At 56.9% G+C, this 57,671-nt stretch carries 51 protein-coding genes, 1 tRNA gene and 1 pseudogene (2 of these 53 only partly in view); 23 read left to right on the top strand and 30 right to left on the bottom strand.

What is annotated here, in order from left to right; genetic code table 11:
* The 5 genes in view from FHT85_RS25780 to FHT85_RS25760 are tightly spaced (at most 5 nt apart) and all read right to left on the bottom strand, a layout consistent with a single transcriptional unit that may run on beyond the window.
* Window positions 1-178 carry the beginning of a VirB4 family type IV secretion/conjugal transfer ATPase gene (locus FHT85_RS25780; protein ID WP_112410545.1) on the bottom strand. 2,189 nt of this gene lie to the left of the window's left edge, so 178 of the gene's 2,367 nt are visible here — the first part of the coding sequence; it begins with the start codon at window positions 176-178; its stop codon lies off the left edge, out of view.
* Window positions 171-509 (bottom strand): type IV secretion system protein VirB3, encoded by a 339-nt coding sequence (locus FHT85_RS25775; protein WP_162709640.1) that lies wholly within the window; start codon window positions 507-509, stop codon window positions 171-173. Before FHT85_RS25775 ends, FHT85_RS25780 begins: the two co-directional genes overlap by 8 nt.
* A 5-nt stretch (window positions 510-514) precedes the next feature.
* Complete coding sequence (locus FHT85_RS25770) at window positions 515-817, bottom strand: TrbC/VirB2 family protein (protein ID WP_112410543.1); 303 nt, start codon at window positions 815-817, stop codon at window positions 515-517.
* Window positions 814-1,482: a lytic transglycosylase domain-containing protein gene (locus FHT85_RS25765; RefSeq protein ID WP_112410542.1), complete on the bottom strand. Its 669-nt coding sequence runs from the start codon at window positions 1,480-1,482 to the stop codon at window positions 814-816. The genes FHT85_RS25770 and FHT85_RS25765 overlap by 4 nt, the downstream gene beginning before the upstream one ends.
* Window positions 1,483-1,484: 2 nt before the next feature.
* Window positions 1,485-2,024, bottom strand: a complete 540-nt coding sequence (locus FHT85_RS25760; RefSeq protein ID WP_112339350.1) for a hypothetical protein — start codon at window positions 2,022-2,024, stop codon at window positions 1,485-1,487.
* 99 nt (window positions 2,025-2,123) lie between these two features.
* On the opposite strand from FHT85_RS25760, the gene FHT85_RS25755 reads away from it, so the two are divergent.
* Complete coding sequence (locus tag FHT85_RS25755; protein ID WP_112410563.1) at window positions 2,124-2,477, top strand: MarR family transcriptional regulator; 354 nt, start codon at window positions 2,124-2,126, stop codon at window positions 2,475-2,477.
* Window positions 2,478-2,556: 79 nt separating this feature from the next.
* Here the strand turns inward: FHT85_RS25755 and FHT85_RS25750 are convergent, their stop codons facing one another.
* From FHT85_RS25750 to FHT85_RS25730, 5 genes are all read right to left on the bottom strand, one after another.
* Window positions 2,557-3,366, bottom strand: a complete 810-nt coding sequence (locus FHT85_RS25750) for a winged-helix domain-containing protein (protein ID WP_162709637.1) — start codon at window positions 3,364-3,366, stop codon at window positions 2,557-2,559.
* Window positions 3,353-4,126, bottom strand: a complete 774-nt coding sequence (fabG, locus tag FHT85_RS25745; protein WP_409527353.1) for a 3-oxoacyl-ACP reductase FabG — start codon at window positions 4,124-4,126, stop codon at window positions 3,353-3,355. The genes FHT85_RS25750 and fabG overlap by 14 nt, the downstream gene beginning before the upstream one ends.
* Entirely contained in the window at window positions 4,123-5,835 is a 1,713-nt protein-coding gene (locus tag FHT85_RS25740) for an acetolactate synthase catalytic subunit (protein WP_112410540.1), read from the bottom strand. The genes fabG and FHT85_RS25740 overlap by 4 nt, the downstream gene beginning before the upstream one ends.
* Window positions 5,832-7,193, bottom strand: a complete 1,362-nt coding sequence (locus tag FHT85_RS25735; RefSeq protein ID WP_112410539.1) for an aspartate aminotransferase family protein — start codon at window positions 7,191-7,193, stop codon at window positions 5,832-5,834. Before FHT85_RS25735 ends, FHT85_RS25740 begins: the two co-directional genes overlap by 4 nt.
* Before the next feature lie 98 nt (window positions 7,194-7,291).
* Window positions 7,292-7,996, bottom strand: coding sequence for a GntR family transcriptional regulator (locus tag FHT85_RS25730; protein ID WP_112410538.1), 705 nt, complete (start codon window positions 7,994-7,996; stop codon window positions 7,292-7,294).
* 229 nt (window positions 7,997-8,225) lie between these two features.
* Here FHT85_RS25730 and FHT85_RS25725 point away from each other — a divergent pair, with 229 nt between their 5' ends.
* From FHT85_RS25725 to FHT85_RS25700, 6 genes are all read left to right on the top strand, one after another.
* Complete coding sequence (locus tag FHT85_RS25725) at window positions 8,226-9,332, top strand: ABC transporter ATP-binding protein (RefSeq protein ID WP_112410537.1); 1,107 nt, start codon at window positions 8,226-8,228, stop codon at window positions 9,330-9,332.
* Between the two features lie 3 nt (window positions 9,333-9,335).
* Window positions 9,336-10,235, top strand: coding sequence for an ABC transporter permease (locus FHT85_RS25720; protein ID WP_162709635.1), 900 nt, complete (start codon window positions 9,336-9,338; stop codon window positions 10,233-10,235).
* A gap of 97 nt (window positions 10,236-10,332) precedes the next feature.
* A complete protein-coding gene (locus FHT85_RS25715) occupies window positions 10,333-11,085 on the top strand; it encodes an ABC transporter permease (protein ID WP_112410535.1) in 753 nt (250 codons plus the stop codon).
* A gap of 85 nt (window positions 11,086-11,170) precedes the next feature.
* Window positions 11,171-12,202, top strand: coding sequence for an extracellular solute-binding protein (locus FHT85_RS25710; protein ID WP_246780098.1), 1,032 nt, complete (start codon window positions 11,171-11,173; stop codon window positions 12,200-12,202).
* Between the two features lie 196 nt (window positions 12,203-12,398).
* Window positions 12,399-12,587 (top strand): hypothetical protein, encoded by a 189-nt coding sequence (locus FHT85_RS25705; protein ID WP_162709633.1) that lies wholly within the window; start codon window positions 12,399-12,401, stop codon window positions 12,585-12,587.
* A 406-nt stretch (window positions 12,588-12,993) separates the two neighbouring features.
* Window positions 12,994-13,893 carry a nucleotidyltransferase and HEPN domain-containing protein gene (locus tag FHT85_RS25700; RefSeq protein ID WP_112410532.1) on the top strand — a complete coding sequence of 300 codons (900 nt, stop codon included), beginning with the start codon at window positions 12,994-12,996 and terminating at the stop codon, window positions 13,891-13,893.
* 235 nt (window positions 13,894-14,128) lie between these two features.
* Here FHT85_RS25700 and FHT85_RS25695 read toward each other — a convergent pair whose 3' ends face one another.
* Window positions 14,129-14,419 carry a hypothetical protein gene (locus tag FHT85_RS25695; RefSeq protein WP_183774367.1) on the bottom strand — a complete coding sequence of 97 codons (291 nt, stop codon included), beginning with the start codon at window positions 14,417-14,419 and terminating at the stop codon, window positions 14,129-14,131.
* A 403-nt stretch (window positions 14,420-14,822) separates the two neighbouring features.
* Here FHT85_RS25695 and FHT85_RS25690 point away from each other — a divergent pair, with 403 nt between their 5' ends.
* The 5 genes from FHT85_RS25690 (at window position 14,823) to FHT85_RS31030 (ending at window position 20,217) form a co-directional block, all read left to right on the top strand.
* On the top strand, window positions 14,823-15,545 hold the full coding sequence (locus tag FHT85_RS25690) for a winged-helix domain-containing protein (RefSeq protein ID WP_112410531.1): 723 nt from the start codon (window positions 14,823-14,825) through the stop codon (window positions 15,543-15,545).
* 250 nt (window positions 15,546-15,795) lie between these two features.
* Window positions 15,796-17,055: an aminotransferase class I/II-fold pyridoxal phosphate-dependent enzyme gene (locus FHT85_RS25685; RefSeq protein WP_112410530.1), complete on the top strand. Its 1,260-nt coding sequence runs from the start codon at window positions 15,796-15,798 to the stop codon at window positions 17,053-17,055.
* Window positions 17,052-17,585: a hypothetical protein gene (locus FHT85_RS25680; protein ID WP_112410529.1), complete on the top strand. Its 534-nt coding sequence runs from the start codon at window positions 17,052-17,054 to the stop codon at window positions 17,583-17,585. The genes FHT85_RS25685 and FHT85_RS25680 overlap by 4 nt, the downstream gene beginning before the upstream one ends.
* A 287-nt stretch (window positions 17,586-17,872) precedes the next feature.
* A complete protein-coding gene (gene traG / locus FHT85_RS25675) occupies window positions 17,873-19,786 on the top strand; it encodes a Ti-type conjugative transfer system protein TraG (protein WP_112410528.1) in 1,914 nt (637 codons plus the stop codon).
* 164 nt (window positions 19,787-19,950) lie between these two features.
* Window positions 19,951-20,217, top strand: coding sequence for a hypothetical protein (locus FHT85_RS31030; RefSeq protein WP_112410527.1), 267 nt, complete (start codon window positions 19,951-19,953; stop codon window positions 20,215-20,217).
* A 673-nt stretch (window positions 20,218-20,890) separates the two neighbouring features.
* On the opposite strand, the gene FHT85_RS25665 is transcribed toward FHT85_RS31030, so the two are convergent.
* Window positions 20,891-21,172: a hypothetical protein gene (locus tag FHT85_RS25665; protein ID WP_162709631.1), complete on the bottom strand. Its 282-nt coding sequence runs from the start codon at window positions 21,170-21,172 to the stop codon at window positions 20,891-20,893.
* Between the two features lie 355 nt (window positions 21,173-21,527).
* Window positions 21,528-21,827, bottom strand: a complete 300-nt coding sequence (locus tag FHT85_RS25660) for a sugar nucleotide-binding protein (RefSeq protein WP_312861360.1) — start codon at window positions 21,825-21,827, stop codon at window positions 21,528-21,530.
* 166 nt (window positions 21,828-21,993) lie between these two features.
* On the opposite strand from FHT85_RS25660, the pseudogene tnpA reads away from it, so the two are divergent.
* A pseudogene (tnpA, locus tag FHT85_RS25655) lies at window positions 21,994-22,424 on the top strand (IS66-like element accessory protein TnpA).
* A complete protein-coding gene (gene tnpB / locus FHT85_RS25650) occupies window positions 22,405-22,758 on the top strand; it encodes an IS66 family insertion sequence element accessory protein TnpB (protein WP_112410525.1) in 354 nt (117 codons plus the stop codon). The pseudogene tnpA and the gene tnpB overlap by 20 nt, the downstream one beginning before the upstream one ends.
* Before the next feature lie 660 nt (window positions 22,759-23,418).
* Here tnpB and FHT85_RS25645 read toward each other — a convergent pair.
* The 3 genes from FHT85_RS25645 to FHT85_RS25635 all read right to left on the bottom strand — a co-directional run bounded on the left by FHT85_RS25645 (window position 23,419) and on the right by FHT85_RS25635 (window position 24,919).
* Window positions 23,419-23,492 (bottom strand) — tRNA-Gln (locus tag FHT85_RS25645).
* A 238-nt stretch (window positions 23,493-23,730) separates the two neighbouring features.
* On the bottom strand, window positions 23,731-24,366 hold the full coding sequence (locus FHT85_RS25640) for an NrsF family protein (protein WP_112410524.1): 636 nt from the start codon (window positions 24,364-24,366) through the stop codon (window positions 23,731-23,733).
* On the bottom strand, window positions 24,353-24,919 hold the full coding sequence (locus tag FHT85_RS25635; protein ID WP_112410523.1) for a sigma-70 family RNA polymerase sigma factor: 567 nt from the start codon (window positions 24,917-24,919) through the stop codon (window positions 24,353-24,355). Before FHT85_RS25635 ends, FHT85_RS25640 begins: the two co-directional genes overlap by 14 nt.
* Before the next feature lie 292 nt (window positions 24,920-25,211).
* On the opposite strand from FHT85_RS25635, the gene FHT85_RS25630 reads away from it, so the two are divergent.
* From FHT85_RS25630 to FHT85_RS25610, 5 genes are all read left to right on the top strand, one after another.
* Complete coding sequence (locus FHT85_RS25630) at window positions 25,212-25,478, top strand: DUF2282 domain-containing protein (RefSeq protein ID WP_112339617.1); 267 nt, start codon at window positions 25,212-25,214, stop codon at window positions 25,476-25,478.
* A 46-nt stretch (window positions 25,479-25,524) separates the two neighbouring features.
* The gene (locus FHT85_RS25625; protein ID WP_112410522.1) at window positions 25,525-25,809 is read left to right on the top strand and encodes a DUF2282 domain-containing protein; all 285 of its coding nucleotides are present in this window, start codon (window positions 25,525-25,527) and stop codon (window positions 25,807-25,809) included.
* A gap of 109 nt (window positions 25,810-25,918) precedes the next feature.
* The gene (locus tag FHT85_RS25620; protein WP_112410521.1) at window positions 25,919-26,773 is read left to right on the top strand and encodes a DUF692 domain-containing protein; all 855 of its coding nucleotides are present in this window, start codon (window positions 25,919-25,921) and stop codon (window positions 26,771-26,773) included.
* 10 nt (window positions 26,774-26,783) lie between these two features.
* On the top strand, window positions 26,784-27,539 hold the full coding sequence (locus FHT85_RS25615) for a DUF2063 domain-containing protein (RefSeq protein WP_112410520.1): 756 nt from the start codon (window positions 26,784-26,786) through the stop codon (window positions 27,537-27,539).
* Between the two features lie 19 nt (window positions 27,540-27,558).
* On the top strand, window positions 27,559-28,044 hold the full coding sequence (locus FHT85_RS25610; protein WP_112410519.1) for a DoxX family protein: 486 nt from the start codon (window positions 27,559-27,561) through the stop codon (window positions 28,042-28,044).
* A gap of 117 nt (window positions 28,045-28,161) precedes the next feature.
* Here the strand turns inward: FHT85_RS25610 and FHT85_RS25605 are convergent, their stop codons facing one another.
* On the bottom strand, window positions 28,162-29,118 hold the full coding sequence (locus tag FHT85_RS25605) for a phytanoyl-CoA dioxygenase family protein (RefSeq protein WP_112410518.1): 957 nt from the start codon (window positions 29,116-29,118) through the stop codon (window positions 28,162-28,164).
* A 471-nt stretch (window positions 29,119-29,589) separates the two neighbouring features.
* On the opposite strand from FHT85_RS25605, the gene FHT85_RS25600 reads away from it, so the two are divergent.
* Together FHT85_RS25600 and FHT85_RS25595 are read left to right on the top strand one after the other, a co-directional pair.
* A complete protein-coding gene (locus FHT85_RS25600) occupies window positions 29,590-30,507 on the top strand; it encodes a DUF1003 domain-containing protein (RefSeq protein WP_112339623.1) in 918 nt (305 codons plus the stop codon).
* Between the two features lie 746 nt (window positions 30,508-31,253).
* Complete coding sequence (locus FHT85_RS25595) at window positions 31,254-31,586, top strand: hypothetical protein (protein ID WP_162709629.1); 333 nt, start codon at window positions 31,254-31,256, stop codon at window positions 31,584-31,586.
* 327 nt (window positions 31,587-31,913) lie between these two features.
* On the opposite strand, the gene FHT85_RS25590 is transcribed toward FHT85_RS25595, so the two are convergent.
* The 4 genes from FHT85_RS25590 to FHT85_RS25575 form a co-directional block, all read right to left on the bottom strand.
* Window positions 31,914-32,870 (bottom strand): hypothetical protein, encoded by a 957-nt coding sequence (locus FHT85_RS25590; protein WP_210293870.1) that lies wholly within the window; start codon window positions 32,868-32,870, stop codon window positions 31,914-31,916.
* Window positions 32,871-33,110: 240 nt separating this feature from the next.
* Complete coding sequence (locus tag FHT85_RS25585) at window positions 33,111-33,344, bottom strand: hypothetical protein (protein ID WP_112410516.1); 234 nt, start codon at window positions 33,342-33,344, stop codon at window positions 33,111-33,113.
* A gap of 116 nt (window positions 33,345-33,460) precedes the next feature.
* On the bottom strand, window positions 33,461-33,784 hold the full coding sequence (locus FHT85_RS25580; protein ID WP_112410515.1) for a hypothetical protein: 324 nt from the start codon (window positions 33,782-33,784) through the stop codon (window positions 33,461-33,463).
* Window positions 33,785-33,787: 3 nt separating this feature from the next.
* The gene (locus FHT85_RS25575; RefSeq protein ID WP_409527352.1) at window positions 33,788-35,794 is read right to left on the bottom strand and encodes a hypothetical protein; all 2,007 of its coding nucleotides are present in this window, start codon (window positions 35,792-35,794) and stop codon (window positions 33,788-33,790) included.
* Window positions 35,795-36,407: 613 nt separating this feature from the next.
* On the opposite strand from FHT85_RS25575, the gene FHT85_RS30630 reads away from it, so the two are divergent.
* Window positions 36,408-36,575 carry a hypothetical protein gene (locus FHT85_RS30630; RefSeq protein ID WP_409527351.1) on the top strand — a complete coding sequence of 56 codons (168 nt, stop codon included), beginning with the start codon at window positions 36,408-36,410 and terminating at the stop codon, window positions 36,573-36,575.
* Window positions 36,576-37,062: 487 nt separating this feature from the next.
* Here FHT85_RS30630 and FHT85_RS25565 read toward each other — a convergent pair whose 3' ends face one another.
* The 9 genes from FHT85_RS25565 to FHT85_RS25515 form a co-directional block, all read right to left on the bottom strand.
* Entirely contained in the window at window positions 37,063-37,557 is a 495-nt protein-coding gene (locus FHT85_RS25565) for a hypothetical protein (protein ID WP_112339010.1), read from the bottom strand.
* A gap of 32 nt (window positions 37,558-37,589) precedes the next feature.
* The gene (locus tag FHT85_RS31025; protein ID WP_409527354.1) at window positions 37,590-38,006 is read right to left on the bottom strand and encodes a cysteine peptidase family C39 domain-containing protein; all 417 of its coding nucleotides are present in this window, start codon (window positions 38,004-38,006) and stop codon (window positions 37,590-37,592) included.
* 82 nt (window positions 38,007-38,088) lie between these two features.
* On the bottom strand, window positions 38,089-38,868 hold the full coding sequence (locus tag FHT85_RS25555; RefSeq protein WP_210293868.1) for a hypothetical protein: 780 nt from the start codon (window positions 38,866-38,868) through the stop codon (window positions 38,089-38,091).
* A gap of 604 nt (window positions 38,869-39,472) precedes the next feature.
* Window positions 39,473-39,883 (bottom strand): DUF596 domain-containing protein, encoded by a 411-nt coding sequence (locus tag FHT85_RS25550; protein ID WP_112410512.1) that lies wholly within the window; start codon window positions 39,881-39,883, stop codon window positions 39,473-39,475.
* A 16-nt stretch (window positions 39,884-39,899) separates the two neighbouring features.
* Entirely contained in the window at window positions 39,900-53,417 is a 13,518-nt protein-coding gene (locus FHT85_RS30625; RefSeq protein ID WP_112410511.1) for a hemagglutinin repeat-containing protein, read from the bottom strand.
* 191 nt (window positions 53,418-53,608) lie between these two features.
* Window positions 53,609-54,211: a hypothetical protein gene (locus FHT85_RS25530; protein WP_112410510.1), complete on the bottom strand. Its 603-nt coding sequence runs from the start codon at window positions 54,209-54,211 to the stop codon at window positions 53,609-53,611.
* Window positions 54,212-54,221: 10 nt separating this feature from the next.
* Complete coding sequence (locus tag FHT85_RS25525) at window positions 54,222-54,665, bottom strand: hypothetical protein (RefSeq protein ID WP_246780094.1); 444 nt, start codon at window positions 54,663-54,665, stop codon at window positions 54,222-54,224.
* A gap of 32 nt (window positions 54,666-54,697) precedes the next feature.
* Entirely contained in the window at window positions 54,698-56,413 is a 1,716-nt protein-coding gene (locus FHT85_RS25520) for a ShlB/FhaC/HecB family hemolysin secretion/activation protein (RefSeq protein ID WP_112410508.1), read from the bottom strand.
* 83 nt (window positions 56,414-56,496) lie between these two features.
* Complete coding sequence (locus FHT85_RS25515; RefSeq protein WP_112410507.1) at window positions 56,497-57,174, bottom strand: invasion associated locus B family protein; 678 nt, start codon at window positions 57,172-57,174, stop codon at window positions 56,497-56,499.
* Between the two features lie 435 nt (window positions 57,175-57,609).
* On the opposite strand from FHT85_RS25515, the gene FHT85_RS25510 reads away from it, so the two are divergent.
* On the top strand, window positions 57,610-57,671 hold the 5' end (the start) of the coding sequence (locus tag FHT85_RS25510) for a molecular chaperone HscC (protein ID WP_112410506.1). The gene runs 1,621 nt beyond the window's last position; only the first 62 of its 1,683 coding nucleotides appear in the window; the start codon lies at window positions 57,610-57,612; its stop codon lies off the right edge, out of view.

Genomic DNA, 57,671 nt, shown 5'->3' with positions numbered 1-57,671 from the left:
GCTGCAGGCTGTTCAAATCGATAGGATCGATCGTCTCGAACGATACGCCCTCCACGGCGATCATCGTTAGCAACGCCCTGGAATCGAGTGCGATCACGGTCTCGTCCACGTGCCGGACATAGGGGATGAAGGTTTCCGGCTCGAGTTCACGGGATTTGAGACGGGACACATTAGGCATGGCCAAGGTCCCTTTCGTCATAGTGTCGCACTAGCCTCAACGGCGTCAGCGAAGCACCACGCCAATAGGCGCCGTTGCGCGAACGACCACGGGTTTCGATCCAGGCCAGCAGAATACGGAACATGTTGTGGTCATGCTTGACGAGCGAGCGAAAAATGAAATGAAAGACCACACCGACAAGCCCATAGGCAATCGAGCCAGCTACAATGTAGAGGATCGTCGTCAGTATAATGTTGACGCCCATGGCCTCCATCGTCACCCCGGCGATCATCGCCGGCCGGGTGCAGGCCAGGAACAAGGTATCTTCCTCAAGCGAAACCTTCCCCAGCATCATCTTCAGCCCCCGGAAATCGTGCTGACGATCTGCGAGGCGCCAAAGAGAATGCCGATACCAAGCACGACATAGGCGGCCTTGCGAAGATCGAGATAGCCGAACATCCAGGCAATCCCGACAATGATGACGGCGATCGTTGCCAAGAGCTTGGCGACGTTACCCGTGAGCAAGGTGACGATATTCTGCAGAACCGTCTCGATCCCGCCGGCGCTCTGCGCGAAGGCTGGCTCGATCATGGCGATCGAAAGGCCGGTTGCCATCGCAACGGTGATACCAAATGCACGAATATTGATCCTCGACATCATTCAGACTGCTCCGGGTGATCATTTTGGAAGACCAGCGCGGATGATTGCCGCGCCGCATGGAAGACGTCCCAAGACGGTGGTTTCGCCGACCGTTGGGGCAATGGCCCTTCCTCATGGTTCAAGGTCGGATCACCGGCGGGGGATTCGGGTACTGTCGGCCGCTCGATACTCGGCCCTATCGCTATGGCGGACAGCGTCTTCGAAAGCCGTTTGGCCTCGCCTTGGACAAGATCGTCATACTGGGCCATCTTTCCGACCGAAGGATCGGAGCGCCCGTAGTAGGATTGCAGCATCACGCGCTCAGCCTGCTGCGGTGTGGCGCCGGCGCGCACGGCCAGACGATAATAACCATCGAGCAGTGTCGCCGTTGCTTTGAGGTTGAGGCATGGGTCGAAGGCGTCCGCGATGCTCAGATCAAACTTGCGCAATTCGGCGATGCCAATGCCGCCAAGCCCTAGCTGGACATCTTTATGTTCCGCCATCAGCACCGTTGCGGTTTCGACCGCATCGGCCTTGCTCTTCGGCTGTTCATGAAGAGATGAACTTCCTCGCACGCGAATATCAAAAGGCTGGAACTGGCTTTCGAGACTAACAACCGCTGCAAGCGTTTCGATCGCAATCGCCGGCGCACAGGTCTGGGCAAGATCGATGAAGGAGACGGCCATGATCAGTACCACACCCGCTGGCTTCCAACGCCGTCGATGGTCACATCGACATAATGGGGCTCGGATCGCATATTCGGCCGCGCCGTCGGATAGCCCATGCACTGTATCTGCCGGCCGTCCCGCTGCCAGCGCGCCGATATCACCAACCCATCGTCTCTTGCGCCACTATTACGACCGGAGGCGCAATAGCCGCCGTCAACTTTGGAAAGGGTTCGCGAAACGCAGGTCTGCTGTTGACCGCGCTCGCCATAGCGTGTCGTCAGGCGATAGCTGTCACTGCAGAAATAGGGCTCGTAACCAGGACGCGATGCCCGGAAGCCGACACCGCTGCAGGTGGGAAAGGAATGCCCCTTGGCAAGCGCCTGCCAGAGCTTGCTGATCGGCGGACGGCAGGCGGCATATTGTGTGGGCCCACCCGGATTGGAAAGGCACAGGATAACCTGACATCCCCAATCATCGGCGCGCGCATGCCGCTCGGAAATGAGGTACAAAGGGATGCAGCCGGCAGTGGCGAAGATTGTTCCAACCAGAAGGCGTTTCATCAGCATGATCCTTCAATGTGGCGATATCAAACGATCCGTCCGGCGGCGAATCAGGCGCCGTTCGTAATTTATACTAATTTATATAATGCAGTTAAAAAGATGACAAGTACCCTAACCACGCAGTGGCACAGTCTTTCGTTTGCAGCCTTCATCCTGCATGAGATCATGGATCATCCGCAGGAGGGCGAGACACCGCAGTCCCGGTTGAAACAGGTTGGCATGATGAGTGTTCTTTACATCATGAACCAAGCTCACCAGGCACTAACTATCTCAAATATAGTCGAAATTACGAAGCTCACACGCATGGGCGTGACGGAGACAATTGAGCCGTTGGTGAAACGCGGGATCCTGACGGAGACCTTCGTGAAGAATTCCATGGGGCGCGGCAAGGCCCGTCAGTTTGAGATCGCGCCGGAGATTTTCGAGAAGCTTAGGAGCTTTCAGGCGCGGTAATGGTTCGTCATAACGGCCGAACCAGACTGAATTAAATTAAGCAATTAAAACCCGGAAACGTCCACAAAAGCGGCTATGCTTATGTGCTTGCCCCACTCTTTCGCAATCCCCGGGGCTTGAACACATAGCCCGCTGCATGGACGGTGCGAATGGCAGCATCACATCCGGGCAACTCTCCCAGCACCTTGCGCAAGCGGCCAATGTGAACGTCCACCGTTCGCGGCGAGACTTCGGCGGAAGCCGGCCAAGCCGAAGCAATCAGTTCGGAACGGCTGCAGAGCTGTCCCTCCCTCCTCATCAGATGATGTAGAATATTGAACTCGATTGGTGGCAGCGCAAAGTCGCGACCGTTGCAGTGTATTCGGCGACTGTCGACGTCGATTTCCAGGTCGGCAACAGCTAGCGACGCAACCATTTTTGAGTTGGCCGTCTCCATGGCCTGTCCCGCCACCTGCATGAGAGATGTCAGCAACTTCTCCGGTGAAAGCGGCCTGAACAGGCAGTCATCAACACCGGCTTGCAACAAGGCGAGATGAAGCGGCTGCGCTTCGCTTCGTATGAGCGCAATCACGCGGACCTCGTTGTCAGGTGTGGTGGATCGCCTGATTTCGCCACATATGGAAACGGCATCTTGGATTTCGTGGGTGCAATCGAAAAGGACTGCGCACGGCAGGCGCTTCGAGCATGAAGCTAAAACATCGTTGGCGGTGCAAGCCAAAGAGGGGATAAAGCCTTCCGCCTTCAGAATATAGCTAAACGGCAGGAACAGCTCTGCATCTGAGGTCCACATAATGACCTCGTTGCAGGTCGCCACCTCGAGCTTCGCTACCGCATCAGAGCGCTTGAAGCTGGACGCGCCGGACCGTGTGACGGCTCTAGGCTGGCGCATATTCGCCCCCGTTGATATCGAGGATAGCGCCATTAACGAAACCTGCCTCCTCCGACGCCAGGAAGGCAACGGCAGCAGCGATGTCCTCCGGCGTTCCCAATCTGGCGGAAGGAATGCGTGCAACCGCGTCCCGATTGGCTGGCGTATTGGGATCGCCAGTCAAGGGCGTCAAGATCCTGCCAGGCGCCACGAGGTTAACGGTTATGCCGAAAGGACCGCACGATCCGACAAGCGTGCGCATAAGACCAGCCAGCGCTGCCTTGCTGGCGGCGTAAGCGCCACCGGCGATGCGGGGGCGTGTGCGCCCAGCGAGCGATCCGATCAAGATGATGCGTCCGAATCCCGCCTGTCGCATACCCCTGACGACCGCCTGACAACATAGCATGGTGCCGGTCAGATTCACGGCCAGCACTTCGTTCCATTCTTCCAGCCCAATGTCCTCGAACCGCCGAGGACCAGCTAGGCCTTTGGGCGATATCCCGGCATTGCAGACGAGAATTTCGGCATCTCCCCAGGTCGATGAAAGCTCTTCGAAGAAATTGGCAACAGCGATAGGATCCGACAGGTCGACAACTCGGCCCAAGACCTGTCCAGATCCGAACTCCGCGGACAGCAGGGCAGTTGCGTCAGTCACAGTTTTAGCGCTGTGACTGAAGACGGCGACACGATGCCCCGCCGCCAATAGCTTTCGCGCCGTCGCCAATCCGATACCGCTCGTCCCTCCTGTCACGACGGCGATGCGAGACGGCTTAGGCATCATGCCGCCTCATTCAAGCCGGCAAACAAGGACAAGGCTGGATGAGCCTCAGGATCTGTCATGACCTCGATAAACAGCGGCCCCTTACCTGCCAGTCCATCCTGTAGATGAGCCGTGAGCTCGGCTGGATCCTCAACGCGCACTGCCGGGCACCCGCAAGCTTGAGCGATCCGCATGTGATCGACAGGCGCAAAATGGCACGCCGATGTGAAGCGCCCGAACTTTACGGTCTCGGCATCCCGCTGGAAACCGAGGATACCGTTGTTGAGAAGGATAATGGTGACGGGAAGATCGGAGCGAACCATGGTTTCCATCTCGGCCCAGCTATGGGCGAACCCGCCATCTCCAACAATGGCGACCACCGGATGCTCGGGTCTAGCTGCCTTTGCGCCAAGAGCCAGAGGCAGACCCCACCCCAGCCCCGCAAGACCGCGCGGCGTCAGGAACCGCATTCCAGAAGTAAGCGATCGCAACTGGCCGACGACCCACATCGATGAGTAGCTTGCATCGGCAACGACCGTCGTCTGCGGCGTCAATGACGCCTGCAGTTCTGCCATGATGCGTTCTGGGCGGATCGGCGACGCTGTAGCACGCACCAGCTGATGCCGATCCTCATCGAACTGCCGCCAGCACTCGGCTATGCGGCTGGTAACAGCAGCCCGTTGGTCGCGCCGTTGGGATAGATCTTGCGCGCTTAGGACATGAACAAGCTCTCTGAGTGTCTCACGCGCATCCCCGACCAGGCGCAGCGCCTGATAATTGCGGCCGATTTCCTGAGGGTCGACATCAATGTGGATCACCTGAGCACCGGCAGGAATTTGCCGCCAGCTATCCGTGCCATTCTGATTGGTTCGCGTTCCAATCAGAATGACAAGGTCTGCGTCACCGACCAGAGCAGCCGTATGGCGCCCGAGTGACCGCGGACCCACGAGTGATCCTAGGACGCCGGCCGAAAGCGGATGATATTCATTAGCCGCGCCCTTGCCCATGTTGGTTGTTAAGACTGGGAGTACAGCCAGATCCTGCAACGTGGCCAGTTCATGGCAGGCATCGCTGCCGAGGACACCGCCGCCCGCGATTACAATGGGATTGTGGGCATTCGCGATTAACTCCGCTGCTCTTTGCAAAGTCGTGCGATCAGGGGACGATCGATCAAGCGGCCAATAGCCGAGATTGAGAGAGCGGGATGGCGTTTTGACGGTAAGCTCCGAGCGCAGCAAATCGGCAGGCAACAGCAACGCGACTGGCCCGGGTCGACCAGAGGCAGCAGCAGTGAAGGCGGCATCAACATAGTCCTCGATTCGCTCCGGAACCATGACCCTGCGCGCCCATTTCGTGCAGGATTGGAAGAGCGCGATATGGTCGAGCTCCTGGAACGCGTTCCGATCCATCTGATCGCGCTCGACCTCCTGCACAAGTGCTACGATCGGAACGCTCGCCTTTAGCGCTTCGGCCATGGGAGGAACCAGCAGCGTGGCGGCCGGACCATTCTGGGCAGCCACCACACCGATCTTTCCGGATCGTCGAGCATAGCCATCGGCCATGGCGCCGCCCATATTCTCCTGCCGGTAAGCGACCTGGCGAATGCCTGCCGCTTCAGCGGCCAGGATGAGCGCTGATGGTAGGCTCTGGGCGAATATATGGGTGACGTCGTGGCGCACCAGCGAGCGAGCCAGGCATTCGGCGACAGTTTCTAAGGACTTCGTGGTCATGCGGTTGCTCCAGCAAAATCGGCTTCGTGGGTTTCGAGGAAATCGCCGAAGGCTTCGACGATCAAATCAAGATCGGTATTCGTCATTGCCGTGGAGAGGCAGGCGGCCGCCCCAAACGGCAAGAGGATATCGAGCTGACGGAAATGGCTTGTCAGATTGGTCATCCAACTGTTCTGTTCCGGTGTCGGGAAGGCCTGCCGATACTCACGGGGCGTTTGTCGTTTGGGGTGGATACGAAAAAGCGAAGCCGAACCGGTGACGATAAACGGTGCGTCATGACGCATGATCGCGGCAGAAAGGCCGTCGCGCACACGTGCACCCATTTCATCAAGACGCTCGAAGCTTGCCGAGGTCAGTGCCTCCATAGCCACCCTTCCTGCAACCATTGAAACCGGATTGGCCGAAAAGGTCCCGCCCTGTGGCAGCGCTGGCCTTGCGCCCAAGCTTGCGAAGACCCCCATCACCTCCTTGCGACCACCGACCGCGCCGACCGGAAAGCCGCCGCCGATGATCTTTCCGGCAGCAATAAGATCCGGCACGAGCCCGAAGCGCGCCGATGCGCCGCGATATCCCTGCCGCAGATTCAGCACCTCATCGGCTACGACGAGGACGCCATGTTGCCGGGCAAGATTGGAGACGGCTTCGATGAAGGCTGGCTCAGGGGCGAGCAAACCTGCCCTACTCGGCATGGGATCAATGAGGATGCAGGCAAGATCGCCGCCCGACATTGCCAATCTCCGTTCCAGGCCTTCGACATCATTGAAACGGATCACATCGACCTCTTCGGCAACACTTTGGGGCGCCCCGGCATAAGACGTCGTGGATGCAGGGGCGTCTGCCGGTCCCCAGGACGCCGGCGACGCGCCTTGGCTTACCTCGGCCCAATCATAGGCGCCGTGATAGGCGCCTTCGACCCGGGCAATGCGCGACCGCCCGGTAAAGGCGCGGGCTGCCTTGATAGCGAACATGACGGCCTCGGTGCCGCTATTGACGAAGCGAATGTGCTCGATCGCGGGAATGCGCTGCACGAGCAATTCCGCCAATCCCAGTTCGTGCTCCGTTGGATTGGAAAAGCAGGTTCCTTTGCGCAGGAGATCTGCAATCGCGTCGGCGACGGGGAGGTAACCGTGACCATGGATCAGCGTTGTGAAATTGTTATTGAGGTCGAGGAGCCGATTGCCGTCGACGTCGACCAGATAGGCACCCTCACCACGGGAAATGTAGGTCGGCAGAGGATCGCGCTCGACGGTGACGCGCGTGGTTCCATCGGGAAACACGATCTGCCCTCGCTCGAAGAAATATTGCGAGCGTGATCGAAGCGCCGCCCGTCGAAATGATGGAAAATCCTGATGAAGCATGCCTTGCCCTCTCCATGCAGAGATGCGCGTTCGCATCCCGTTCACATTTTTGTTGCAACAAAAAAACATGGAGAGAAAGAAAGTGCAACATAAATTATTCAGCGGTGGGAGAGATTCCTTTCATCGCCGTCTGCGCAGATTTTTCTCATCTGGCGAAATCCATCGCGAATGTCGTTCTCGATGGCGGCGCGGGCAGCGGCGACATCCTTGTCAACGAGCGCCTCTATCGCGGCACGATGATTGTGAGCACCGTAGCGCGTCTCGGAAAATTCCGGGTAGAGACCATTAAATGACGCCCCAACCCGTAACCACAGAGTCTCGATCACCTGCAAGAGATGGGGCATGCTGCTTAGACGGTAAATCGCGAAGTGGAACTCCTTGTTATGCCAGAGGGCGTCAAAATACCGCTTCTCATCCAATGCGGCGTCAATTTTCGCCTGAAGTAGCTCGAGCTCTTCGATCGTCGCCTCGCCTGCGGCCTTGACGGACAGCGCTGCCGCAAGACCCTCCAGGGCGAGGCGCATCTGCGTAATCTCCTCGAGATCCGACAATCTTAAATGAGGAACGATGACGGTTTTCGGCCCTGAGTAAATGAGCGCCCCATCGATCACCAGGCGGTTGATGGCATCACGAGCGGGCGTCGTGCTGACATCGAGCATTTCCGAAACCGCGCGAATTGTGAGCTTGTCTCCAGGCGAGAAAGCCCCTCGGATCAGTCGCTCCTTCATGTTGCGATACGCCATTTCGCCCAATCGATTGGGCTGATGCTGGTGGTGGCCTTCGTCTTCCGGCGCCATTTCCATTAAAAATTTCTCCAATTTCCTTTGACAAGTGTTCATTTTGTTGCAACAAAATTGAAAAGCGAAGTGCTTGCAAACATTATGTGACATTAAAGTTATAGCACTTTCGCAAATTTCCGTCTTCCCAAAGTTCGACTTGGGAATCGCATCAGAAGCCAAGCGATCGGTGAACGACTTGCTGCGCCGTCGCAAACGACCACGTTTCATAACGACAACAATAAGGAGAGGAACTTTGATTGGTGAAGCGCTTACGCTCCAAGGGCTTGAAAAGCGATATGATACATCGCTTGCTGTGGATGGGATTTCACTGACCATCCGGGCGGGTGAATTCCTGTCGATTCTCGGGCCTTCGGGCTCCGGCAAGACGACACTACTGACGATGATCGCCGGCTTCGAGAGCCCGTGCAACGGCCATATCATGATCGGCCGTCGCGACGTCACCTATATGGCGCCAAACAAGCGCAACATCGGGATGGTGTTCCAACGCTATGCCCTTTTTCCGCATCTGACGGTGGCGGCCAACATCGCTTTTCCGTTGCGCATGCGCCGAATGGACAAACATCTCATCAGCCGCAAGGTGGAGGCGGTACTCGCGCAAGTACATCTCGATGGCTATGGCGATCGATATCCCCATCAACTCTCAGGAGGCCAGCAGCAGCGCGTCGCAGTCGCTCGGGCAATCGTCTTCGAGCCGCCCGTTCTCCTGATGGACGAACCACTTGGGGCCCTCGACAAGAAACTGCGCGAGGCGCTGCAATTGGAAATCAAGAGCTTGCAGCAACGACTCGGCGCGACTGTCGTCTATGTAACGCATGACCAGGAGGAGGCACTCACCATGTCTGATCGTGTTGCAGTGGTGGCAGAAGGCCGGCTGGCCCAGGTGGGATCGCCGCTCGAGCTTTACCGTTCGCCTGTCTCAGCCTTTGTCGGAGACTTTATTGGTCGCATGAACTTTCTCGACGGCGAATATCTCGGTCAAGATAACGGGAAGTACATTGTAAGGCCAAAAGGCGGCAACGCCGTCGCTACGGCCGCTGGCGAAGACGGGGCGAGCCTCTTTGCCTCTCGCCAAGCCGTCAGCATCGCTGTTCGCCCCGAACGGTTGTCGCTAGCGCCTCATGGTCGCGACCGCGGCGCCATTCTGACGGGCACCATAGATGCGACCGTATTCGCCGGTTCGTTTTTCCTCTTCTTCGTGCGAACCCAGAACGGCGATGACCGCCTCCTCCAGATCCAGATGCCCGTCGGGCAAGAGGCCGCAAGCCTTCGTCAGGGCGACCTGGTTGACGTCATCCCAGAAGCGAATGCCTTGCGGCTGTTTGCAAAAGCAGAGGTCTAATCCATGGCGTCATCCTTCGCGAGACAATCGGCAGGCACTTACCTTCGCTGGATCCTCACAGGATCGAGCCGCCACTATTCGCCACTATTGGCCATGCTGCTGATCCTGCCCCTGCTCGTCCTCTTGGCGGGAGGCTTTATATATCCGGTGGCCAGACTTATCGGCATCAGCCTTTCCGGAGAACCTCCGCTTGCCCCCTACCAGCGTGTCTTCGACGGTCCACTTTATGTTCAGGTCCTGCTCAGAACCTTCCGCATCGCGGCAATCGTAACCGTTGCCTGTTTTGCGATCGGATATCCGACCGCCTATGCGATCGCGCGCATGCGGGGCAAATTGGTAAAGCTCGGAACGGCATGCTTATTCATTCCGCTATGGACCTCGGTGCTTGTGCGCTCCTATGCCTGGATCGTGCTGCTAGGCCGCAACGGCATCATCAACGACGGGTTGATCCAGCTCGGTGTTATTTCGACACCCTTGAAAATGCTGTATACGGAAGGCGCCGTCATTCTCGCGATGACGCATGTGCTGATGCCCTTCATGATCCTGCCGATCCATTCGGCCTTGCGTTCGGTGCCGAGCGCGTATGAGCAGGCGGCACGAAATCTCGGCGCCAGCCGGATCGTCGCCTTTTGGCGTGTGACCTTTCCACTCAGCCTATCCGGCGTCTTCGCCGGCTGTGTGATCTGCTTCATTCTCGCCATCGGATTTTACATCACCCCCGCCCTAGTCGGTGGACCCGGCGCGCTAATGATGGCGACCCTGATCGGTCAGCAGACAATTGTCCTTCTGGATTGGCCATTTGCGGCCGCCCTGTCAGTCATCCTGCTCACCGCGACATTGCTGCTGGTGCTGCTCTTTCGCCGCGCGCTCTCTTTCAGCAAAGGTTTGAACAGTGTCCATTGAATCTCAACCCGTGACGCAGCGATTAGCAACACCGTCATCCGACGCCAGCCGGTATCGCCCGGCCTGGTCACGGGCAGCACGACATGCATCCGGTCTAATGATTGCGGCGGTGCTGTTCTTTCTCGTCCTTCCGACGCTGCTGGTAATACCACTGGCACTCAGCGACGTCTCCTACATCACGTTCCCGCCGCAAGGACTGACCCTACGGTGGTTCGAGGCATATCTGTCCGATCCTGACTGGCTGCGCTCGACCATTTTCAGCCTACAGATCGCCGCAATAACCACTGTGGTAGCGACGACCATCGGGACGATGGCGTCAGTTGCTCTCGTACGTGGTAAACTACCGGGCAAGGCGTTGCTGCAGGCCCTCTGCCTAGGGCCGATGATCGTACCGGCAATCGTCTTCGGCGTGGCGCTCTATCTGGTCTTCTCACCTTTACAACTGACAGGAAATCTGACCGGGTTCGTCCTTGCCCATTCGGTGCTGGCGGTACCCTTTGTCGTCATCATCGTCTCCGCAGCGTTGGAGAGAATGGACCCGTTACTGGAACTGGCGGCCTTGAGCTGCGGAGCGGGGCGGCTCAGAGCCTTCTTTGCCGTGACACTCCCCAATCTTGCGCCGGCCGTGGCGACGGCTGCGGTCTTTGCTTTCCTGACCTCCTTCGACGAAGCAACCGTGGCATTCTTCATCTCTGATACCGGCGGGAAAACGATCAGCCGGAAAATGTTTGAGGACATCGATTTCAACCTGACACCTGTCATTGCCGCCGTCTCGGTCATCACTGTTGCCGTTTCGCTGATTTTGATGGGTTCCATACATCTCCTGAACAGCCGCCGGGAGCAGCAATAGCGGCAAAAACACCCGCTGCAGGCGGGACCATAAGAGGGAAACATTGATGACAATAAGAGCAGCCATCCGGCTGAGCGGCATTGCTATGTTTTGCGCAGCCATTCTTCTCGGAGAAACGCCCAATCCAGCACTCGCCAGCGAGCAGGTCGTGATCGCCACGACCGGCGGCGCCTATGATGCGGCGCTACGCAAATGGTGGTTCGAGCCGTTCACCGCCAAAACCGGTATTCAGGTCGTTTCCGTAGCGGCAACGAACGCGGAGATGCGCGCTAAAGCAAATGCGATGGTGAAAACCGGCAATGTCAGCTGGGACCTCTACCCCGATGGAGAAATCCAGGTGAGCTCAAAGGATCATCTCGCGATTTCCGAACCGCTTGACAGCTTTTGCGCGCAGTTTAAGGACCGTCAGGATCTCGTTCCCGACGCCTGCATCCCCGCCGGCGTGCGGCTGTTTTCGACAGCCACATTGATGGCCTACGATCCGCAAGCCTTCAAAGGCGACCAGCCCGTAGCCTGGGCGGATATGTGGGACACTTCAAAGTTTCCGGGCGGACGCTCGTTTCCGAATTTCGACGATCCGTGGCGTGTCATGGCGGCTGCCCTTTTGGCAGATGGGGTCAAACGCGAGAACCTGTTTCCGCTCGACGTCGATCGCGCCCTCAAGAAGCTTGACGCATTGCGACCGTCCATCTCGCTTTGGTGGAAAACCGGAGATCAGAGCGTTCAGGGGTTCCGTGAGAACGACTACAGCATTGGGCAGATCTGGTTAACGAGGGCAAGTGCCCTCAAGGCGGAAGGACGCTCGATCGCCTGGTCGAACAAGGCGGCATTTCTGGTGGGCGATCGTCTCACGGTTATCAAAGGGGCGCCCAATCGGGACAATGCACTGAAGCTCATCTCCTTCTGGTTGGACTCCCCAGAGATTCAGGCCAAGGTCTGCGAGGCATTGCTGTGCACGCCGCCTAGCAGCGCGGCGATTATGATGATGCCGCAGGCCGTTCGCGACCAGATGCCGAGCGCCGAAGACGTTCGCGACAGTATCATCATTCCAGATGCCAAATGGGTCAACGAGCATGCCGCAGAGTTGCTGGAGCGGTGGAACAATTGGGTTCGCTGAGGCAGGATGGCAACGTGAAAGCCATTTTGCATGATCATGCGGTGGCACGACGTTTAGAAGATAAGTGTTCAACGATCGTTCATTGAAAGAACGCTTGACGCCGACGCACCCCGATACACCTCCGCAGGAGGTCCGCTTGCGAGCAGAAATGCTCGAAGCTAGGCGGACCTCACTTGCCCAATGAAGCCTCGCAAAGATGCAGGAATTGCGCTTTGGCGTGCACCGCTATCGTCTCGTTTGGGATTTGCGTCTATCCAAGGGGCGCGGCTTACCATCGGGACGGCATCAGAACATGGCGAATAAAGATATTGAAGATCGGAATTTCGCCAATGGCTCCCTCGATCGCAGTGACGGCGCCCGCAATGCCGTTGAAGTCCTCAACTAAATGCATCGGACCGCAAAGCGTGGGGACAAAACCATCGATGGATGCCGAAAGACTCTGGCCAACGGACATTTCGCAAAGACATCGGCGCGGAGTCTCTGAGGGGAAAACGTCCGCAAGCTATCTGGTTTTTATCGGCGGCATTTAATGAGATGAACCATCACCTTAATGCTCAGAAGTCAAACTTGACTTCTCGTTTGCAATCTAAGAACATAAAGGGAACGCAGGGATTTTACCGTGATCTGCGCAGAGCAGATTATTGAGCAGGCACCCTCGAAATCCGAATTCGGTCGAAGGGCTGAAGGATCTCTTCTACTACCCTATCCGTCCGGCATAGAATCAACATCGGACTAGCGTTGTAGTCGGATCGTACCTACAACTAGAATCATCAGAAAGGGTCCCGCTCACCATGAAATTCAGCCTCGATCATCTGCCTGAACGCAAACGCTTGGAATTGTCGCGAATTGTCGAGATTGTGCATGAGGAATTCGAGGATGCGCTGAAGGAAGGCACGGCCGATTTCAAGAAGAAGGGGCGTATCCTCAAGATCATTCTTTTCGGCTCCTATGCTCGTGGCGATTGGGTCGATGAGGAGCATACCGGCAAAGGTTATAAGTCCGACTACGATCTGCTGGTGATCGTCAACAATCGCAAGCTGACCGACTTCGGTTCATACTGGCGCAAGGCGGCGGACCGCTTTCCCCGCATCGTCAAGCCGCCGGTGAGCCTCAACGTGCACTCGCTCCGCGAGGTCAACACAGCACTGAAACTCGGCAATTACTTCTTCAGCGAAATCCGTCGCGACGGCATCGTTCTCTATGAACTCGACGATGAGGAACTTGCCGAACCGAAGCCGCTAGCTCCAGCCCAAGAATACCAAATAGCCAAAAAACATTTTGATAATCGATATCCATCGGCGATAGGTTTTCACGATACCTCCAACTATGCCCGACGTAGGGGTCGAAATAATGAGGCCGCCTTCCTTCTTCACCAGGCTATCGAACACACTTATTCAACGGTGCTGCTGACATTGACAAACTATAGCCCGGCCTCGCACAACCTCAATCACCTGAAGATGCTTGCTGAAGGCCGCGACCAGCGGCTTGCAGAGATCTGGCCACAAGATCGGCAACGCTATACTGCCTGGTTCAACATCATCAACCAGGCCTATGTGAAAGCCCGCTATTCCGAGCATTTCAAGATCACCGAAGAAGCGCTGGTCTGGCTTGGCGAACGTACGGACGCACTGCAGCAACTGGCAAAAGCGATTTGCGAAGAGCATATCGAAAAGCTGCGGCAAAAGCTCTAAGCGCTGTTGGCAAGCGCTGGTCAACCTTCCTACCGCCGGCCGGCCATGCCGCCGTCTTTCTCAGGCAGTTGGCACTTATCGGGTCCCCATCCTACGCGGCTCCGCCATTTTCGGAAACTCCCCTCTATCTGCACTCTCATCGCTTAGCGGCTGATACCCACGCGGTGGGGCATTACCGAAAATTATGAAGATATATCGGTTTTTCCCCACCAGTTATGACCGCAGGAAACCTAGACTAATGCGGTTTTCCATCCGAGTTGATAGAGTCCGCGCCACTTGAAAAACCCGTCGCCGGCATTTCTCCGCCACGCAGCAGGCAAAAAACCTCGAACCAGAAATGGGCGTCGGTAGTGCGTCCGTCGACCTTCGCGCCTAAGGCGCACCAAGCGACAGCAAGCGTGGCTTCGGGACCATAGGCCGCCTTTGCGGCTAAGGCCGCGACTGCCGGATCCCCGCCAGACCAAATAGAGATGTCATCATCCGAGGACGGTGGCTGGCGATATTTTGATATATCCGCAAAAGTCATAGGAAGCTCTCCCGTGAACGTCCGGCACGGGACGAAGTTGGCCGGACTTTGTTCTCACAAGTGAGTCACGACCGCGAATGCCGCATATGTCGTGTGATCCCTGGCCGCTTCCCATTTTATCTCAACATACATCAACCTCGAATCCCGGGCGAGCTGACTGAACTCACTCGCAAAGCGTCTCCTTTTTGATGCAACAAAATTATGATTGAACAGATATCATTTTCCCTCTTTACGTGCAATATAAATTTATGACAATAAAATAACAGCGATTTCTTGTTCGATGAAGATAGATCGCGATTAATGCGAGTATTTTTGTTGCATCAAAATACTCGGAGGTTATGCGGAATCTCTGAGCCTCTCATCTGCCGCGTGCTGCCGCCCACTGAGCGAAAGGTTATCATCAATGAAGCCACTCATCCTCATTTGCTCCACGGATTACGAATTCTACCTTCTGCTCGCCCAGATTCTCACCATGCGAGGTCTCGAATCTTCGTTGGTGGAAGGAGCAGAGGAAACCCTAGCGAGCGTGAAATCAGACGATTTGGCGGCCGTGATAATAGACTATCATAGCGACGCCTTCCGGATCGGCGATCTTGTAAGCCAGATCAGGGAAACACTGGCCGATAGAGTGCCACCAATCGCGGTCTTCGTGGCAGCAGGCAATCAGCAACTTTATCTCGAAGTGCTCAAGACCGGCGTGAGCGAAATTTTTTTGCGCCCGTTTAACCCAGAGCGTTTCCTATCTTATCTGTCAGACTTATCGCCAGACGGAAACGCAAGATCTTGCACGGAAAGAGCCTCCGGCACTTCGCTCGTTTATGCGGAAATCACGATGCAACTCGACAGCAGGCGCGTCGAGTGCAACGGCATGGACGTCCAACTCAGTCCTATCGAATTTCGTCTCCTTCAGCACTTTCTGCAAAGACCAGGCTACGTCTTCAGCCGAGACGCTCTCATCGAGGCTGCATGGCCGCAAGGTACCTTTGTGGAGCCCCGCACCGTCGACGTTCATGTCGGGCGCCTTAGGCGGCGCATGAGAGGTGTGCTAGGTCGCGATATTATCCGCACGGTGCGGGCTACCGGTTATGCGCTCGATGAGCGCCAGAATGCAGTGCGGGCTTTGTAAGCACTGAGATCACGGAGAAACTCCGTTGAGCATCAATGTGACATTTCGCCTGCAGTGTTTATCAAGCCTTTCGCTTTCGAAATATCGGCGTCGCAAAACCTTCAAGCAATATTACCGAAACGATCGTTGTTCGCGGACCTATTCCACGGCAATAAAATAGCATCGCGTCACCAATGAGATGCGATGCGCCGCAGTAGATGTCCATTTTCTGCTGTGTCGCTGTTCCGCTACCAACAATTTGGATATTCCCATGAGCGATGATCGTCATTCGCGCACCGCTACAGCTGTGTCGCGATCCTACCGCAATACACTAAGCCTGATCGCTTCCGCCGATCGAAATCTTGCTGTTGCCGAGCAGGAGGGGGTCATGGCGCTTTGCGCGGACCCGGACGAGGATCGCTCCGTGCTGTTGCCCACGATGCGTCACAAGAAAAAAGTGATTGACTTCGTTCGCTGCTCTTATCTCGGCCTGGACAATCATCCGCTCATCCTTGAAGGCGCAATAGAGGCGGTGCAGCGATGCAAGGCACTCCATTGGTCCTGCGCAAGAACGAGGCTTAACTTCAGCCTACTAGGCGAACTGGAAGAAGCGCTCTCCGACTTATTTGCGGCACGGGTCATAACCTACACGACGGTCCTCGCCGCCAATATGGGAGCCCTACCGCTCCTCGCCTCTGGATACCTCACTGAAAACAAAAGACCGACGATCGTTTTCGACCGATTGGCGCATGCCACGCTTGCGTTTCACAAGCCGGTCGTCGCCAATGAAACACCGGTTGAAACGATTGCTCATAACGATCTGAACGCACTCGAGGATATTTGCCGGCGTAACGATCGCGTAGCCTATGTATGCGATGGCGTCTATTCCATGGGCGGGAGCGCGCCGATTGCGGACCTCCTCGCACTCCAGGATCGGTACGGACTGTTTCTCTATATCGACGATGCCCATGGCATTTCCTTGTTCGGCAAGTCTGGGGAGGGCTTTGTACGATCCCAGGTCGGCGCAGCCCTTGGCGAGCGCACAATCATTGCTGCGTCGCTCGGCAAAGGCTTTGGAGCGTCGGGCGGCTTGCTGATGCTCGGCACTGCCCGACAGGAAGAATTGTTCCGGCGCTTCTCAATCGCCTATGCCTTTTCCGCGTCGCTTAATTTAGCAGCAATCGGCGCAGCCATGGCGTCGCAGGCGCTGCACCGCACCAATGAACTCAAGTTACGCCAGGATGCGCTTGCGGATCGGTTAGCTGTTTTCGACAGAATGGTTGCCAGCAAGCAAGCCGGGTCAAAGCTACCAATCCGCACCATAGAGATCGGCGACGAAAGACAGTCGATTCGTGCTGCGGCCTGCATTCTCAACAAAGGCTTCTACACCTCGGTGATCTTCTTTCCCACGGTTGCAAAGGGCAAGGCCGGCTTGCGGGTTTGCCCTACCGCCAGGCACGGCATTCCGGAGATTGAAGGGGTGGGACGTGCGATCAACGAGGCGCTCGCCGAAGGAGGAGCAGATCCATGATCGACCCAATCAGCATCATTCTAAATGAGGTCTGGGAAATTAGCCCCAACGTCAAAGCAAAGGCAGATGGGATCGAAATACTGAAATATATCGCCGAAACCTACGTTACGCTATCCAATTCCGGTATATGGCTTGAGCAGGTTTGCCGACACGCTGCCGAGCTATGCCCGCCGATGATCTCCAACGGGAAGGAAAAAAGATTCGAATGCGGGCGAGGGCATGCAATTATCGGCGCTGCGGATATGATTGCTGAGAGAGCGTGCACGCAAGTGCGGTATGGCAGCCGATCTGCACTCACCGACGGAGCCGACAGGTTTCTAAACTTTGGCGACGGTTGCGCCATCATACGGCCAACCAACGACGGTTTATTTGTTCGCGTTCTCGCCCGAGACCTAGTCGTTTTCTACGGAATTCGAACGCTTCTGGAAGGTAGCCTCTCGAAACTCGCGGCCATCTCCAATGACGCAATCGAGTGGTTTCCTGCAGGGCGTCAACCGCCTTACCTGCCTTCAAATAGTAGGGAGCACTAGGGCCGGAGATATCGGTTGCAGGTTGGTAATCGGATGGGTACCATAGCCGTGCTTGAGGCCGCCTGCGACCTCGCCGCCCTCGCATGGGCCTGAACCAGCAGTATCAACTCCGTCAACGCCGCCCGCCGCGGCGATGTTGCGCGCCTCGCCATCGACCAGAAGATCTGAACCACGCAGACGCCTGGGGCCAGTCCGGCGCAGTGAGCAGATTGTTGGCGGGTCAGCAGGACAACGCTCCAAGTGCCTTATCACGAATCGGAAACATCACAGCCCGAGGAGGTTTCTTAATGGCGCTGAGAGACAGAATACGTCCGAGCTTGCTGCTGACACAGGTGCCGATCGCAGTGACAACACTGACACTCTGCATCACCGGATGGCATTGGCAGGATTTGGCGGTCGGCGTGCCAGCACGGATCACCTATTGGTTCTTGCGAGCGGCTCCTCTTCCCAATCTGCTTTTCGGACCTATCGCCTCACTTCTGACGGTTTTGGCATTGCCGCTGCATCGCCGTCGGCCGATCGCTTTTGCGAGCCTTCTTTGCTTTTTGTGCGTGGCAAGCTTTTACGCCCTGCGGGAGTATGTCCGTCTGGTTCCGTGGGTAGAGAATGGCGTCGTCATGTGGAATGAGGCGCTCACTTATCTCGACGCCTTCGCGGTTGCCGGAATCATTCTTGGCTTTTGTATTGTCGCTATCTCCACGCGGAGCTCAATCGTTGTCTTCAATCCGATCAAGCGCGCCAAGCGCGGTATTTTCGGCGATGCCGATTGGCTGCCCATGCCGGAAGTGGCTAAGCTCTTCCCCTCGGACGGAGAGATCGTTATCGGCGAGCGCTACCGCGTCGACCGTGATCGCGTGCATGCGTTGCCTTTTGATCCGAATGATCACGCGACTTGGGGGCAAGGTGGCAAGGCGCCACTCATGACTTTCAATCAGAATTTTGATTCGACCCATATGTTATTCTTCGCGGGATCCGGCGGCTTCAAGACGACCAGCAATGTCATCCCCACGGCGCTGCGCTACAGGGGACCGCTGATCTGTCTCGATCCATCGACTGAGGTCGCACCGATGGTTCTCGAGCATCGCACCCATGCGCTCGGCCGCGAAGTCATGGTACTCGACCCCACCAATCCAGTCATGGGGTTCAACGTTCTTGATGGGATCGAGAGATCGATGCGTAAGGAAGAGGACATCGTTGGGATCGCCCATATGCTTTTGTCGGAAAGCCTACGCTTCGACACCTCGACTGCCTCCTATTTTCAGAACCAGGCGCACAATCTGTTAACTGGGCTACTAGCGCATGTGATACTATCGCCCGATTATGCTGGCCGCCGTAACTTGCGAAGCCTGCGTCTTATCGTTTCCGAGCCCGAACCATCGGTGCTTGCCATATTGCGCGACATCCAGGAAAACTCCGCGTCCGCCTTTATTCGCGAAACGCTCGGTGTCTTCACCAATATGACAGAGCAGACCTTCTCCGGGGTATATTCGACCGCATCCAAGGATACGCAATGGCTGTCGCTCGACAATTATGCCGCGCTCGTCTGCGGTAATGCATTCAAATCGAGCGACATCGCCTCCGGACGGAAGGACGTCTTCCTCAATATTCCTGCATCGATCCTGCGCTCCTATCCAGGCATTGGACGGGTGATCAGCGGCTCGCTGATCAATGCCATGGTCCGGGCCGACGGCGACTTCCGCCACCGGGCGCTCTTCATGCTCGATGAGGTCGATCTGCTGGGCTACATGCGTATTCTTGAAGAAGCGCGAGACCGCGGGCGCAAGTATGGCATCACACTGATGCTGATGTACCAATCCGTCGGTCAGCTCGAGCGTCATTTCGGAAGGGACGGAGCAACCTCCTGGATTGAAGGTTGCGCCTTCACGTCCTACGCCGCAATCAAGGCGCTCGAGACGGCGCGCAATGTCTCCGCCCAATGCGGAGAGATGACCGTTGAAGTCCAGGGACGTTCACGCAATGTCGGCTGGAGCAATTCCAACAGCAGCGCCCGCAAATCCGAAAGCATCAGTTTCCAGCGCCGGCCGCTTATCATGCCGCACGAAATTACACAGTCGATGCGCAAGGACGAACAGATCATCATTGTCCAAGGGCACAGCCCCATTCGCTGCGGACGAGCGATCTATTTCCGTCGCAAGGAGATGGACGAGGCGGCAAAGATCAATCGTTTTGCGAAGTTCTAGGCTTTGGCGACGAAACTGAAGCCCATGGCGCATTCTGCAAAGCGAAAAAAGTCGACAGCCGGCATTTGAGATTGACTAGCCAATCTGGCAGCGACTGATAGTCGCAAAATGCTAAGGTTGGCGACAACGATCAACGCCTTTGGGCCACCTGGCATGAGCTCGCTATCGGTGATAGGCACGTCGCCAAATGTAGTGTTGTGAATCCGGGAGAGCGGCTATCGCGACGATATCACAATCACCGTTTGGAGCGTTGGACCGCCGTTTCAGGACATGGCGTTGCCGAGATTGACGGAACGGAACACGCCCTCAGCTCGGGCACACAGTCGATACTCCGCTCAAGGCGACGCACCGTGTTTCGGGCACTGGAAATAAGCCATTGGTTTTCTTCGAAGGATAATACGCGAGCCGCTCGAAGAGAGCGATATTATTAAGCTGAGCGACGACTACAATCGCACCTGGCATTAGATCCGAGGGTTCGAAACCACTGACGGGCGCCGACCGCTTACTTCGTTACCCTGAGTTTTGCCCTTTCGACGCGATCGCTCGATATCGGGCATCTGTCGGCAAAGCCTTTGAGGATCGAAAGCCGCCGCACGTTGTTGTCTAATAAAAGAATACCTATCTGGATTATGGGATTGCCCGCCCTTCCGAGGACATTGAGTATGATGATGCGTCATTCAAGGAACAGGAGGCGATCCGTGACGATTTCAATTTGAGCATCGACATAGAAAAGAATGGCTGTAGCGTTGTCGGAGCAACTTGATATCCAGCCGCTGCAAAGGGTTCGACCCGGCCTCGTTGCTGAAAGAACGACGCTGATCAAGGGTGAGAGGCGTCGGAACGGACGTTGGCGTCATGTTCCTATCTCGTCTCGACCTGCACATTTACCAACACGACCAACCGTAAGCCCCGTGGAGTGACTTTTGCAGGTTGCTTCGGATTGAGGGGCTGGTCCGGATGATCGGTCAGCAATATTGTCCCTGGCATTACAGGCGTCATCCATACATACTTGGGGCAGCACCCGTACAGCCAGCTATTTCGAGGGGAACAGCATCTCGCCTTCACGCCGATGTCAGTACCATGGCGCGGCTTGCGGCGCTTAGCTTATATAAGCGTACCCCAATTTTCTTGCCACGTCGTCTTATCATCGAGAATAACCGCCACATAGCTAAAAGGCGTCTCCGGAAGTACATAAACAGCTGTTGATAACGCGTCCGCGACTGGAAGGCGACGCGAGGCGTTAGCGCGATAGATTTTCCCGCTACCATGTTGGAACGTTGGAAAGTCAACTGAAGCCACTAATTCGCCACCGACCATAGAAATGCGCACTGTGATGGCGTCATCAGCAAACGTTTCAACACGACGGAACATTTGGTTGAGCGTCACTGGTGTCCTCGTTGTTTTTGATCGATCTGATCGCCAACATGTGCATTTCAATGCAACTGAATGTTGCGTATAGTTAGCGCATGCCGGTACTGATATCGCCTAGAAACGAGAGGTTCGCTCCCAACTGGTGACAAGGCAAGCTCAAATCATGTGAATCCATTCCAAAGGAAAACGAAAAGCCGGTGGGAGGCTGTATGTCTGTTAGATGCAAGGGGCCTTTCCTGCGGGCCGTCGTCATAAAGCTCGTTAATAAACCTAAGCAGGCAAAGCTCAAAAACGATGCCAAAGATTTTAATTGTCACTGTCCAAATCAGCAGGGAAAAACTGGAGATCGATACCAGGAATACCCTGTAGATCACGAGCTCGTCGAGATGGGCAGGAAATTCCTCGGGTCCAGCTCGCGCGCAAAAAATAGCAGGCTGCACGCAGAGGCGCGCACCGCCTCCTCGCCTCGCCGTTTGCTTTCGTCATAGACGGACTGCGGATTGACCACATCCTCTTCCTGATAGGGATCGGCCTTCGTGCCGTCGAAGACATAGTCTGTGGAGTAATGGATGAGCAAGGCGCCATTGTCCGCCGCCCAGCGTGCCAGTATTTCCGGAGCGGTAGCATTGACCGCCATGGTCAGCTCTTTATCGCTCTCGGGCCGATCCACCGCCGTATAGGCGGCCAGATTGACGATGATACCAGCTTGTATTCGTTCAGAGCGGAAAGAATGCTTGCTTCGCTGGCCAGGTCCAGGGTAAGCGCGATTTTCCCCGCACCTTCTGCAATTGAGTGAGCTTTGGCATGAGGTGTCCACCAAAATAGGTGGACACCAAGTGATGAAAGACGGTCAAAAACTTGCCGTGCGGCTGGTCGGTCGGAATGGGAGACGCCGTTTCGATCAAAGTTCGAAAGACCGCCTTATTGCGGCCTGCCTTGAACCTGGCGCATCGGTATCGAAACTCGCGCGCGAACACGGGGTCAATGCGAACCTCGTTTGGAAATGGATAAGGAAGCACACCAGCCGCTTGCGTCGCCGCCGTCTTCGGCATCGTCTTTTATTCCGGTGCAAATCACCGCAGCCAGCGACGAGTTTGAGTTTGGTGAAGAGCTGCCTCGGAAAGCAGAGAGGAACCGGCCGCTGCCCTCTCCAGCGAAGGTGATCGCGTCACTGCCGAACGGCGTGAAGCTGACGTTGGAATGCGGTGACGCAGATGCATTGACGGCAATCATCGGAGCGCTGGGTCATGTTCAGACTTGGCGCTGATCTCAAGGTTTACCTGCATCGCGAGGCGATCGACTTTCGGGCCGGCATCAACAGCCTTGCTGTCCTGGTCCAGGAGACGATGGCGCTGGATCCCTTTGCTCCTGCGGTTTTTGCCTTTTGCAATCGCCGTCGTGACCGGGTGAAGCTTTTGTTCTTCGACCGGTCCGGCTTTGTGCTGATCCTGAAGTGGTCGACCGAGGACAAGTTCAGATGGCCCCGCCGCGAGGTGCCAGTCGTTGTGCTGACGACAGAACAGCTCCACTGGATTCTCGACGGCATCGATATCGATGCGATGATCCGCCATCCGGTGCGGCATTATCAGGTCGCCGGCTGAGGATGGCGAATAGCGATTGACGCGCAGGGGCGGTTCAGATTCAAGAATCTGATGACTCGCACCGGCGAACCGAGCATTTTGCAGCTCGAAACCGACCTGGCCGTTGGCGCCAGTGACCAGAATAGCACTCACAACTGAGCCTCGTACTGCTTGCCGAGCCATTCACGATAGGCACCACTGGTGACGTTACGGACCCAGCCTGGTTTTCGAGATACTATGCGGTCGTCTTGCGAATGCCGGTCTCGAAGGTTGCCGTGGGCTTCCAGCCGAGTTCACGCGAGAGCTGGGCCGATCCTTAACGAAGGCAATCTGATCGCTGTGGCGTCCGCCATCGGCCTTCGGTCTGAGCTCATCGAGGACGGCGCAGATCGTATGCACAACATCGAGATTCCGCTTGTCATTCCACCCGCCGACATTATAGGTCTCACAGCCTGCCGGCTTCCAGGACGCGGCGAATGGCGCTGTAATGATCCCGGACGCAAAGCCAGTCGCGGATCTGCTGATCACAAAGCTAAATTGTTGACACGAATCAGCGACAAATCAAATCTTACGACAAGAAGGCGTTTCTCTTCCGAAAAGATTTTAATCATCGGAAGATTGATATGCGCCTCGAGCACCGAGACGTATCAAAATACATATTTAAATCAGGAAACTTGAAATTGGCTGGGAAACCTGGATTCGAACCAAGATTAACGGAGTCAGAGTCCGCTGTTCTACCATTGAACTATTTCCCAACAGCCGCCGGGCTGTAAAGTGCCCCTGCGGGGAAAGCAGGGCCTCTATAATCGAATTTGCCGCGGATGCAAACACTTTAACGCAGGCAAATGCGATTTTTTAAAAGTCACCCCGGCCGCGATGATAGGTTACGAAACCGCCTACGCCAACAGATTTTCCAAGCCGCGCTGCCCAATGGCCCAGAGCTGCTGCCCGACGAGCGATCTCGCCAGATTTGCGGCCACGCCTTCCATCGCGTCACCAGCGCAACAGGCGCCTGCCGAGGAAATATCCAACAGCCGTCACGATGGCGATCGCGATAGGATACCAGAGCAGCACGAAAAGCGGGCTGTCGTCCGTGCAGTTGGAGGCGTAGAAGGTCGCCGCGATGCCGCTGGCGGCAAGGCCGGCAACGGCGCCGGCCGCACCCGGCTTTTCCGGCGCGCCATGGCGCAGGGCGAAAAGGAAGCAGGCGAGCGGCCCGATTGACAAAAGTGGAATGAACGTCAGGCAGAAGCGGGCATTGTGCCCGATCATCCGCGCACTCCAGCTGTCGGCCGGCATGACGGCCATTTCGACGGCGGCGGCGGCAAGCAGCAGGGCAGGCGCTAGGAACAGCGTCCAGCCCCACAGCCGCAGCGATGCACCTGGCCGCCCGATGCGGAAGACGACGGCGCACGCTGTTGTGGCAAGTGCGATCGTCACGACGAACTTGAACAGGAAGCGAACGGTCTCCATCGCCGTGCCGATATCGGCACGAAAGCCGATCGCGGCGAAGAAAAGCCCGCCGCTGATGAGGATGCCCGCGATAACCGCCATGGTCAGGGCCTTGCCGATCCGCGTGCGGACCGGCGCGTCCTGCGCCAAAAGATTGATGAGGTCATCGGTTTTCACTGGTCTCACTCCGATACAAGGCCGCAAGCGCCTTCAACGCGCGGTGCAGCGCCACGCGCACCGCTCCTTCCGTCATCTTCAGCCGGCCCGCCGTTTCCCGCACGCTGCTTCCCTCGACGGAAATCGAGCGCACGATCGTCTTCTGCGGGTCTTTCAGCAGCTCCAGCATACGATCGACATCGAACCGGTCCAAGGCGTCGGTATGCTCTTCCGCCTTCAGGAAATCGATCACGTCGTCGATCGGTACGCTCGTATGCCGCCCGCGCCGCCTCAGGCTGTCGATCAGCTTGTTGCGCACGATCGTCGACAGCCAAGGTCCGATCGGGCGGGATGAATCCCAGGTGCCGCGCTTCAGATGGATGGCCAGCAGCACTTCCTGCACCACATCCTCGGCCTCGCTTACCGGCGCGCCCAGCTGGTCGCAGCGCCGGCGTGCCATGGCGCGCAGATGCGGCGTCACGGCGGTGAGGAAACGGTGATAGGCCTGCGCATCGCCGCCGATAGCCGCGCGCATCCAGACTGCCCATTCCTCTTCGCGCGCCGAATGATTCATCCGACATCTCCTCTACGCGGAACCGCAAGCTTTCGTTACCGGCAACGGCAACTATTTTTCAAGCCCTTTCATCTCTGCGACAGATTCTCCGCCGGATGCGTCTGCTACCCATGCACATGCCAGCGTCCCGCCACACCTGCTCGGCTATTGCCCGCCGCAGCAGATAGCCGGCACAATATGAATGACGCCATCTCGAAAAAAAATTCCGATGCGGCTGTAACATCCGCTCCAGACGCTCCGTAGACCTCGATGCAAGCCAATGACGGCTCGCGTCCATCTAGGAGACAGATCCATGAAGAACAGCATCCTCACCCTGGCCATTGCTGGCTCGATCGCCTCGGCACTTGCATCCGTCGCCGCCCCGGCTTCGGCCGCCGATACCAAGGAAAAATGCTATGGCGTCGCCCTCAAGGGCCAGAACGATTGTGCCGCCGGTAAGCATGATTGCGCCGGCAAGTCGACCATGAGCTACGACAAGATGTCCTTCAAGCTCGTTCCCACAGGCACCTGCACCTCGATGAAGACCCCGAAGGGCCACGGCTCGCTGACCCCGGCCTGATCCGAAACCGGATTGATCGTCAATCATCTCTCGTAAGAGGTTTGTCATGAACAAGATGTCCGCACTCGCCCTGGCCGCATCGGTCGCAACGGCGGTGACGCTGGTTGCCGGGGTAACGACAGCATCTGCCGCCGATGCCAAGGAAAAATGCTACGGGGTCGCCCTTAAGGGCCAGAACGATTGCGCCGCCGGCGCCGGCACGACCTGCGCCGGCACGTCGAAGGTCGATTATCAGCGCAACTCGTGGAAGCTGGTTCCCGCCGGAACCTGCGAGACGATCAAGACGCCGAACGGCCACGGCACTCTGGCGCAGGGTCCAGCGCCGGTCTGACAAGACGGCGTAAACACGTGGGCGGCGCAGCCTTTCACAAGCGCCGCCCCCTTCCGAACGCAAACCGCTTCGTAACTTTGCTGGAAATACTCTCACCCGGAGGCCTGCAATGAAACCGTCAGAACTTCCCCGCCGCGCCGGGGTCGGCTTCAAGCCGGAGCATTTTACCGCGATCAATGGCGCCACGCAGCCGATCAGCTTCTTCGAAGTCCATGCGGAAAACTATATGGGCGACGGCGGTCCACCGCATGCGCAGCTTCGCAAGCTGCGCGAGGATTATGCCGTGTCCATCCACGGCGTCGGCCTTTCAATCGGCTCAATGCAGCCGCTGGACCAGGATCATCTTGTTCGCCTGAAGATCGTCTGCGATCGCTACGAGCCTGAAAGCTTTTCGGAGCACCTCGCCTGGTCTACACACGATACGACCTTTCTCAACGATCTTCTGCCCCTGCCCTATACCGAAGCGACGCTCGCGCAGGTCTGCGCCCATATCGATCAGGTGCAGACAATCCTCGGCCGCCAGATGCTGCTCGAGAATCCGGCTACCTATCTGCTCTTCGAAGAAAGCACGATCGAGGAAACGGAATTTCTGGCCGAAGTCGCCAGACGTACCGGCTGCGGCCTGCTGCTCGACGTAAACAATGTCTTCGTTGCCGCCACCAATCACCAGATGGATGCACGGGCTTATTTGGGGCGCTTTCCTGTGCAATGGGTGCGCGAGATCCATCTGAGCGGTCATTCGGAAACCATCGACGATGCCGGCGCGCCGCTTTTGATCGACAGCCACGATACACCGGTGAAGGATCCCGTCTGGGCACTTTATGAGGAACTCATCGGGCGTACCGGGCCGATCCCCAGCCTGGTCGAATGGGATAATGACGTGCCCGAATGGCCGGTCTTGAGGGCCGAGGCAGAAGCGGCCGACGCCATTCTGAAGCGTGCCGCCGCACGCCGGGCAGCCTGAGGAGGGATCGATGTCTCTCGCCACGCAAAGCGAATTCGCCGCGGCGCTCATCGATCCAGCTCTCGCGGTGCCTGATGGACTGACGGCCTGGAACGGCTCACGACCTGCACGACGTTTCGGCGTCTATCGCAGCAATGTCACCATCGGCCTGATCGGTGCGCTCTCCTCGCGCTTTCCGGCAGCGGAAAGGATCGTCGGTGAGGAATTCTTCGCCGCCATGGCGCGTGAGTTCATCCGCCTGCATCCGCCGCGATCGCCGCTACTGCTTGCCTATGGCGATGATTTCGCCGATTTCATCGAGAGTTTCGAACCGACACGGGAAATCCCCTATCTGCCCGATGTCATGCGATTGGAAGCGCTGCGGGGACGGGCCTATCACGCGGCCGACACTGTGCCGCTTGATGCGGCTCTCGTGGCGACCATCGAACCGGCCGGCCTGGCGGAGTTGACTTTGGTGCCGCATCCTTCCGCCTCGGTGGCGCGTTCCGCCTATCCGGCCATCACCATCTGGGCGATGAACACCGGCGAAATCGAGCTTGCCGATATCGACGATTGGACGGGCGAGGATGCTCTCGTCATCCGCCCGCAGATGATCGTCGAGGTGCACCGCTTACCGCCGGGTGGTGCGACCTTTCTGGAAGAGCTGTTCTCGGGCACCGCCCTTGGCGAGGCCTATGAGAGGGCTCTCGCCGAAGCCGCCTATTTCGATCTTTCTGCCAACCTCGCCGGTGCGTTCACGGCAGGCGCTTTCATGGCCATTCGCTGAACGCCAAGAGGGAACGACGATGCAAAACCAGTTGATGACGGCCGCCCCGGCCGAACGTGAAACCGTGCCTCAAAGGCTCCATGACGCCCTGAAGCTTCTCGGCCGCATTCCGCATGATCTGATCGCGCTCATTGCGCGTTTGTCGATCGCCGCGGTCTTCTGGCAATCCGGCCAGACGAAGGTGGATGGGTGGCATGTGACCGACAATGCCGTCTATCTCTTTCAGACGGAATATAAGCTGCCGCTGGTCGATCCCTGGATCGCCGCACATATTGCCGCCTTCAGCGAGCATTTCTTCCCGTTCCTGCTCGTCATCGGATTGGCAAGCCGGCTGTCGGCACTGGCGCTGCTCGGCATGACCCTGGTCATCGAGATTTTCGTCTATCCCGATGCCTGGCCGACGCATGGCACATGGGCAACCTGCTTTCTGGTAATCATCGCGGGCGGGCCGGGGCGCATCGCGCTCGACCACCTGATTACCAGACGGTTCAGCCGCTCGGCCTGAGATCGGTCAGACGGGAGCGCTAATTATAAATGGCGCTCCATGATGCCAGCTAAATGCGCATTTTGATTTTGCGCATAACGTTGTTGCAAAACCGCAGTGGACTTCGCGCGGCTTGCCCTAGCGCAGGACGGGTTCGCCATGAAAGCGGCGACGCGACGGCTTCGAAACGCCAAAGCCCACCTCCATCATCAGCCGCGGCTTCTGCGTCGGCACGGTGCCCATATGGAAACCGAAGGGATCTTCAACAAAGCCGGAGCCGGCCTTGCCGGTCAGCGTCAGCGCGCTCGCCTGCCCATAATAATCGAGCACCTCGTTGGCCGGATGCCCCACAAGCAATGTCAGCTGATGCCGGACACGCCGGCGCTTGTGGCTTCCCTTGACGAAGACATGCGGGCCAGTGCCCTCATCAACATCGACGAGATTGAAGAAGAACTTCAGCATCCGCCAATCATCGAGATCGAAGTGGTATTTGTCGAGCGAGGCGAGGCTTCTGTCGGCCTCGGAAGCCTGCGTCGGGAAGCTCCACCAGATGCGGGTGGTGATTACCTTGGCCTGCCCGCCGAGATATTGGCGGGCGACATCGATCAGCAGCGGATCGCGCTGGACCGCCATGACAGCCTCGCAATCGAGCGAGCGCTCGAAGAAGTGTCCGCTTAGAAGCGGCCGTCCGAAACGACCCTCCGCTTGCCTATGTTCGCTTGCGACAAATTCGAGCTTCCTGTTGAAATTGCCGAAGCAGGCGGTATTGGCGGCGAATTCGGCGATCTCCCGATGAATATGGTCCGGCAGCATCAGGCTCGGATAGATGCCATCACTCCGCAGGGCGTTGACGATGGCGCTGCGATCGGCGTCGGCAAACATCGAGGTGCCGGAAACCGGAAGCCTGACGGGCTGCTTGGTGGCCAGCCAATGGATGCGCCGAAACGGCAGGGTCCTGGCCAATAGGAACATAGGCAGCCAGGCTGGATTCTCTTTGAGATCGGTCAGGTAAGTCGGTATCCTGACAGCCATACGCTTGAAGCGGCCGCCCTGCCGGGCGATGGACTCCAAGTCTTCTGCCGGGGGATTGTGCATAGCGATCCTTTCCACGCATTTTAAAAAATCCGCGACAACAGGCCCCCAACCCGCTGCCGATAATTCATTGAAACCTTAACATTTATTCGCTGTCACGAATGTCTGCTGCACTGCGGCAAATAGAAGTCGGCCGGCCTTGGTCAAGGGGTGAAAAATCAAAACCTGATTGAATCGGTAGAAATTCCCGCAGAAACACGTAACGCTTTTGAAAACGTTTAAGAACTCGCGCGGAGCGGTTGTTTTTAGAGGTCCCGGCAAAATTCGGCGCAACGGATCGCAAGGACGGCGCGCGGTGTTTGCCGTTGCTTAGGATAATGACGCTAGAATTTTGCTAGGAGTAAATGGAAGAGTAAAGTTGCAGATGGGGGATAGCGGCCTGTATCGGTCGCTATATCCCCGTCTTCTAACAGTCATATTCCTGTTCGCATTATTGGCTAAATGAGCGAGAAAACGTCAAAGAAGGCCCCTTAGATGACAGAAACGAAGACCTTTGAGCCGGCGGAAGGTATCGTCGATTTCGACGCGGGCGAGGGCGAGAGCCCAACCGTTGTGGAGATGGACGATTATACCAAAAGTCTCGCGCAGGCGAAGGCCAAGTCCGTCAAGCTGATCGACGCCATCACCGGTCAGGTGCTCAAGAAAAAAGATGCCGTCCATGTCGATGACCTCCGCCCCTCGCTGGCGGATTTCATGCGACTGAAGCATCCCGAGCTTCGCGCCGACGACTATATCAGCCGCAAGGTCATGGACGACTATCGCGCCCAATATATCGCCGAGTTGCTGACGGTCGAGCGCGGCGAGCTTTCCACCCTCGAGGACGAGGTCGTGGAAAGCTTGAAGACGCATGATACGCTGGCCGAAAACATCGAAGAGGATTACGAAGACCACCGCTCGATCGGCGACCGTATGGCGGATGGCGTCGCGTCCTTCGGCGGCAGCTGGACCTTCATCATTTCCTTCTGTCTGTTTCTCGCCGTCTGGATGATGATCAATCTCATCATGGGCGACAAGCAGGCCTTTGACGCCTATCCGTTTATCCTGCTGAACCTGGTTCTTTCAACCATCGCCGCACTCCAGGCGCCGATCATCATGATGAGCCAGCGCCGCCAGGAAGAGAAAGATCGCCTGCGCGCCCTCAACGACTACAAGGTCAACCTGAAGGCCGAACTCGAAATCCGCCACCTGCATGAAAAGGTCGATCACCTCCTCAATCGCCAATGGGAGCGCCTGACCGAGATCCAGCAGATCCAGATCGAGATGATGCTGGAACAGGCCAAGGCCGCCACCCGGGCGATCAAGGCCAACAAGGCGGCGAAGGCGAAAACCAGCGCGCTGAAGAACCTCTTCACCAAAGTCAAGGACCCCGATCCGGACGATTCCGTCAACTGACCGTGGACAAGCGAGCGGCTCTTACCCGGCGCCCCGCATAGATAGCTGCTGCGCGCTTACATTCTTCGCACCGCCCCTTGGCTGCCGCTCACGAGCGCGCTCCTTGCCTGTGCGCTGCTCCTTCCCTCGGTCGATTCTGCCTCGCGCCCCCGCCCAAAGGACGACCAACGGCCGGCGCCGAATATTGGAAGGGAAATGACACGATGAGATCGGGCGGGGAGCGAGCTTCTCGGCCCTTCCGTGTCAAACAAACTGCTGGGCCATATGTTATGGTTGGTCCAGCGCCACTTCACGGAGCCAACATCCAGCCAGCCAAAGCTGCGTTACCGACCTTCTTATAAGTATTGAACTGCTTCAGGCACGCCTTTATGCTCGGGCGTACCGAGCCGCGATCACGATAGACGTCGCGATAAGCGAACGTGCGTCGCAGTAGTTCTTTCAATATGCGGTGCCTTGAGGTTCGCTTTCCACAATGGTGCTTGTGGAAATGAGGATGGAACGCCGCCAAGTTCCCTCTCAGCGCTAGCTTGGGCATCAGGAAACATGAAGCGGACATTACGCGAAGGCATCAACGATGGAACTAGATTTTGCTCTGGCCTCTCAATCAGAGGACGCTGACGATTTAGCAAGAGAATGCCAGCGTCGCTTGCAGCCCATCATCAGCGAAGTCGTTCGAACTGCGGTTGCAACTGGATGGAGCGAAAGCGATATTCTTCTGGGGACGGTTGATGTTGCCTGGGCAGTGTATGAAGCACGCCGAAGCGAATCCGGTAGCCATTGATAGCGGAGCGACGATTGCGGATTCCGACGTGAAGCCGGCCGGCATTCCGATCAAAGACCGGCCGGTTTTCGACACTGAAGATTACCTCCTGGGTCAGCAACTTTTGGCATCGATACCTCGTGATGAGCGAGGGGATTTTGATGCCGGCAAAGAGAAGGCTAACCATGAGACATTTGCGACAAATGCTGCGGCTTGTGATCAGGCTCGGAACACTGACCCTGTTGAAAGTCCCGACAACGATTTGAAATTAATGGCAAAAGCAGGTGTCTTGCGGGGTCATGACCGACGTCGATCGTAACCCGGTAATATTACGGAAAGTCAAATCGATTTCAACAGCTTAAGCGCTTTCTCGACGGGGTGATTCTTCAATGCTTATGCACACGGTGAATCCACCATTCGCACGAGAAGAAGCGAGCCCGTCTTCTTCTGCTTTGCGAAAATCTCGGCTGACCCTTCATGCTGCTCGGCAGCGACCTTGGCCGGGTCCGGCGTCCCGGCGCAGCCAGCCAAATGTCTCTGCAAGGGTAAGCATGACGGCCCAATGACGATTGGTTAACTTGATCGTCTCGCCTCCGTCGTTACGAAGATCCACACCCATAGAAAGTCCTTTAAAGTCGAGATCACATTAAATAAAGTTCGGACGCGGTACGTTTGGCATGTTGTCGTAGGCCTTCAGTATGGTCTCCAACGGAGATAGGGCCTGGTCACGGTCCCAATAGACAATCTTCAGCCAGGTGGCCGCACATAGATATTGGCCGCTGCCTAACCAAGTCTGCTCAAGATTGCTCTGAAGCATCCGGCGCCCAGCCTCGAACAGTTCATCTGCGTCAAACTGGCCGCGGGCACGATGCAGGCAGAGAGCATAGCCGAATTCTCGCGGTTTCAGGATCTTTTTGAGAGAGAGCGGCTTTTCTCCCACCCAATGCTCATACATATCAATTCCGGCTTCAAAACCGTCATTATGCTCACCGCCCTGATAAGCGAAAGCCATATAGTCGTCCAATCCCGATTTGATGATTTCGTTGCGCGGCCAGGGACGACCTTCGAAGCGCCAAGCCGCTTCTTCGTAAACCCGGGCTTGATCCCAATGACCCTCATCATTCGCTGCGTCTTCCAGCCAGGTTCCTATTGCACGAGCCCAATGTAAAAGCGTGCGATGAAAATCATGATTTCCTCCAAATTTTTCGTCGCTCAGAATCGCTTTATCAAGCCACAGATTCGAACGGTGGATTATCGGTTTAATTTCGGCATGAAGGCCGGCTAGCCAATAACTTATCACATCGCTCAGATGATACTGGGCGATGTTACCCATTGGTTTATTCTGGTCATATTGTTGCTCTAGCAAGTACCGCAGAAGCGATCCATCTTCCTTCAGTTTATTTTGTCTGTTTCGAGTGGGATCGAATTTCATCATTACCTCAACAAGGTTGACCGCCGCAGAAACGTACCGGACGGAATTTCGAACACTACCTGAGCCCACGGTATTAGCGGTGAAGTTTCCGTTATCCAGGTTGAGCCAAGGCAAAGTAGGCCGCAGAATCCTCATCTCTTCCTTCGACCTTTGCGTCAAAGTATCTCTCATCCATCTCGCCGCTTAGCGCGCCGAAATCGAAACCTGAGACTGTTCACCGGCTGTTAACCGCTTAGCAAGCTGGTCATTCTCTGACAATATTAGCGGGGTCTCAATTCTACGAACACAGGCCCGCAATATCTCTTCGAATAGTCGTCGGGCATTATTCGCATCAGGGGCTTGTCGGAAGCGCTGGGCGAGATCTTCATTAACTGTAGATGGGCGCATCGAAGCTACTTTGTCATAAACGCCCTATTTTTTATTGTTCGATGACTTAAAATCCGAAATCATGTTCTCCAATAAAATCGAGGACATGCCAGGTATACCCTTGACGAGATCGGCAATGGCTGGCGTCAGCGGCGCAGATGTTGCGGCACTAGCAGCGCCCTTGAGCGCGCCCTCCCAGCTACTGACGCCACCGAGAATGCCCGCGCCGATCGTTTTCAGCAGTGCACATCCAGCGCCATCCGCGTTCCAATAGTCCATTCCAGCCTGATAAGGCACCTCGCCAGCGGTCGGCGCGCGGAATGATCGTGGATGCCCTGATCACACAACCAACAGAGACTGAAATTAAACTGCGGTTCGGTGCTCACGAAGCATGTTTACTGCTCTTCATACCTCGGATCCACTTCGAGCAAATCAAATAGCGGTTTCCAAAGCTGGCCATAGCTTGAAAATGAATCCTCGTCGCGCGCCTTGTCACGTGCTCGCCTCGCGGCCTTTACGAAGGCGTTGAAGCCCGATTTGCCTTGTTTATCGAGAACGATGAAATTCATCCCCTGCTCGTCTAGAGTTTCGTAGATTTCAGTCCTGAAGAGCTCGTCATCCGCATCGAATTCTTTGCGAATTCTCTCAACAAGGTAATATAGTCCGAATGTACTTAGAGGTAGCAGTACTTTTTTTGATATAATTATCGATCCCGCCATCTTTCACCTCATCAGAACAATTTTGCTTTTTTGGGCTGCAGATAAACCCCCTATCATATCCATTAACGTGCTACGATTCTTCTCGGTTAGAAAGCGTGTATCCAAAGGTACAATATCCGCCGCATCAATATGTTGCTTCAGATTTTCCGCGAAGCGCGAGAGGTTATTTTCGAAGAATTGGTTCGTCATCTCTGCTTGTCGGGCATTATTTGGCGTAAGCATAAAGTCGACAGTTTTCCCCTGATAGGGACCAGATTGAATAACGAAGTCGGCATTGCTTCCGCCTTCTGCTCTAGCAAGAGTACCACCTAAATAACTTTCCAGTTCAGCAGCTGCACTCGCTTCGCCGGGTTGTATTTTTCCAACGTCGGAGTCTATTACATTTAGACGTTTGAATGTTTCCAGATCAACTACGTCACGCAAGACAATTGATGTCGGGGCGTCATTCGATAGCACAATCGTATGAGCAGTCGAATTCGATGTTGAAGGCAGCCCCGAGAGTAACGCTTTCATGCCGTCATCTATAATCTGGATAGATCGACCCGTAGCTTGATCGATCACACCAATGATCTCATCGCCCTTGCGCAGAATGAGTTTGCCGGAAACCGCGGCGAGACCTATTCCATAACTGGCTCCGCCGATGGCGTCGCCGAAGGCAGCATCAGCCACCATAAGACCCATTTCGGAGAAGCAAACACTACTGCGCGCACAAGCGACGGCCGCCGAGATTGCGCCGGGCGCCACATAAAGTGTTGCTGTGCCGAGGCCTACCGCAGAACCAATACCTAAACCATTCAAGGTTATCTGCATTTCCTGTGCATCGCGCTGGTCAATCCCTTTGCTAACAGTATTGCGAAGAGCGACAATTTCCAAGTATTCGTCGTTCATCGCCTTGGGATCAATGCCCTGAGCAAGCAGCGAAGCTATGTAATCTGCTTGGCTCATCTTGTTTCGCTGTGCGTAGTAGCTCATTTCCGCATTGTAGGCGTGTTGCATCAAACGCATACAGATTATAGGACTGCCGTAATTGCAGGTAGAGACCAACTCGGCGCTTCTGAGCACATCAAGGGCATTCAGGCGATCAATGTCGCCTTGCAACTGAGACATTCTCGCAGTGTCGCACGTGTCTTGCTTGGCTTTACATGCCTCAAGGTCACTTTCAGCTTTTAGCTTCGCAGCTTTTTCGTCGTGATAGAGATAATTATACTGATACTGCGCAGCCCCATAGGAGGCACCTTCGCCACCGCCAACAGCGCCAGCGGCGAGAGCAGACAGGCTCTCACCGAGCAGAGAAGCAAGCGTCTGCTTGTCCTGATCGGATAAGGTGCTGTCCTTCAGCATACCCTTCACGAGATCGGCTATGGCCGGTGTCAGCAAGACTGAGGTTGCCGCACCGGCAGCCCCCTTGAGCGCGCCCTCCCAACCATTGACGCCGCCGAGAATGCCGGCGCCGACGGCGTGTAATAGTGCACGACCGGCTCCGCCCTCATCCCAGAAGGCGTGTTCTTCCGCAGTTTTGTCATTGTCTCGAAGATTACCTGCAATATCGCCCACCAACTCAGCCATGGTGGCTTGCGCCGCCTGAAAATCGGCCTGGTTCTTATACTGTTGGCGAAGGATATTCTGCAGGTCCGGCAGGCCGGGCAGCGAGGTATTGGTGTTCTCGGTATCGCGGCGGATCGTCCCGATGTCCTGCACCTGATGCGCTGGATCGGTGATCGTGATGCCGATATTGCCGCCGATGGCCGAATAGGCCTTGCCGGTCTCGTTTTCGCCGGCCTTGACGGGCGGAGCGATGGTGAGCCCGCTGGTGCCGATCCCGCCGCCATAGGTTTCGGCCTTCCAGGTCGAATGTGTATCGATATCGGCAACCGTCAGGGTGCCGGTGGAAAAGGAGTTCTTGTCCGTAGTTGGCTGGCTGGTAATCAGCCCGCCGACAAGCGAGGTTTGACCGCTGACATCGATGTTGAGTCCGCCGGTGCCCGTATGAATGCCCGACTGTTCGGACACGAGTACTGCATCGCCCTTGGCCTTCTGCACGGTGCCGGAGACGCCGGTGTTGCCAAAGCCGATCTGGCCGGAGATATTGAACTGGTCGGCCTTGGCCTTCTGCGTATCCAGCTGGCTTTCGATTGTCAGGTTCTTGACATCGACCGCAACCGAATTGCCGACGACCGTTGCCCCCTTCAGCGCGAGATCTTTGGTGACAATGGTGACATCGCCGGTGGGCTCTGCTCAAGCAGCCGACCGGAAAGTGTTTTATGTTCCTGTCTGTCAGGTCCGACATCGGCGGAGCTAAATAGCGCCCCCCTGAGTAGATTGACAGGAGGACAGCAGGCACCAGTTAATGCTTACTATATGGAAGCGGAGAATATGTTTCTCCGCCCTTCCGAAGCAAGTAAGCCGGTAGCCGAATGCTGAGAGACTGGAATCCTTCTCCGATTGTTTCGCTGTACAGCGGCCTCGGTGACAGCGGCCCGCCGACCTAACTGATTAAGCGCTCATAAGCCGAACTTCGTAAAGGTGATCGAGGAATAGACATCCGGCATCACGCCCTTCTATCTACAAATCACACGGTTGGCTGGCAGCCGGGGTTATCCGCAAACTGCTCATCGTCGGAGCCATGAGCCTGATCCGCTGGATCGTGCGCAAGGGCGCGTTGCCGGACAACTGGCTAGGAGACATTCTGGGCCGAAAGCCTCGAATGGTCGCGGCTGTCGCGCTCGCCAACAAGATGGCTCGCGTGATATGGGCAATGATGACGAGGGAGCAGAATTACAGAATGGCGTGATCCGCTGCCTTTCTCGAAAGGCAATGCGGCGATGCCTGGGGCTAACAGCCTCGGTGAGAAGATCGACTGATGGAAAGATGCCGAAAGGACTTCAATGTTCAGAATGGGGTAAACCAGTCCCGGTGCTCGAGCACAAAGCTCTCTGAACCGATGTGGCCCTGTTCTTCGAACTGCATCCCGGCCCGCGGCTACTCAGGCCACATAGAGAGGCCTGACACACGACCGATAGAATTCCTCGTTCGCGGAAAGCCGTTAAAAAAATCTTCTTGCCGGGGGCATCTACACACGCCCCGCCGCGATCCGTTGCACAGACCTGGAAGCTCCGCTTTGCAAGGTCGATCGCAAGGATATGTATTGCTGTCATCTGCCTCTCCTTCGTGAGCGCCACAACGACGCTGAGCGGGCATCATACGCCGATGCCGGACGGAGGGGGCATCCACCCCATCAGTTCAGGTGACGTAATATCTAATCCGTTGAAAAATAACGCTCATAGTAGATTATTGTAGTCATAGTTGTATTCCAAAACCTCCTGATAGCTCCAAATTCTGCCATCAATTCTATCAATATAAATTTGCTTTGATCCGGAACGTTCCTCGACGTCGGGATTAAAAGCTCTCTTGCTAATCCGAAATGCCCAGAAGACAGGGGGACACAATTCCATGGCCGCACTGCCAGCGAGCTGTTCATCGCTATCTTTCAGGAAGTCATCGGCAATCGCTCTTGCCTTCTCCTGCGGAATGTTCTCGTTGTCTCGGTACTCAATTGGAACGCTGAAGGAAACGACGTCACTCTGACGCAAACACGTTACGGCTGAAACGGCCTGCAGTCGTTGCAGGTCGACGCGCAGATATTCACGATAAACCTTCTGCCGGTCGATAAGCCCCGCAGTTGTAAACAAATTCAATCCTTGAAGACAGCCATGATCTCCGCCGACAGAAGACGTGAGATATATATCACAGATTTGTTTCAGCTTCTGGATCATGACTACTCTTGTTAAACTTTATTTGACCCAAGTTAGTCTGTCGATTTTATAAAAACTGCCCTACCGGTCATTTCTTTCTCCAGCGCACTTTTGGGTACAGAGTAACTAGACCCTGCGCCGAGAGGCCAAGGATCACGTATATAGGCCGTATTGTTCGAAATGGAATCGACTATTATCGCATGCGGTTGAACGCTTCCCGGCACCTTCACGGTAACTATTACTCCATTGCCTTTGGCCAGGGCATCTGAGATAGCGCTGGCCGTTGTCTCGCTTGCAAAAGTCGCATTTCCCCGGAATCCAAGCTGTTCGAGCGCTTGAGGTACACTGGATAGGAAGGCACCATCGCCAGAATCCCCAAGAGCTTGTCGAATGTATGCTTCCGGCAATTCGATGTTACTACCCATGCTAACGCAGGCAGAAACGCACGAAGATAAGCATGACGGCCCAATGACGATTGGTTAACTTGATCGTCTCGCCTGCGTCGTTACGAAGATCCACACCCATAGAAAGTCCCTTAAGGCCGAGGTCACATTAAATAAAATCAGGACGGGGTACGTTTGGCATGTTGTCGTAGGCTTTGAGTATGGTTTCCAGCGGAGTGAGTACCTGGTTGCGGTCCCAATAGACGATCTTAAGCCATGTGGCCGCGCGCATATATTGGCCGTTTCCCAACCAGGTTCCCTCAAGATTGGCCTGCAACATTCGGCGACCCGCCTCGAACAACTCCTCTTCCTCGAACTGCTGGCGGGCATAGTGCAAACAAACGGCATAGCCGAGGTCGCGGGGCTTCAGCAGCTTTTTCAGCGACAACGGCTTATCGCCGAGCCAGTGCTCATACATCTCGATACCGGCCTCGACAGTTTCCGGCTCTTCAAAGTTCTGGCAGGTAAAAGCCATGTAGTCGTCAAGGCCGTAGTAGACGATTTCGTTTCGCGGCCATGGCCGGCCTGGAAACCGCCACGTGGCTTCTTCAAAGATCCGGGCATTCTCCCAATGAGCTTCGTCGCCGCACCCGTCCTCAAGCCATGTGCCGATGGCTCTGGCCCAATTTAGTTTTGTGAGGTGGGCATTGGGATCGGGGCCAAATTTCTCGCCCCCAGCGTCGAGCACCTGGTCGAGCCAGCGGTTCGCTCGATGGATTGCCGGCTCAATTTCCTTGTTACGAAGCACCAACCAGGCTGAAATAACATCATAGAGATCATACACAGCAAAATTGCCCATAGGCTTCGTGGGATCGAATTCGGTCCGAAGTACCCGAGCAATAGTGCCGTCAATTGTCTCACGCCCTCGAATAGGGTTAAAGATTTTCAAAACCGCCTCCTTCAGCAGGGATTGAAGCCACAAAACTTGACGGGGACCGAATTTTTAGCGCTCGCCGTTCCGACTGTATTGGCAGTGAAGTCACCGGTACCTAAGTTCGCCAAAGCTTTGTCTTTGATGGATTGGGGCATATTCGAATTTGTTGTTTCATCGCGAGCCTGCTCAAGCGCGTAGTTCAAAGGCCTGGATCCCGGCGTAAACGTTGACGACTCGGTTGATAGCGCAGCGCTTCTGAACTTGTCCCACAAGAAAATGTCACCGGTATTGAAATCAACGGAGATGAAACCACACCGTGCGTTCCAATGGCGTCTCCATATCGGAGAGCCTGTTATTCAGAGAAGTCGGCGCTTTGATACTCCGCCTCGCTCCTACGGAATGTAGGAATTACTTCATAGACGCAGGACATTACATGGATTGAACTGCACGACATTCTTCGGATAAGCATCATTGACATATAGTCAATAGGTTTCATGTCTTACACCCAAGTATAGATATTTTCATCGAGAGCTGGTTCAATCTCATAACTATTTCGGGGACCCTCCTGAAAACTTCGGTCTCTTCCGTGGGTAATCAATATTCATTAATATGACCAAAGTCAGGTCCACTCCTCAGAACCATCATCTCTTATCCACACGACTCCAGCGGGGCACTCTTCGCGAAAGAACCATAAACTTTCTTCAGCAATTTTTTCCTCTTCTGCCATTTGATCGAAATCTTCGATCCGCATCGGCAGAGATGAGCTAGCCGCAGGTCCGAGTATCATTTCGCGGCGATCAACGGGTAAAGCATTCGTCAAAAGGGAAATCTGCTCATTTACTGAATTTTCCAGTAATACTCCGCTCTTCCCAAGCTTTATTCGACCGCTATAAAGAAGATCTTCAACTATACCCAAAAAAACCTTACGAGCCTCAGAGAAGTTTTTGTACTCATCGCGAATAAACATCCATAGTCCGTTGAAAGCCCAGAATTCTGATAGTTCGACAATTTGTTCCCATTGTTTCTTCATCGTTCGATAGCCTCTCTCAGCGGAATTTGAGCTCAACACGGGGAAGTTTAGGATTTACCCCCTGAATTTTATCGCTCCCAGCGATATCGATGGTCCAGCGAGCGCCTGTACTACCCGCCGAGCTCGAGATTGATCGCAATGTAATCCGAGTTCCATCTGATGAGGTAGCCGTGAAAATTCCGGAAACGCTTGGGTGAGGAGTTAACGCCCCACCGGCAAGTTTTTCAGCATAAGTTAATATCTGAGCATCAGTCAAAGTTTGACTGTCAAGAACTATGGTTGTTCCGCTGGTATTTCCGCCAGAGCCAACGTTAACCTGCACTCCTTCGATGTCGAGTGATTTCAGGGGATGATTTTTATTGTACAAATTCGCCAGGTCATCAAAGCAATTATTGTGTACCCAAACGGCCTGGACGTCCTCATTGGTGGCTTGCTTGACAAAATAGGTATGGAAGTCCGCAATCGTCAAATTGTAGGCGTCAAACGACTTGTCTTCGATGCGGACATTGACGACCGAGTTCCAGCTTCCATCGGCATCGAGCAATTTTTCGCCCGACAGAAGGTCGCCTGCAGCAATCCAGGCGCCATTTTTGATCGGCCCCTTATAACGATACCCTTCGGGCAGCGCTGTCGGGATTGTTCTTTTTTTCAAGAGAACCGCGAAGAAGGGATGGTTCATCGTCGTTGTGATAGTCTGCTGACGACCGTTCGTATCGGATTTGACGGTCAAATAAAGAGTTCTCGCGTGCTCCTCCTGAATCTTAGCAAGTGCAAGCTTGTAGCCTTCGCGCCCTTTCTCATCACGCGACCACACTAATGTTTTGCCAGGGCGAATCTGGCTGATCGCCGTAAAGCCGTCGATGGTCTTGACCAGCGTCGCACCGTCAAACGAACAAGCCGCCCCAAAGACATTATCGACGGTCTCATTCGTTTTTGGGTTGAAGCTTTTGTTGTTGAGGGCGGCCAAGCCTTCATCGCCGGCTGCAAGTGCAGCCTTGTTTACGCGCAACTGATAGATCATCTCGCCGCCCACATAGGCGACGCTGACGACCAGAACGCCAGTTTCAACGTAATTCTGCCATTTCTCGGCCTCTTGCTTGTCGACCCCCATGCCTGTCAAAGCTAGTACAGCGGCTGTTTGAGCTTTCCTGCCTGTCAGTGCCTGCGGCACGGCCGAGACAAGATGATTGGCTGAAACCGCCGCATTGAGCGCGCCTATCGCGCAGGTAATGCCAAACGATCCCGCGCAAGAGCCGATCCCATAGGCAACACCCATCGCATCGAGGAAAGTTTTGATGCCACCATTGCGCTGGCTGATGTCGAGCAAAGCCTCTTGGATGGCCACATCAGCGGATTTGCCATTGGCCACCTCGGCCAAATGCTGCGCCAAGATGACATCATACGGGATAAACCCATCCATGCCGGCGAGCGCCTGCGTTGCTGCCGTTGAATCATCATCGGTGCCGTTGACGATGTCGACTGCCGTGGGAATGTTCAAGTTGTTATACGCGTTCACGAACGATTGCAGATCGCTGATCATTGATCGGCAGGCCGACGAAGATGGATCGCTGGTGCAGACACTGATCAGGGTCGCTGTGTTCGCCTGCGACATCGCCAGATAGAACGCCAGGCGGGCGTTCTCGACCGTGCAATTATCGGTAGCTTTACACTCTTTTGCAGCGCGATAGGCGGCAATGCCGTTCTTCCGTTGTTTGTCGTTTAGATAGTTGTATTGATAGTTGGCGGCACCATAGGCCGCACCTTCTCCGCCGCCGACAGCTCCGCCAACAACGGCGCTTAGGCTCTCACCAAGCAGAGCAGCAAGCTGCTCACGATCGGCGGCTGACAGGTTGCTGTCTCTCACCATACCGTTGATCAGCCGCTCAATCGCTGGTGCCAGCAACGTGGTTGCCGCACCGCCGAGCGCGCCTTTCAGCGCTCCCTCCCAGCCGTTAACACCACCGAGCAAACCACCGCCGATAGCGTGTAGGACCGCGCGGCCTGCGCCCCCCTCGTCCCACAAGGTATATTCTTCCGGTGTGCTAGCATGGTCTCGCAGTTCGCTGGCGATCTCACCTACGAGCGTCGCCATTGTCCTTTGCGCCGCCTGCAGATCGGCCTGGGTCTTGTACTGCTGGCGCAAGATATTCTGCAGGTCCGGCAAGCCAGGCAGCGACGTATTGGTGTTCTCGGTATCGCGGCGGATCGTGCCGATGTCCTGCACCTGGTGCGCCGGATCGGTGATCATGATGCCGATATTGCCGCCGATGGCGGAATAGGCCTTGCCGGTCTCGTTTTCGCCGGCCTTGACGGGTGGAGCGATGCTCAGTCCGCCAGTCCCGATCCCGCCGCCATAGGTTTCGGCCTTCCAGGTCGAATGTGTATCGATATCGGCAACCGTCAGCGTACCGGTGGAGAAGGAGTTCTTATCCGCCGTCGCCTGGCTGGTAATCAGCCCGCCTACAAGCGACGTCTGGCCGCTGACATCAATGTTGAGGCCGCCGGTGCCTGCATGAATGCCCGACTGTTCGGAGACGAGAACCGCATCGCCCTTGGCGTTCTGCACGGTGCCGGAGACGCCGGTGTTTCCAAAGCCGATCTGACCAGAGACATTGAACTGATCGGCCTTGGCCTTTTGCGTATCCAGCTGGCTTTCGATCGTCAGGTTCTTGACGTCGATCGAAACCGAATTGCCGGCGACCGTCGCCCCCTTCAGCCCGAGATCGTTGGTGACGATGGTGACATCGCCGGTACCGTTCACATGTGTATTCGTGTGGTTGGTGCCGGAAGTTTCCGAACCGCCCTTGCCATAGGATGCGTTGACCCCGACCCCGGTCTCCTGGCAACCACCCTTTGTACTGCAGCCGAAGTTGACGCCGACGCCGGCGCTCCAGGAGTTGTTCGAGCTGGTCGAATCCGAGGTGCCCGTGGCAGCATTGAGGTTGATGTCGCCATTCCCCGCCGACAGGAAGATATCGCCGGTCCGCGGATCTCCTGGAATCGTGGGGATGCCGTACTTGTCATAGCCGGCCAGGATCTGCGCGCCATCGCTGGTGATGGAGCCCATCTCGGCCTCCATTGTGATCGAGCGCCCGGCACGGATATCCGTGACCACCGGGGTCGAGGACGACGACGACCAGCTGCTTTCCTGATGATTGACGCCAGCATTGATGCCAATACTGAAAGAAAGACCCTTGCCTGCATCAAAATTTTCCGAAGCGGCCTTAAGGTCCTCATAGGCCTGATAGAAGCCGAGGCCGGCAATGGCCGTGTTGGTCACCGCATTGACGCCGCCGCTGTCGGAAAGGCGCTCGGCCGAGTTCATGATGCTCTCAGCCGCTTTACCGACCTGGCTCGTCACCGAGATGGTCACGCCGGCGAAGGTCTTTTCATGCACCTCCTGGTAATTGGTGACGTCGTTGGCTGACAGCAGATTGATATCGTTCTTGGCAAAGAGATTGACGTCGCGCTCGGCCGAGGCGCTGGTCGCCTGCAGGTTCACATTGTTGCCCGCCGAGATGTTGAGATCGCGGCCCGCCGCCAATGTCGATACCGCATTGGTATCGGACTGCTGCGCCTTGCTGTCCTTGGTCGACTGCGCGCCGATACCGATCGAGAAACCACCATTGCCGGCGGAGAGGGCCAGGCCGAAGCCGGATTTCTTCTGCTGTTCGGATTGCGAGGAGCTTTCGGCGCCGGGTGTGACATTGACGTCACGTGCAGCCGACAGATTGATGTCGCGATCGGCATTGACCGACGATCCCATGATGTTGAGATCGGTGGCCCTCGCCGTCAAATTGACATCTTTCCCGGCCGTAAGCTCTGAGCCGACGTTATCCGTGGAAGATTGCTGGCCCTGCTTTTCGTTCTTGCCGTAGAGCGAGATGAAGCCTCCGCCGGAGCCGACGAAGAGGCCAGAATCCTTGCGCTTGCTATCGGACTCGTGGTTTTCCTGTGCCCCAATGATGCTGACGCTCTCGCCGGAGATATTCAGCGAGCCATCGGCATTGACCTTTGAGCCGACAATGGCGGCCGCCTTGCCAGCATCGAGATTAACATCACCAGATGCCGAGAGCTGTGAGCCGACTGTCGTCTCGTTATAGCCATCGTAGCTCGAGCTGCCGCTGCGCAGGAAACCCTTGCGCTTGGCGCTATCATGTTCAGTCTCCGTGTCCTTACCGGCGGTGACGATCAGATTGCCATCGGTCTGGACTTTGAGATCGGCGGTATGAGTGTCATCACCTGCCGTCACCTTGGAGGCGGAGACCGTGGTGTCGCCGCCGGATATGATCGTCACACCGTCCTTGCCGGAAAGTGACGAGCCAGCCGCTGTCGTGGTCTCCAGGTGACCGGAAGCATTCTCCTTCGTCGAACCGAAGAATCCACTCTTCTTGCTGGAGCTCTTGACGTCGAGGGTGGCGCTATCGGTCGCTTCAGCAATCGTGACGTTCTTAGCGGCCTGCAAGCCAAGCTTTCCGTCGGCATCCATCGTTGAGCCGATAACGTTGATGTCGCTGTTAGACTTCGCGACCAGATCGCCGCCCGCCGTAATGGTCGAACCATTATGCGTCAGCTCGGACGAGGAGTTTTTGCCGAAAGTCGAGTTCGACTGGTTCTGCGACGTGGTGACATTGATGTCGCCGTTCGAGGTCAGACCGACATCGCCCTTTGCCGTCAGGTCGGAACCAGAGATCAGGACACCTGTATTGGCATTGACCTGAAGGTTGCCGCCGGCGGTGAGCTGCGAGGCCTGCTGATCGGTACCCGTCGTCTTGGTGTAGCCATCGTTCGTCTTGCGAGCGAGATCGGTCGAAACGATATTGACCGCTCCATTCGTGGCCTTAAGTTTGAGATCGCCGGCGGCCTTGGCAGAGGAACCTATGACATTGATGTCGTTGTTGGCTGCAATGGTGAGATTACCACCGGCGTTGACACGGGCGCCCGTCGCATTCTGCTGACCGCCGTTGTCGACCTTGACGGTGGTAAGATTGACATTGGCGCCGGAAAGCTGGGCTGCGCCACCCGCGGCAATCTTGGTGCCCTCTAAGCTCAGCGTACCGCCCGCGGCGATCTGCAGGTTGCCGCCAGCCGACACACCGGCATTGGTGTTGACGACATTCTGACCACCGATGGTCATCGTCTGTGCGGCAAGCGTAATGCCATTTGTGGCGTTGAGGTTCATGTTGCCACCGGCCAGGAAGGTGCCGCCATTGGCCTTGATCTCGGTCGCATTGATGGTCATGCCATCCGCTGCGGCAATCGCACCGGAATTGTTGACGGAGCCAGCGTCGATGCTGACGCTGTTGCCGGCGATGACGGCGCCGCCTGCGTTGACCTTTGCCTTATCAGCGGCAGAGAGATAGACGACCGGCACCAACACCTGCGCGCCGTCGACGATCTGCGTCTGGTAGATCACCATCGACTGAGTGAGCGACGCGGCCTGCTCCGGCGTCAGTGCTTGCCCGAGAGCAAGCCCGTTCGCCTCCGCATAAGCGACGCCATTGTCGAGCAGCGTCTTCATCTGGTCGGTAGCATTGTTGCCGGGGATAAAGGATCCCGCGCCAAGGCCATCGCCCACCAGCTGCCGCATCTGTTCGTCTACGAGCTGATTGTCGAAATAGGCGTCGCCGAGGAAGGGCACCTTGGTCTCCGGCGTATAGCCAACTCTGTCGATGAAATAGCTCGAGCCATAGAACTTCGACACGTCAAGGAAGGCTGCCCGCGTTTCGAACAGGAAGACCTGACCTGGAACCGTGCCACCGACCCCGCCGGACTGGGGCTTCGCAAGCGAGGCGAGTTTCGCGCCGTTGACCTCGAGGACCTGAGCGAGGTTGCCGCTGTTGCCGAGAGCAGCGGTGAGCTTGCCCATCAAGCTGTTGGGATTGATCGCAGCACCACTAGCTGTCAGGGTGCCCGAGCTGATCGATGGGCCGCTCACGAGCGTCACGCCGTTGCTGCCCACCGACGCACCGACGACTGCCGTCAGGTTACCGCCATTGACGGTCGGCCCGCCGGCGATCGTTGTACCGGTACCCGTTAGTGATGGACCACTACCGACGTTGGCGCCGCCATTCGAGGTGAAACTGCCTAGCGCGGCGTTGACATTGAACAAGGCGCCGCCGGCCGTCATGCCATTCAGGGCGGACAGAGGATCGCTCGACGTCGAAGGCGCACTGACGGCCGCGCTGCCGCCCGTCGAACCGAGCGACGTATTGTTGACCGTACCGAAATTAAGGCTCAAGGCCCTCGCCGCCTTGAGCGTACCAGCCGCGCCGCCGATAACCTGCGATCCTGACATGATCGACGTGCCGTTGGCGATACTACGGGAAGGATCGGCGGAACCGTCGCTGTTGTAGGCTGTGCATGCACTCTGGGCATTGCAGGTCAGTGTCGTGGTGCGATTGAGAACGACGCCTTCGTTGGTGAGCGTCGATCCTTTGAGCGTCGCATCACCGCCGGCCTCAATCCGGCTGTAGGAATTGGTGAGGTTGGTGGCATCGACGGTGAGATTGCCGCCAGCGCGGATCACGGCCTCGGGGCTGAGCGCACTGGTGAAGCGGTCTTCATAAACCGACTGCGATATGTTGGACGTTGGATCCCAGGTGTAGGTCGTGCTGGTATCCGAACCGCTACGGACGACTTCATCGACAATGAAATAGCGCGACGGATTGTTGGGATCGAGGATCGGATTGCCGTTGGCATCCTTGGGAACGCGAGCCTTAATCCAGTCGAAGATAGGCCGAACTTCCGTCGGACCACTGCCGCTGACCCAGGTCCAGGCGTGATAGGAGGTGCCGTCGGCAAGGGTTGCGACCGAATATAACAGCGGCTGGTAGTCAGAAAACTGCCCCGGATCGACCCCCGCATAAAGCTGAAACATATTCTGGTCGGTCGATTCCAGATAGGCGAAGGGTTGGCCTGCGACTGCTGGATTGAGCACGAAGGTACCGACAACGCCACCGGAGGAGACCAGCTGACCCGTCACCCAGGTCGGCGTCGTCGATCGCCTATTTGTGAGGTTGCTGGTGAGTATCGACATGTCGCCACCGGACTGAATGAGACCGGACACATTGGTGACTGCCGCATTGCGCTGACCTTCGGTCGTTCCCCGGATGGTCAACCCGCCATCTGCGAGGATAGCGCCCTGGTCGTTGGTGAGCGTGCCGCCGACGAAGAGGTTGGCGTTGTTGCCCGCAAAGACGAGGCCTGACGGGCTGTTGTAGAAGTCGCCAGCGACGTTGAACGTCAGATTGTTGCCGGCAGCAAGCTGACCGATGTTGCCCAACGATGGCAGGTTCAGCGTCAGGTCATGCGCGGCGAGCAGGGAGGTCCCAGCGGTGGTGGCAAGGCCTGCAGCGGAGATGGTGATGTCACCTGAACCGCCAGCGTTGGTGACGGTGCTGACTTGCGCATTGGAAAGATCGGCACTACCGGAGAGATTGAGGGTCAGGCCGCCGAAGACGAGATTGCTTCCCGAGAGATTGGCGGATGAAGCGTTGACGATCAGCGTGCCGCCGGCGGCAATCCGGCTGCCCCTGCTGCCGGAGAGATCCAGTGCGCCGGTATTGAGAGTTAGGTTGCCTCCAACGCGGGTGGTGCTGGTATAAGCAATGGCGCCAGGGCCTGTAAGCGCAGCGTCGCCTAAGCTCTGCAAGCTGTTGTAACCGATGTTCTGCGTCGCCGTAGCGGCAAGATTGCCGCCCGAAAGTAGCGAATTGGCGCTGATACTACCGCTCGAAGCTGACAGCGTCATTACACCAGTACGCTGCAGCATCAGACTGCCGCCGGCCGCAGCATTGGTGGCGGCGAAATCGACGCCTGAGACCAGTGTGTCGATCGTCATCGATCGAGCGGACAGATTGGCGTTGCGGCTTGCAAGCGATTGGCCGTTGAGCGTGATGGCGTTGCCCGCTGTGAGCGACAGATCGCCATGGGCGACGGCATTAGCGCTGATATTGTTCGCAGCATTGGCCGCAATCGTCCCGGCAGCAAGCAGGCTGTTGAAAGAGATGTCGCCTGCCGTGCTCGCGAGCGTGAGATTGCCGCCCGGGCCTAGAATGACGTTACCGGCGCCCGATTGGTCCATCGCCGCAAAATCGACCCCGGCCGCGATGACGTTGCCGCTGACGCCAGATCCGGTCACCGAGACGTTGCTGGCGCCCAAGAGCTGGCCGTTAATCCTGACCGCGCCGGGACTGGTGGATGAGCCGATCGCGACGGCACCGTGGCCCGTGATGTTGCCGCCCGTAAAGGCGCTTGCCGCCACGTTGAGGTTGCCTGCGACGATCAGCGTGCCGGCCGATGCACTTCCGGCGTTAATGGTCAGATCGCCGCTTTGTCCGAGAGCGATGGCGCCGTTTGACGATCGCGCGGTGGCAGCGAAATCAACACCAGTAACTGCCTGGCCCAGTTGGACGGTCGAACCGGAGAGCAAGACGTCGCCGGCGCCGAGGAGCTGGCCCGAGACATTGACATTGTTGCTGGCGGCGAGGGTGATGTCGCCATGCCCGGTCACAGCATTGGCCGTAATCGCAGACCCACTGGCATTGACTGCGCCAGCCGATAACATGGTCTGGGCGGTGATGCCCGCAGACGCGGTCAAATTCATATCGCCGGCAGTTCCGAGCACTATACCGCCGCCGCGGGCGTTGGTGGCAGCAAAGTCGATGCCGGAGATCAGCGTCGGTGCGTTGATGTGACCACCGCTAACCGTGAGATTGCCGGCAGCAATGATCTGGTTGCTGATATCGACACTGCCGACAATGTCTGCGTTGCCATGAGCGGTGATGCTGTCGGCGATGAGATCAGCCGCTTTCGCCGTGACGTCACCGGCGGAAAGGATCGTGCCAGCCGTGATATTGCCGGAGGCCGTCAGATTCATGGCTCCCGACGACGCCAGCACGATGTTGCCGCCGGCGGCGTTGGTGGCGGCAAAGTCGATGCCGGAGATCAAGGTCGGTGCGCTGATACTGCCGCCATTGATCGCAAGCTCGCCTGCGGCCAGTATTTGGTTGCTGACATCGACGTTACCGATGATGCCGACATTGCCGTGGCTTGTGACGCTACCCGCCTGTAGGTTGGCCGTCTTTGCCGTGATATCGCCCGACGACAGGATCGTGCCGGCCGCGGCATTGCCGGACACGGTGAGGTCCGTCTTACCGGCCCCTCCAAGCACGATGTTGCCGCCGTTGGCCGCGGTCGCGGTAAAATCCACGCCGGAGACCAGAAGTCCGGCGTTGAGGCTGGCGCCATCGATCGAGAGATTGACGGCCGATAATACCTGGCCACTGACGTTGACAAGACCGTTGGCCGCCAGATCGGTCGTACCATGGCTTGTGATGCTATTCGCGCTCAGATCGCTCGCTTGCGCGGTTAAATTGCCTGCCGACGACAGCGTGCCGATTGTGAGATTACCGCTCGAAGCCAGGGTCATATCGCCACTTGATGTCTGGACGATATTGCCGTTGGCGGCAGTGGTGCCAGTAAAGTCGACACCGGAGACGATCGCGCCTGCAGCGATGCTCGGGCCTGAGATGATGATGTTGCCGCCACTAAGGACTTGGCCATGGACGGTGGTCGCACCGGCAAGCGCGACATCCTTATGGCCGGTGACGGTATCGGCCGTCACTGTAGCGGCATTGACGTTGATGGTGCCGGCGGCCTGCATCGTCGATGCAGAGAACCCGCTACTCAACTGAGCCTTCAGGTCCCCGAACTGTCCAACAACGATATTGCCGCCGGCGGCGTTGGTTGCACCGAAGTCTATACCGGCGACGACAGATTGGGCCGACAGGCTCTGGCCAGTGATCAGGATGTTGCCGGCGCCGAGAACCTGGCCGGTAACGCTGGTGGCGCCATTAAGCGTGATGTCGCCATGCGCTGTGACTGCGTCCGCAGTCACAGCGGTGCCGCTGGCGGAAAAATTACCGGCCGACAGCAATGTCCCGGTATTGATCGCACCGGTCGAAGCGAGCGTCAGATTGCCGCTTGTCGTCTGGACGATGTTCCCATTAGCGGCTGCCGTCGCGGCGAAATCGACGCCCGAAACGATAGCGCCAGCCTTGACGCTCGAGCCGGAGATGCCGATGTTGCCGCCGCCCAAGATCTGCTGATTGACGGTCGTCGCCCCGGAAAGGGTAATGTCGTGATGACCGATGATGGTATCGGCGGTCATAGTCGCGGCATTGACGTTGATGGCACCGGCGGCTTGCATCGTCGATGCCGAGAACCCACCACTCAACTGAACCGTCAAGTCCCCGAGCTGTCCAACAACGATATTGCCGCCCGCGGCATTGGTTGCACCGAAGTCGATGCCCGCAATGACAGTCTGCGCTGCCAGACTTTGGCCAGTGATCAGCACGTTTCCGGCGCTCAGGATCTGGCCGGTAACACTAGTGGCGCCCCTAAGCGTCATATCGCCATGCGCCGTGACGGTCCCGGCCGTGATAGTCGAGCCGGTAGCATTGAGTTTGCCGGCCGAGAGCAGCGTGCCAGTGTCGATGCTGCCGGCTGCGGCAAGCGTCAGATCGCCGCTTGTCGTTTGGACGATGTTCCCATTGGCGGCTGCCGTTGCAGCGAAATCGATACCCGAGACGATAGTCCCTGCCTTGATGCTTGGGCCGGAGATGCCAACGTTACCCCCGCCAAGCACTTGATTGGCAACATTCACACCTCCTGCTGCCGTACCGGAAAGGCTGATATCCTTATGACCGGTGATGGAGGCAGCTGCGACGGACGTGCCGCTGATGTCGATGGCACCCGCAGCCTGTATCGTCGATGCCGCAACGGCGCCATTGACGTTTACTGTCAAATCGCCGGTCTGACCAAGGACGATATTGCCGCCGGCGGCATTGGTGGCATTGAAGTCAATGCCGGCGACAAGTGTCTGTGCCGACAGACCCAGGCCGGTGATCGATACGTTGCCGGCACCCAGGATCTGGCCACTGACGCTGATCACGCCGCCGAGCGTCATGTCGTGATGCACGGAAATATTGCCTGACGTTATCGATGCGCCGTTCGCGATGAGATCGCCCGCAGACAAGAGCGTTCCAGCGCTGATGGCACCTGCGCTCGTCAACGACAGATTTCCGGCTCCCGTGATCGTCGGGCCGAGGGTGATGCGCCCGCCCGCCGCATTGGTGGCGGCGATATCGACGCCTGAGACAATGGCATCGGCCGCGATGCTGGAACCGGTTATGCCGACATTGCCGCCGCCAAGCACCTGGCCACTGATCTTCACGCTGCCGCTTCCGGCGGTCGGACTGGTCGCACCGGTCAGCGTGATGTTCTTACCGCCGGTGATCGCATCAGCAGTGATGGTCTGACCGGTGACGTTGATCGCGCCTGCCGCCATCACGGTTCCTGCCTGGATGGCGCCAGCACTGTCGTTGATCGTCAGATCACCGCTACCTGCCAGCACGATATTGCCGCCGGCAGCCTTGGTCGCCGCAAAATTGACCCCAGACGCAAGCAGACCAGCGCTTACACCATTGGCGTTGCCATTGATGGTGATATCGCTAGCTCCGAGCAATTGGTTGGTGAGGCGCATGCCGCCGTCGATACCGACGTTGCCGTGACTGGTGAGATTGTTAGACTGCAGCAACGAAGCCTGGGCGGTCAGATTGCCGGCCGACAGCAACGTGCCGACCGTGATGGTGCCGGCGGCAGCTTTTAGATCGAGTGCGCCGGCCGAACCTAGGACGATATTGCCACCAGCGGCGTTGGTTAAGGCAAAGTCGACGCCGGACGCGATGGCGGTCGCCTGAATGCCAGCCCCGGAGATCAGGACATCGCCCGCTCCAAGAATCTGACCGCTCGCGTTCATCGCAGCATTAACGGTGAGCCCGCCATGCGAGGTAACATTAGCGGCCGCGAGCGAGGTCGCGGTTACGGTAAGATTGCCGGCTGATTGAATATTCCCTGCCGTGATGTTGCCGGTCGCACTGGTGTTGAGACTTCCAGCCGACTGCAGATTGCCGGTGGCTATCGTGCCGCCGGTTGCCGTTAGGCTCAAGTTGCCTGCCGAGCCAAGAACAACATTCCCATCAGGAGCGGCACTTGTGCCGGCAATATTAATGCCGGAAACAACCATGCCGGTGGAGATTGACTGGGCAGTGGCGCTGACATTGCCCTGCGCCAGGACATTTCCGGAAACGGTAAGACTATTACCAGCGGTAAGAGCGAGATTGTTGTAGCTCAACAGCGAGGCGGCCGAGATCGAGCCCGCCGTGGCGGTCAGAGTAAGGTCGCTGGTGCTGCTGGCAGTCCCTGCAATCGCTATATCGCCGGAGCTGGCGACAAGCGTCACTGCACCATTGCCAGCGGTGACGGTGCCGGCAGCAATCCCGCCGCCCGAGCTCATCTGCACCGTCGTGCCGCTGTTGACGTCGCCGGAGACGCTGAGCAGGCCAGTTCCACTGGCAAACACGATATCGCTATCCGCTGCAACCGATAGCAGGGTAATGCCTTGGTCGGCCCGGACCGCAACCTTCTGCCTCGAGGTCACCTTGGCAGCAGTGACCTTCTGTTTCGAGGTGATGGTCACACCATCGCGCGCGGAAGCATTGCCGATCGAGATTTTGCCATCAGCCGACAGCGACAGTTCACCAGCATTGGCGGCCATATCGCCGCTCATCTTGACGCCGGCGCCCTTTTCCGTGACGACGACCTTGATGCGGTCGGCCTGCATGGCGCCGAGCGCTGAACCGTCGATCGCATATTCTGGCGTGCCCGAGGTGGCGGTCAGCGCCGTCGCCTCTCCGGTGGCATAGTTGTATTGGCTGGCGCCCCCAGTCAGGCGCACGGACTTGCCATAGATCGGCGCGTTGACATGGATCTGGCGGGAAACGACGTCGAACAGATCGACAGCGCCAGGAGCAGCGGCAAAGTTCCCGCCTGTCCCTTCGAAGGTGACATCGCCGCCATTGACGGTGAAACCGGTTAGGCTTCCGTCGGAGCCGATATTCGGCACGCCGGTCGTCAGCGTCGCTCTCGGCGTATTGATGAAGCCGCAGCCCGCGCAGGTGATTCCGTTCGGATTCGCGATGATGACGTCAGCTCTGCCGCCATAGACTTCGGTCGGTCCATTCAGGGCCGAGCGATTGCCTGATGTAACTTCGTTGAGAATGACGGAAGCCGGGTTCGAGGCATTAAGGTTTGGATTGCCTGGCGTCACCCCGCCGAGGTTCGAAGTGCCTTGCTCGCCTTTGAAATTATTGAGGATCAGACCCTGGGTACCAACATTGAAATTGTCGTACTTGTTGTGCGAGAGGCCGGCGGCGTTTGGTGTGACGATATCGATCAGCGGCACGCCGTTGGGCGCTGCTCCAACGCCCGCCTGATTGGCAACGGGTGCCGATCCTGCCGCGGAAACGGATTGCGCGTTAGCAATCGCTGGCTGCAGGAACAGAAGACCGCTCAGAGTGACGGCAAGCGACTGCCGCCCAAGGCGCAGAAGCTGGCTTCGCAGAGCAAATGCGACCTCCCTGTCCTTGGCTGCAACTCGTGATCCAACCAATGCGATCTTCTTGCTCATCACACGCCTTCACTGTGACTGCGCGGCAAGCTGAACTTGCCGCAATTGAAACTAAGCTTGCTGATCGATCGCGACATCCATAGCCGCGTGATCAAAGCGATTTCGGCCTCTGGCTCACCCGGTCTTTATGACCGGCATAGGCCGTTCACTCTGAACCCTATCGGAAAGCCGACTTGACAGCCGGCATCCCGCTATTTCTTCGTCTGCAACCACTGCTTGACCTGCTGAGTGAAGGCGTTCGACAGCCGTTGCGCCAGAATATCGTCAGGCCCTGCGGCCGAAGCTGCGTTGACGGCCATGGCCACAAATATGCCGAGCCCCTCCCCGCGCATGCCACTGTTAGCCGCCGCAATGGACTGCTCGGCAATGAGGTGCCCTGTCTTGGCGTCTTCCAGCCTAACCATCCCCGCAATCCGGCTGTCGCTGTGAATAAGAACACGTCCAGCCTTCGTGGCCAGATCGACCACATGGAGGCTGACGACCAACCGCGCTCGCGTTGGACCACCGGGTAATCCGATCAGCCCCTTCTCCATGGTCCCTTTCAACACACGGACAACCGTGGCCAATTGCGGATCGGGTTTACCTTCCGTGAAAAGGCCTGTCATTTTGACATCAGGTGCTGTCTCGATGCGGATTTCGCGCACGGACGTCTTTTGAAGAGCGGCCACAAGCCGTGGATCCGTTGTGACGCAGGATGCGAGCAACATCACGAGAACAAAGGCGATACCGCCGGAGAGATATCGCATCAACTGAGCCCCCAGGGCGCCGGTTGCAGATAGCAAGCGCAGATCCATCGTCATCTCCTCAGCCCCCTCTTGCCGCCGGCGCGGTCTTCACGCCGCCGTCGAGCTTCTTGTAGAGTTCGCCTAATTGGGATTTCGGCGTCGCGCACCCTCTCGAACGAGCAATATCCGTCAGTACCTGGTTGCGATTGCGCAAGGCGTCGATCTCGATCTTCTCCGGCGATTTAGGATCCATGAAAAACAGGGCCGGCCAGAACAGAAGAACACCCGTGGCGCCTAGGATGACATTCTTGCCCTGGGCCTGCGAACGCTCCTTGACGGTCGAGAGTATCTGACGTTCGTTCGCCGCAAATTCGCGATTGATGCCGCTGCACTGCAGTCCGGTATCACCCGCAGTGGTCGATGCGATCGGATGCGCCTCTCGGCCACCACAACCCGACAGTATGATTGAACAGCTCAAAAGCACTGCGGTGGATAGCGCGAGAGATTTTCGGTCTTTCATCATTGCGAAATTCATGATCTTGCCCTGTTACACTTTTACCAACGTATTGAAGTACTTACGAAAAGAAGCCCGGAGTCGCGGCGGTCGACCGTGCCACCAAAGACATCCGAATAACCCATATCGAAATTGACATTGCCGCCGGCGAGCTTGGCGCCGACCGTCCAGCCGAGCATGTCGCCGCCTGCAATCTGGTCGCGGGCCTGGCGGGCGATCCGCCCGTAGTCGAGACCGACATAGGGCCGGAACTCTCCGAGGATCTTCGCAAGTGCGGCATTGTCGGCAAATGGCTGCGTCCGCCAGACAAGATCGTTGCGAACGAAGAAGCCGTTATTGCCGTAAAGCATGGTCTCGCGCGTGCCGCGCACCGAGGAATAGCCGCCGGCCGAGATCTGCTCCGCCCCGAACAGATTGTCGGGCGAGTATTGTCCGGTGACGATCGAATTGATCTCGAAGTGCTGCTCCGCCACTTCGAACGGCTTCGTCATGGTGATGGTGCCCGTGAACTTCGAAAAGCGGGGATCGGCGTTGCCTGCCCCGGCATCTCCGGGAGCGACGGCGTCAAACAGGTTGAGCCCTTGGCTGTAGGAGAGGTCGAACACCCAGAGGCTGCCAAGCATGCGGCGCGAATGCGAGATGCCGAGATCGCCGACCGTGTATTTGCGGCTGCCGACCTCGATTTTGTTACCAAGCAGGAAATTGTTGGTTTCCTTGTAGGTCAGGCCGCTGTTGAAGGTTGTGATCGAATCCTTGTCGCGGAAGATCACGCGATCGGCGCCGATGCCGACCTGCTTGCTATCGCCCGACGTATTGAGCGGCCCGAAATTACCCGGAACGGAACTGTCATATTCATACCAGGAGCCATTGGCGGAAAAGGTCCAATAGCCGTAGGGCACACTGACATTGCCGGAGTAGCTGTTGCTCTTGCCATGGCCATCGTCGCGCCAGGGATAATCCGGGCCGGAATGCTCATAGCCGAAATTCCACTGGTCGCTGAGGCCGAAAAGATTGTCGTAGCCTAGCGAGGCTGAGGACTTGGAATATCCCGTCTGCTCCTGGCCGAGATTGCTGTTACCGAATGACAGATGCCAGAGATGGCTGGGCTTGTTCTCGACATTGAGGATCGAGGTGCCGTCGGTCTTGCCGGGCAGCATCGCCGTCTTGGCATTGTTGGAGGTGAGACGATTGATCTGGTCGAGGCCCTGCTCGATATCGCGAAGATTGGTGATCTCGCCCTTCATGCCGGGAAAGGCCGTGGCGATCACACCGGAATCTGGCGCCGGCTTGCCGTTGATATAGATGTCGGAAAGCCTGCCTTCGACGGCAACTAGGCGCAGCACCTTGGTCTTGGCGATATCCTGCGCCGGCACATAGACACGGGAGCTGACAAATCCCTTGTCGAGATAGAGATGCGTCAGGTCGCGCAGCAGTGCATTAATCTCGCCGACGCCCATACAGCGGTTCGTGTAAGGAGCCGTGACCTTGTCGATCGCGCCGACCGAAAACTGCTTGACGCCTTCGACCTCGATATGGGTGATGGCAAAGCACGGGCCAGCTTTCTGATCACCGGCCTTCTCTGGCTGCTGACCTTCGAGCGGAGAAGGCTTCGGCGTCATCTGACCCAAGCTCTGCAGCCGCTGCTGCTCGGCTTCCTGCGCCTGACGGCGCGCGAAGTCGTCATTCGGCGATTGCTGTGCCGCAGCCTGGGCCGAAACCAGGATCACCGACAGCAACACGGTGGCAAACGGCACCATGAATGACGACTTCGAAAAGCACCGGCCGCTCCGCGCAGGAGGCGACCCTAAAGCCAGTGTCATGAGCTATTCCCGCCGTCCGCTTACTTCGAGGCGGGCTTCTGCAGCGCATCGAGCGCCGCCGACAATCCCTTCAGCGAGAACTTGATGTTGACCTTCTGGCCATTCATCATCTGGACATGACCGGTGCCATCCGAGGCCTTGGAAAGGGCCGACACCATCTTGGCATCCAGCTTCTGCTGCGCCCAGCAGCCGGCCTGGTTACAGTTGCGGTAGACCAACTGCACAACGGGCTTGTCGCTTACATCGATGCTAAGCCCGGCGGGAATGTACATATTGAGTGGCACGAGCGTGGTTAGCACCAGTTCACTGGCGGGCTGCTTTGCCGCCTTCTTGTCTGTTGCGGCAGGAGCCGGCACCTTTGCTACCGCCAGTGTCAATATGTTCACATCCTGATCGCCCTGCTTGACCGTGGCGATCTGCGCAACTTCGCAGTTCGTCAATGCCGAACCATCCGCTGCCTTGCCGTCGATGCAGCGATAGTACCAATCGTCGAACTTCTGCACCCGCGCCTGAGGTGCTGGCTTTTGTTCTTCTGTTTGAGGCGTAGCGGCCTGAGTCGAGCTGGCGCCGGACGACGTATTCGCGGCCGCCGGAGCGGGCTGCTCCTGCGCGGCAGCGGAAAATGCGACCAGCGCCGAAGAAAGGAACGCGACAGAGGTGAAGGTCTTGAAGGAGAAAGACTTAATGGGGAGGGACATACAAACTACCAAGTCAAAGCCATCCACTTGCGCAAGGCGGACCTTGCTCAATGGGCATATCGGTCAAAATTCAGGAAGATTCACCACAGGGTGGCGTAGCCGATCATGGGCTTAATCCGCTCAATAGCAGATTTCTAAAAAAATACAGCAAAAAGTAGCAATAGCACGGGTGACTCACACGCTCGTTTTCAGATATGCGTGTAAAATCTGCAACACCGACGCTCAACAATTGAATAAAATGCCTCGCTCATGATGGGGCGGCACCGCGACCTTGTCGGCTTCAGCGTAAAGCCGAGCTAACTCCACTCCGGCCGAAGACCAACGCTCTTTCCTTCTGATCGCAATTCGACTGACAAAATGTACGTTCTTTTTACATCTGTCCGCTATCTGGCGTTGATCTCTTATTGAACATTTCTATTCGCATACGAGGCATTGATGGCAATTGTGGGCATTGATCTCGGCACGTCCAATTCGCTGGCTGCCGTCTGGTCCGAAAA

The sequence above is a fragment of the Rhizobium sp. BK312 genome, from assembly GCF_014193605.1.
GTDB lineage: Bacteria > Pseudomonadota > Alphaproteobacteria > Rhizobiales > Rhizobiaceae > Rhizobium.
This window is presented reverse-complemented; position numbering and strand designations above follow the sequence as displayed.

Excerpts from the sequence above, each read along its gene's own strand:
- FHT85_RS25625 (WP_112410522.1), top strand. The coding sequence starts at position 25,525 with ATGAACAAGATGTCCGCACTCGCCCTGGCCGCATCGGTCGCAACGGCG.
- FHT85_RS25750 (WP_162709637.1), bottom strand. The coding sequence starts at position 3,366 with ATGCGCCAGCCTAGAGCCGTCACACGGTCCGGCGCGTCCAGCTTCAAG.
- FHT85_RS25565 (WP_112339010.1), bottom strand. The coding sequence starts at position 37,557 with ATGATCCAGAAGCTGAAACAAATCTGTGATATATATCTCACGTCTTCT.
- traG (WP_112410528.1), top strand. The coding sequence starts at position 17,873 with ATGGCGCTGAGAGACAGAATACGTCCGAGCTTGCTGCTGACACAGGTG.
- FHT85_RS25605 (WP_112410518.1), bottom strand. The coding sequence starts at position 29,118 with ATGCACAATCCCCCGGCAGAAGACTTGGAGTCCATCGCCCGGCAGGGC.
- FHT85_RS25695 (WP_183774367.1), bottom strand. The coding sequence starts at position 14,419 with ATGACTTTTGCGGATATATCAAAATATCGCCAGCCACCGTCCTCGGAT.
- FHT85_RS25525 (WP_246780094.1), bottom strand. The coding sequence starts at position 54,665 with ATGATGAAAGACCGAAAATCTCTCGCGCTATCCACCGCAGTGCTTTTG.
- FHT85_RS25775 (WP_162709640.1), bottom strand. The coding sequence starts at position 509 with ATGCTGGGGAAGGTTTCGCTTGAGGAAGATACCTTGTTCCTGGCCTGC.
- FHT85_RS25755 (WP_112410563.1), top strand. The coding sequence starts at position 2,124 with ATGACAAGTACCCTAACCACGCAGTGGCACAGTCTTTCGTTTGCAGCC.
- FHT85_RS25615 (WP_112410520.1), top strand. The coding sequence starts at position 26,784 with ATGTCTCTCGCCACGCAAAGCGAATTCGCCGCGGCGCTCATCGATCCA.
- FHT85_RS25765 (WP_112410542.1), bottom strand. The coding sequence starts at position 1,482 with ATGGCCGTCTCCTTCATCGATCTTGCCCAGACCTGTGCGCCGGCGATT.
- FHT85_RS25595 (WP_162709629.1), top strand. The coding sequence starts at position 31,254 with ATGAAGCACGCCGAAGCGAATCCGGTAGCCATTGATAGCGGAGCGACG.
- FHT85_RS25760 (WP_112339350.1), bottom strand. The coding sequence starts at position 2,024 with ATGAAACGCCTTCTGGTTGGAACAATCTTCGCCACTGCCGGCTGCATC.
- FHT85_RS25515 (WP_112410507.1), bottom strand. The coding sequence starts at position 57,174 with ATGTCCCTCCCCATTAAGTCTTTCTCCTTCAAGACCTTCACCTCTGTC.
- FHT85_RS25610 (WP_112410519.1), top strand. The coding sequence starts at position 27,559 with ATGCAAAACCAGTTGATGACGGCCGCCCCGGCCGAACGTGAAACCGTG.
- FHT85_RS30630 (WP_409527351.1), top strand. The coding sequence starts at position 36,408 with ATGAGCCTGATCCGCTGGATCGTGCGCAAGGGCGCGTTGCCGGACAAC.
- FHT85_RS25720 (WP_162709635.1), top strand. The coding sequence starts at position 9,336 with ATGGCGTCATCCTTCGCGAGACAATCGGCAGGCACTTACCTTCGCTGG.
- FHT85_RS25530 (WP_112410510.1), bottom strand. The coding sequence starts at position 54,211 with ATGGATCTGCGCTTGCTATCTGCAACCGGCGCCCTGGGGGCTCAGTTG.
- FHT85_RS25700 (WP_112410532.1), top strand. The coding sequence starts at position 12,994 with ATGAAATTCAGCCTCGATCATCTGCCTGAACGCAAACGCTTGGAATTG.
- FHT85_RS25740 (WP_112410540.1), bottom strand. The coding sequence starts at position 5,835 with ATGACCACGAAGTCCTTAGAAACTGTCGCCGAATGCCTGGCTCGCTCG.
- FHT85_RS25620 (WP_112410521.1), top strand. The coding sequence starts at position 25,919 with ATGAAACCGTCAGAACTTCCCCGCCGCGCCGGGGTCGGCTTCAAGCCG.
- FHT85_RS25705 (WP_162709633.1), top strand. The coding sequence starts at position 12,399 with ATGCAGGAATTGCGCTTTGGCGTGCACCGCTATCGTCTCGTTTGGGAT.
- FHT85_RS25770 (WP_112410543.1), bottom strand. The coding sequence starts at position 817 with ATGATGTCGAGGATCAATATTCGTGCATTTGGTATCACCGTTGCGATG.
- FHT85_RS25730 (WP_112410538.1), bottom strand. The coding sequence starts at position 7,996 with ATGGAAATGGCGCCGGAAGACGAAGGCCACCACCAGCATCAGCCCAAT.
- FHT85_RS25685 (WP_112410530.1), top strand. The coding sequence starts at position 15,796 with ATGAGCGATGATCGTCATTCGCGCACCGCTACAGCTGTGTCGCGATCC.
- tnpB (WP_112410525.1), top strand. The coding sequence starts at position 22,405 with ATGTTCAGACTTGGCGCTGATCTCAAGGTTTACCTGCATCGCGAGGCG.
- FHT85_RS25715 (WP_112410535.1), top strand. The coding sequence starts at position 10,333 with ATGATTGCGGCGGTGCTGTTCTTTCTCGTCCTTCCGACGCTGCTGGTA.
- FHT85_RS25635 (WP_112410523.1), bottom strand. The coding sequence starts at position 24,919 with ATGAATCATTCGGCGCGCGAAGAGGAATGGGCAGTCTGGATGCGCGCG.
- FHT85_RS25550 (WP_112410512.1), bottom strand. The coding sequence starts at position 39,883 with ATGAAGAAACAATGGGAACAAATTGTCGAACTATCAGAATTCTGGGCT.
- FHT85_RS25710 (WP_246780098.1), top strand. The coding sequence starts at position 11,171 with ATGTTTTGCGCAGCCATTCTTCTCGGAGAAACGCCCAATCCAGCACTC.
- fabG (WP_409527353.1), bottom strand. The coding sequence starts at position 4,126 with ATGATGCCTAAGCCGTCTCGCATCGCCGTCGTGACAGGAGGGACGAGC.
- FHT85_RS25600 (WP_112339623.1), top strand. The coding sequence starts at position 29,590 with ATGACAGAAACGAAGACCTTTGAGCCGGCGGAAGGTATCGTCGATTTC.
- FHT85_RS25590 (WP_210293870.1), bottom strand. The coding sequence starts at position 32,870 with ATGAGAGATACTTTGACGCAAAGGTCGAAGGAAGAGATGAGGATTCTG.
- FHT85_RS25680 (WP_112410529.1), top strand. The coding sequence starts at position 17,052 with ATGATCGACCCAATCAGCATCATTCTAAATGAGGTCTGGGAAATTAGC.
- FHT85_RS25585 (WP_112410516.1), bottom strand. The coding sequence starts at position 33,344 with ATGGACTATTGGAACGCGGATGGCGCTGGATGTGCACTGCTGAAAACG.
- FHT85_RS30625 (WP_112410511.1), bottom strand. The coding sequence starts at position 53,417 with ATGAGCAAGAAGATCGCATTGGTTGGATCACGAGTTGCAGCCAAGGAC.
- FHT85_RS25580 (WP_112410515.1), bottom strand. The coding sequence starts at position 33,784 with ATGGCGGGATCGATAATTATATCAAAAAAAGTACTGCTACCTCTAAGT.
- FHT85_RS25735 (WP_112410539.1), bottom strand. The coding sequence starts at position 7,193 with ATGCTTCATCAGGATTTTCCATCATTTCGACGGGCGGCGCTTCGATCA.
- FHT85_RS25630 (WP_112339617.1), top strand. The coding sequence starts at position 25,212 with ATGAAGAACAGCATCCTCACCCTGGCCATTGCTGGCTCGATCGCCTCG.
- FHT85_RS25520 (WP_112410508.1), bottom strand. The coding sequence starts at position 56,413 with ATGGTGCCGTTTGCCACCGTGTTGCTGTCGGTGATCCTGGTTTCGGCC.
- FHT85_RS25690 (WP_112410531.1), top strand. The coding sequence starts at position 14,823 with ATGAAGCCACTCATCCTCATTTGCTCCACGGATTACGAATTCTACCTT.